The sequence below is a fragment of the Microbacterium jejuense genome, assembly GCF_019511665.1.
In the GTDB taxonomy this organism is placed as follows: domain Bacteria; phylum Actinomycetota; class Actinomycetes; order Actinomycetales; family Microbacteriaceae; genus Microbacterium; species Microbacterium jejuense_A.
The window spans coordinates 341,085-392,339 of the sequence record NZ_JAEUAW010000004.1 but is presented as its reverse complement, the minus strand read 5'-3'; the positions used below and the strand labels follow the sequence as shown (position 1 = coordinate 392,339).

At 70.3% G+C, this 51,255-nt stretch carries 50 protein-coding genes, 1 rRNA gene and 2 riboswitches (1 of these 53 cut by a window edge); of the genes, 18 read left to right on the top strand and 33 right to left on the bottom strand.

Going from position 1 to position 51,255, the window contains the following annotated elements:
- Positions 1–109 (bottom strand): 16S ribosomal RNA (locus tag JNB62_RS07745); the annotation flags it as partial.
- Between the two features lie 531 nt (positions 110–640).
- Between JNB62_RS07745 and dapD the strand changes: the two genes are divergently transcribed.
- Positions 641–1,597, top strand: a complete 957-nt coding sequence (dapD, locus tag JNB62_RS07740; RefSeq protein ID WP_220300273.1) for a 2,3,4,5-tetrahydropyridine-2,6-dicarboxylate N-succinyltransferase — start codon at positions 641–643, stop codon at positions 1,595–1,597.
- Between the two features lie 42 nt (positions 1,598–1,639).
- On the opposite strand, the gene JNB62_RS07735 is transcribed toward dapD, so the two are convergent.
- A complete protein-coding gene (locus JNB62_RS07735; RefSeq protein WP_220300272.1) occupies positions 1,640–2,209 on the bottom strand; it encodes a TetR/AcrR family transcriptional regulator in 570 nt (189 codons plus the stop codon).
- A gap of 159 nt (positions 2,210–2,368) precedes the next feature.
- On the opposite strand from JNB62_RS07735, the gene JNB62_RS07730 reads away from it, so the two are divergent.
- Positions 2,369–3,808 (top strand): MFS transporter, encoded by a 1,440-nt coding sequence (locus JNB62_RS07730; RefSeq protein ID WP_220300271.1) that lies wholly within the window; start codon positions 2,369–2,371, stop codon positions 3,806–3,808.
- An 81-nt stretch (positions 3,809–3,889) separates the two neighbouring features.
- Here the strand turns inward: JNB62_RS07730 and JNB62_RS07725 are convergent, their stop codons facing one another.
- From JNB62_RS07725 to JNB62_RS07690, 8 genes are all read right to left on the bottom strand, one after another.
- Positions 3,890–5,188 (bottom strand): citrate synthase, encoded by a 1,299-nt coding sequence (locus tag JNB62_RS07725; protein WP_220300270.1) that lies wholly within the window; start codon positions 5,186–5,188, stop codon positions 3,890–3,892.
- A 188-nt stretch (positions 5,189–5,376) separates the two neighbouring features.
- Positions 5,377–6,498 (bottom strand): succinyldiaminopimelate transaminase, encoded by a 1,122-nt coding sequence (gene dapC, locus JNB62_RS07720; RefSeq protein WP_220300269.1) that lies wholly within the window; start codon positions 6,496–6,498, stop codon positions 5,377–5,379.
- A 1-nt stretch (position 6,499) separates the two neighbouring features.
- Complete coding sequence (fdxA, locus tag JNB62_RS07715; RefSeq protein WP_018170155.1) at positions 6,500–6,820, bottom strand: ferredoxin; 321 nt, start codon at positions 6,818–6,820, stop codon at positions 6,500–6,502.
- Positions 6,821–6,877: 57 nt separating this feature from the next.
- Entirely contained in the window at positions 6,878–7,288 is a 411-nt protein-coding gene (locus tag JNB62_RS07710) for a DUF6113 family protein (RefSeq protein WP_220300268.1), read from the bottom strand.
- A 16-nt stretch (positions 7,289–7,304) separates the two neighbouring features.
- A complete protein-coding gene (locus tag JNB62_RS07705; protein ID WP_220300267.1) occupies positions 7,305–7,619 on the bottom strand; it encodes an AzlD domain-containing protein in 315 nt (104 codons plus the stop codon).
- Positions 7,616–8,407: an AzlC family ABC transporter permease gene (locus JNB62_RS07700; RefSeq protein ID WP_223230996.1), complete on the bottom strand. Its 792-nt coding sequence runs from the start codon at positions 8,405–8,407 to the stop codon at positions 7,616–7,618. The genes JNB62_RS07705 and JNB62_RS07700 overlap by 4 nt, the downstream gene beginning before the upstream one ends.
- A 99-nt stretch (positions 8,408–8,506) precedes the next feature.
- Positions 8,507–10,420 (bottom strand): translational GTPase TypA, encoded by a 1,914-nt coding sequence (typA, locus tag JNB62_RS07695; protein WP_220300266.1) that lies wholly within the window; start codon positions 10,418–10,420, stop codon positions 8,507–8,509.
- A 103-nt stretch (positions 10,421–10,523) separates the two neighbouring features.
- A complete protein-coding gene (locus JNB62_RS07690) occupies positions 10,524–12,329 on the bottom strand; it encodes a dipeptide ABC transporter ATP-binding protein (RefSeq protein ID WP_220300265.1) in 1,806 nt (601 codons plus the stop codon).
- Between the two features lie 32 nt (positions 12,330–12,361).
- On the opposite strand from JNB62_RS07690, the gene JNB62_RS07685 reads away from it, so the two are divergent.
- The gene (locus tag JNB62_RS07685; protein WP_220300264.1) at positions 12,362–12,970 is read left to right on the top strand and encodes a PH domain-containing protein; all 609 of its coding nucleotides are present in this window, start codon (positions 12,362–12,364) and stop codon (positions 12,968–12,970) included.
- A 10-nt stretch (positions 12,971–12,980) separates the two neighbouring features.
- Here the strand turns inward: JNB62_RS07685 and JNB62_RS07680 are convergent, their stop codons facing one another.
- The 3 genes from JNB62_RS07680 to JNB62_RS07670 all read right to left on the bottom strand — a co-directional run bounded on the left by JNB62_RS07680 (position 12,981) and on the right by JNB62_RS07670 (position 17,686).
- A complete protein-coding gene (locus tag JNB62_RS07680; RefSeq protein WP_220300263.1) occupies positions 12,981–14,165 on the bottom strand; it encodes an ABC transporter permease in 1,185 nt (394 codons plus the stop codon).
- 1 nt (position 14,166) lies between these two features.
- A complete protein-coding gene (locus tag JNB62_RS07675; protein ID WP_220300262.1) occupies positions 14,167–15,684 on the bottom strand; it encodes an ABC transporter permease in 1,518 nt (505 codons plus the stop codon).
- Positions 15,685–15,853: 169 nt separating this feature from the next.
- Positions 15,854–17,686 carry an ABC transporter family substrate-binding protein gene (locus tag JNB62_RS07670; RefSeq protein WP_220300261.1) on the bottom strand — a complete coding sequence of 611 codons (1,833 nt, stop codon included), beginning with the start codon at positions 17,684–17,686 and terminating at the stop codon, positions 15,854–15,856.
- Between the two features lie 195 nt (positions 17,687–17,881).
- On the opposite strand from JNB62_RS07670, the gene JNB62_RS07665 reads away from it, so the two are divergent.
- The gene (locus JNB62_RS07665; protein WP_220300260.1) at positions 17,882–18,703 is read left to right on the top strand and encodes a CPBP family intramembrane glutamic endopeptidase; all 822 of its coding nucleotides are present in this window, start codon (positions 17,882–17,884) and stop codon (positions 18,701–18,703) included.
- Positions 18,704–18,749: 46 nt separating this feature from the next.
- On the opposite strand, the gene gcvP is transcribed toward JNB62_RS07665, so the two are convergent.
- From gcvP to JNB62_RS07620, 9 genes are all read right to left on the bottom strand, one after another.
- Positions 18,750–21,641 carry an aminomethyl-transferring glycine dehydrogenase gene (gene gcvP, locus JNB62_RS07660; RefSeq protein WP_220300259.1) on the bottom strand — a complete coding sequence of 964 codons (2,892 nt, stop codon included), beginning with the start codon at positions 21,639–21,641 and terminating at the stop codon, positions 18,750–18,752.
- Positions 21,638–22,021, bottom strand: a complete 384-nt coding sequence (gene gcvH, locus JNB62_RS07655) for a glycine cleavage system protein GcvH (protein ID WP_220300258.1) — start codon at positions 22,019–22,021, stop codon at positions 21,638–21,640. The genes gcvP and gcvH overlap by 4 nt, the downstream gene beginning before the upstream one ends.
- Positions 22,022–22,049: 28 nt before the next feature.
- A complete protein-coding gene (gcvT, locus tag JNB62_RS07650; protein ID WP_220300257.1) occupies positions 22,050–23,162 on the bottom strand; it encodes a glycine cleavage system aminomethyltransferase GcvT in 1,113 nt (370 codons plus the stop codon).
- A gap of 47 nt (positions 23,163–23,209) precedes the next feature.
- A riboswitch (glycine riboswitch) is annotated at positions 23,210–23,311 on the bottom strand.
- A riboswitch (glycine riboswitch) is annotated at positions 23,312–23,408 on the bottom strand.
- Positions 23,409–23,470: 62 nt separating this feature from the next.
- Positions 23,471–24,643 carry a MarP family serine protease gene (locus JNB62_RS07645; RefSeq protein ID WP_220300256.1) on the bottom strand — a complete coding sequence of 391 codons (1,173 nt, stop codon included), beginning with the start codon at positions 24,641–24,643 and terminating at the stop codon, positions 23,471–23,473.
- Positions 24,644–24,717: 74 nt separating this feature from the next.
- A complete protein-coding gene (locus JNB62_RS07640; protein WP_220300255.1) occupies positions 24,718–25,578 on the bottom strand; it encodes an ABC transporter ATP-binding protein in 861 nt (286 codons plus the stop codon).
- Complete coding sequence (locus JNB62_RS07635; RefSeq protein ID WP_220300254.1) at positions 25,575–26,465, bottom strand: ABC transporter ATP-binding protein; 891 nt, start codon at positions 26,463–26,465, stop codon at positions 25,575–25,577. Before JNB62_RS07635 ends, JNB62_RS07640 begins: the two co-directional genes overlap by 4 nt.
- A complete protein-coding gene (locus JNB62_RS07630) occupies positions 26,462–27,553 on the bottom strand; it encodes an ABC transporter permease (protein WP_220300253.1) in 1,092 nt (363 codons plus the stop codon). Before JNB62_RS07630 ends, JNB62_RS07635 begins: the two co-directional genes overlap by 4 nt.
- A 10-nt stretch (positions 27,554–27,563) precedes the next feature.
- Positions 27,564–28,559: an ABC transporter permease gene (locus tag JNB62_RS07625; RefSeq protein WP_220300252.1), complete on the bottom strand. Its 996-nt coding sequence runs from the start codon at positions 28,557–28,559 to the stop codon at positions 27,564–27,566.
- 43 nt (positions 28,560–28,602) lie between these two features.
- Positions 28,603–30,282 (bottom strand): ABC transporter substrate-binding protein, encoded by a 1,680-nt coding sequence (locus JNB62_RS07620; protein WP_223230995.1) that lies wholly within the window; start codon positions 30,280–30,282, stop codon positions 28,603–28,605.
- A gap of 239 nt (positions 30,283–30,521) precedes the next feature.
- Here JNB62_RS07620 and JNB62_RS07615 point away from each other — a divergent pair, with 239 nt between their 5' ends.
- From JNB62_RS07615 to JNB62_RS07590, 6 genes are read left to right on the top strand one after another with little or no spacing between them, the layout of a single operon-like run.
- Positions 30,522–31,262, top strand: coding sequence for an NUDIX hydrolase (locus tag JNB62_RS07615; RefSeq protein ID WP_223230994.1), 741 nt, complete (start codon positions 30,522–30,524; stop codon positions 31,260–31,262).
- Between the two features lie 24 nt (positions 31,263–31,286).
- Positions 31,287–32,639: a quinolinate synthase NadA gene (nadA, locus tag JNB62_RS07610; RefSeq protein ID WP_220300251.1), complete on the top strand. Its 1,353-nt coding sequence runs from the start codon at positions 31,287–31,289 to the stop codon at positions 32,637–32,639.
- Entirely contained in the window at positions 32,636–34,231 is a 1,596-nt protein-coding gene (nadB, locus tag JNB62_RS07605; protein WP_220300250.1) for an L-aspartate oxidase, read from the top strand. Before nadA ends, nadB begins: the two co-directional genes overlap by 4 nt.
- Positions 34,225–35,082 (top strand): carboxylating nicotinate-nucleotide diphosphorylase, encoded by an 858-nt coding sequence (gene nadC / locus JNB62_RS07600; RefSeq protein ID WP_220300249.1) that lies wholly within the window; start codon positions 34,225–34,227, stop codon positions 35,080–35,082. Before nadB ends, nadC begins: the two co-directional genes overlap by 7 nt.
- Before the next feature lie 18 nt (positions 35,083–35,100).
- Positions 35,101–36,246: a cysteine desulfurase family protein gene (locus tag JNB62_RS07595; RefSeq protein WP_220300304.1), complete on the top strand. Its 1,146-nt coding sequence runs from the start codon at positions 35,101–35,103 to the stop codon at positions 36,244–36,246.
- Between the two features lie 45 nt (positions 36,247–36,291).
- Positions 36,292–37,269 carry a glycosyltransferase family 2 protein gene (locus JNB62_RS07590; protein WP_220300248.1) on the top strand — a complete coding sequence of 326 codons (978 nt, stop codon included), beginning with the start codon at positions 36,292–36,294 and terminating at the stop codon, positions 37,267–37,269.
- Between the two features lie 21 nt (positions 37,270–37,290).
- Here JNB62_RS07590 and JNB62_RS07585 read toward each other — a convergent pair whose 3' ends face one another.
- The gene (locus tag JNB62_RS07585; RefSeq protein WP_220300303.1) at positions 37,291–39,195 is read right to left on the bottom strand and encodes an ABC transporter ATP-binding protein; all 1,905 of its coding nucleotides are present in this window, start codon (positions 39,193–39,195) and stop codon (positions 37,291–37,293) included.
- Positions 39,196–39,256: 61 nt separating this feature from the next.
- On the opposite strand from JNB62_RS07585, the gene JNB62_RS07580 reads away from it, so the two are divergent.
- The 3 genes from JNB62_RS07580 to JNB62_RS07570 all read left to right on the top strand — a co-directional run bounded on the left by JNB62_RS07580 (position 39,257) and on the right by JNB62_RS07570 (position 41,826).
- On the top strand, positions 39,257–39,466 hold the full coding sequence (locus tag JNB62_RS07580; protein ID WP_220300247.1) for a hypothetical protein: 210 nt from the start codon (positions 39,257–39,259) through the stop codon (positions 39,464–39,466).
- A 125-nt stretch (positions 39,467–39,591) separates the two neighbouring features.
- Positions 39,592–41,115: an MDR family MFS transporter gene (locus JNB62_RS07575; RefSeq protein WP_220300246.1), complete on the top strand. Its 1,524-nt coding sequence runs from the start codon at positions 39,592–39,594 to the stop codon at positions 41,113–41,115.
- A 102-nt stretch (positions 41,116–41,217) separates the two neighbouring features.
- The gene (locus JNB62_RS07570; RefSeq protein ID WP_220300245.1) at positions 41,218–41,826 is read left to right on the top strand and encodes a carboxymuconolactone decarboxylase family protein; all 609 of its coding nucleotides are present in this window, start codon (positions 41,218–41,220) and stop codon (positions 41,824–41,826) included.
- Here JNB62_RS07570 and JNB62_RS07565 read toward each other — a convergent pair.
- The 6 genes from JNB62_RS07565 to JNB62_RS07545 form a co-directional block, all read right to left on the bottom strand.
- Complete coding sequence (locus JNB62_RS07565; protein ID WP_220300244.1) at positions 41,813–42,322, bottom strand: hypothetical protein; 510 nt, start codon at positions 42,320–42,322, stop codon at positions 41,813–41,815. The two genes, JNB62_RS07570 and JNB62_RS07565, sit on opposite strands and share 14 nt — an antisense overlap.
- 33 nt (positions 42,323–42,355) lie before the next feature.
- Entirely contained in the window at positions 42,356–42,478 is a 123-nt protein-coding gene (locus JNB62_RS19400) for a hypothetical protein (RefSeq protein ID WP_018172270.1), read from the bottom strand.
- A gap of 38 nt (positions 42,479–42,516) precedes the next feature.
- Entirely contained in the window at positions 42,517–43,344 is an 828-nt protein-coding gene (locus tag JNB62_RS07560) for a DNA-formamidopyrimidine glycosylase family protein (protein WP_220300243.1), read from the bottom strand.
- A 33-nt stretch (positions 43,345–43,377) separates the two neighbouring features.
- Entirely contained in the window at positions 43,378–43,668 is a 291-nt protein-coding gene (locus tag JNB62_RS07555) for a hypothetical protein (RefSeq protein WP_220300242.1), read from the bottom strand.
- A 90-nt stretch (positions 43,669–43,758) separates the two neighbouring features.
- Positions 43,759–44,235 carry a GNAT family N-acetyltransferase gene (locus JNB62_RS07550; protein WP_220300241.1) on the bottom strand — a complete coding sequence of 159 codons (477 nt, stop codon included), beginning with the start codon at positions 44,233–44,235 and terminating at the stop codon, positions 43,759–43,761.
- A 72-nt stretch (positions 44,236–44,307) separates the two neighbouring features.
- Positions 44,308–44,703 (bottom strand): MmcQ/YjbR family DNA-binding protein, encoded by a 396-nt coding sequence (locus tag JNB62_RS07545; protein ID WP_220300240.1) that lies wholly within the window; start codon positions 44,701–44,703, stop codon positions 44,308–44,310.
- 95 nt (positions 44,704–44,798) lie between these two features.
- Between JNB62_RS07545 and JNB62_RS07540 the strand changes: the two genes are divergently transcribed.
- A complete protein-coding gene (locus JNB62_RS07540; protein ID WP_223230993.1) occupies positions 44,799–45,980 on the top strand; it encodes a pyridine nucleotide-disulfide oxidoreductase in 1,182 nt (393 codons plus the stop codon).
- Positions 45,971–46,171 (top strand): hypothetical protein, encoded by a 201-nt coding sequence (locus JNB62_RS19170; protein ID WP_223230992.1) that lies wholly within the window; start codon positions 45,971–45,973, stop codon positions 46,169–46,171. The genes JNB62_RS07540 and JNB62_RS19170 overlap by 10 nt, the downstream gene beginning before the upstream one ends.
- A 61-nt stretch (positions 46,172–46,232) precedes the next feature.
- On the opposite strand, the gene JNB62_RS07535 is transcribed toward JNB62_RS19170, so the two are convergent.
- Both JNB62_RS07535 and JNB62_RS07530 read right to left on the bottom strand, forming a co-directional pair.
- The gene (locus JNB62_RS07535; RefSeq protein WP_220300239.1) at positions 46,233–46,697 is read right to left on the bottom strand and encodes a hypothetical protein; all 465 of its coding nucleotides are present in this window, start codon (positions 46,695–46,697) and stop codon (positions 46,233–46,235) included.
- A 47-nt stretch (positions 46,698–46,744) separates the two neighbouring features.
- Positions 46,745–47,437 carry an alpha/beta fold hydrolase gene (locus JNB62_RS07530; protein WP_220300238.1) on the bottom strand — a complete coding sequence of 231 codons (693 nt, stop codon included), beginning with the start codon at positions 47,435–47,437 and terminating at the stop codon, positions 46,745–46,747.
- Between the two features lie 146 nt (positions 47,438–47,583).
- Here JNB62_RS07530 and JNB62_RS07525 point away from each other — a divergent pair, with 146 nt between their 5' ends.
- Positions 47,584–48,141: a dihydrofolate reductase family protein gene (locus tag JNB62_RS07525; protein WP_220300237.1), complete on the top strand. Its 558-nt coding sequence runs from the start codon at positions 47,584–47,586 to the stop codon at positions 48,139–48,141.
- Between the two features lie 8 nt (positions 48,142–48,149).
- On the opposite strand, the gene ychF is transcribed toward JNB62_RS07525, so the two are convergent.
- Both ychF and JNB62_RS07515 read right to left on the bottom strand, forming a co-directional pair.
- Positions 48,150–49,223, bottom strand: a complete 1,074-nt coding sequence (ychF, locus tag JNB62_RS07520; protein ID WP_220300236.1) for a redox-regulated ATPase YchF — start codon at positions 49,221–49,223, stop codon at positions 48,150–48,152.
- A gap of 51 nt (positions 49,224–49,274) precedes the next feature.
- Entirely contained in the window at positions 49,275–50,048 is a 774-nt protein-coding gene (locus JNB62_RS07515) for a class I SAM-dependent methyltransferase (protein ID WP_220300235.1), read from the bottom strand.
- 76 nt (positions 50,049–50,124) lie between these two features.
- On the opposite strand from JNB62_RS07515, the gene JNB62_RS07510 reads away from it, so the two are divergent.
- A complete protein-coding gene (locus JNB62_RS07510) occupies positions 50,125–50,727 on the top strand; it encodes a 3'-5' exonuclease (RefSeq protein WP_220300234.1) in 603 nt (200 codons plus the stop codon).
- A 56-nt stretch (positions 50,728–50,783) separates the two neighbouring features.
- Positions 50,784–51,255 carry the start of a DNA recombination protein RmuC gene (locus tag JNB62_RS07505; RefSeq protein WP_220300233.1) on the top strand. The gene runs 857 nt beyond the window's last position, so the window shows 472 of its 1,329 coding nt (coding positions 1–472); it begins with the start codon at positions 50,784–50,786; its stop codon lies off the right edge, out of view.

Here is a 51,255-nt window from a genome sequence, read left to right as displayed (position 1 = left end):
CACCCGTTCGCCACTAATCCACCAAGCAAGCTCGGCTTCATCGTTCGACTTGCATGTGTTAAGCACGCCGCCAGCGTTCATCCTGAGCCAGGATCAAACTCTCCATAAAAAATGATAGCCACGCACAGTCGGGAAAAACGACCGAAACGCAGCGAGTTCAACCATGACCAAAAACGAATATCAAACTGACATCCATGAATTGATCCAAAAAGACCCCCACCAACCACAAACGTGGTCGACAGAGAAAAAATTGGCATTTGACAAGTGCACGCTGTTGAGTTCTCAAAGATCGGACGCACCCAGGACCCGGTCTCTCGACCATCGCCAGGGGCTACTCCATTGCTCTCACACTCCCGACCGCGCGTCACGACGTGGCGCACTGCCCGTGGAGTGGAAGACACCCATCTTAGACCGAGATCGGCCGACCAACCAAACGGCTGGTGTCAGACGGGCTGTTCGCAGCTTGAGGGGAGCCAGACCTTCCGGTCTGACGCTCTACCCTTTGGGGCGAACAACAAGAACTTTACGTGGATCGGCGCGAGGCGTCGAATCGGGCACGCATCCCGGGCGTGTCGCACGCCGGCGTCACGGGAACGCCCGCGGGGCGCAGCCCGGGAGGCGCCGCGCTACCGTGGATCACATGACCGAAGAACGCTGGGTGTGGGGCGCCGGCCTCGCCACGATCGCCGAAGACGGGACCGTGCTCGACACGTGGTTCCCCTCCCCCGCGGCGGGACGCATCCCGCTCGGGTACGACCCGCAGCTTCCGCCGGACGAGCTCGACCGGCTCGCGGTGCCGGACGCGCGTCGCGCCGTCGAGGTCGAGATCGTGACGCTCGAGGTCGACCTGGATGCCGCACCGGCCTCCACCCCCGACGCCTATCTCCGTCTGCACGCGCTCTCGCACCGCCTCGCCGAGCCCAACACCGTCAACCTCGACGGCATCTTCGGGCACCTGCCGAACGTGGCGTGGACCACAGCCGGTCCTGTCCATCCCGACGCCCTGACCCGGCTGCGCCCGTTCCTCGCACGAGAGGGCATCCAGGTGCAGGGCCTCGACAAGTTCCCCCGTCTTCTCGACTACGTCACCCCGCCGGGCGTGCGCATCGCGGATGCCTCCCGCGTGCGCCTGGGCGCCTACCTGTCGCCCGGGACGACCGTCATGCACGAGGGCTTCGTCAACTTCAACGCCGGCACGCTCGGTCAGAGCATGGTCGAGGGACGCATCTCGCAGGGCGTCGTGGTCGGCGACGGCAGCGACATCGGTGGCGGCGCCTCGATCATGGGAACGCTGTCGGGCGGCGGCACCCACAAGGTGTCGGTCGGCGCCCGCACACTGCTCGGCGCGAACGCGGGCATCGGCATCTCGCTCGGAGACGACTGCGTGGTCGAGGCCGGACTGTACCTGACCGCCGGCACCAAGGTCGTCCTGGTGGACGAGCCGCGTCGCGCCGACGGCGCGCCGTCGACCGCGAAGGGCGCCGACCTCTCCGGCCGCGACGGACTGCTCTTCCGCCGCAACTCTCTCAGCGGCGCGGTCGAGGCTGTGCGTCGCGCGGGGGTGGGAGTGACGCTGAACGAGGCGCTCCACGCCTGAGGATGTGCGAAGGCCGTCGGCGCGAGCCGGCGGCCTTCGGCGTCAGCGGCGGATCGCGTTCACCGCGAGATTCAGCACGCGCGTGCGCTGCGCCTCGTCGTCGAACGATGCGACGGCCGCGACGCCCGACACCAGCTTCACCACGTCGCCGATCGTGACGTCGGGAACGACCTCGCCTGCCTCCTGAGCGCGCAGGAGCAGCGGCTCGCCGGCGGCGAACATGATGGTGCGGCACTCCGCGAGCACCGGCGACCGACGGTTGAGGCCCTCCAGCAGTGCGTGCTTGGTGCCGACGTAGGCGACGAAGCGGTCGAGCCACGCCCGCAGGGCGTCCCACGGCTCGAGGGCCGAGACCTCCTCGGCGGCCTGGACGAGCGCGTCCACCTCACCGAGGTACAGCGTCTCGATGAGGTCGTCCCGCGTCGGGAAGTTGCGGTACAGCGTGCCGATGCCGACGCCCGCGCGTCGTGCGATGTCTTCGAGGGATGCCGCCGACCCCTGCTCGGCGAACGCCTCGCGCCCGGCGGCGACGAGGGCGTCGAAGTTGCGCGCGGCGTCGGCGCGCTGCGGTCGGCGCGCCTCGAGCGCGGAGATCCGCTCGGCGACGGGCATCTCGGTGACCTCCGGTGGAGCGAACGGGTGGACGGAAACTGACGGTTGCGAAACGGAGGAACCCTCCGCTAATCTCAAAGCGGAGGCATCCTCCGTTCGGAGACCTACCTCCACTTTACTCCGCATTCATCGGATCCGCACCCATCGGAAGGCCCGTCGATGCCCACGTCCACCTCTTCGTCCCGCGCGGCGTTCGCGGCGATCGCCATCAGCGTCGCCTCGCTCGCGCTCCTGCAGAACCTCGTCATCCCTGTCATACCGCTCATCGCCTCGGACTTCGGGGTCACGGCGGACGCGGCATCCTGGACCAACACGGCCTGGCTCATCGCCGCCGCCGTCGCGACTCCCCTGCTCGGCCGCATCGGCGACCTGAGAGGCCGCCGCAACACGTTCCTCGTCGTCATCGCGGTCGTCGCGCTCGGCGACATCGTCGCCTCGTTCGCCGCGAACCTGCCCGTGCTGATCGTCGCCCGCGTCCTGCAAGGCGTCGGCGGCGCGCTGTTCCCACTCGCCTTCGGCCTGCTGCGCGACGTCATGCCGGCCGAGCGCCTCACCGGTGCGATCGGCGCCACGAGCGCGATCATCGGCATCGGCGGCGCCGCAGGCAGCGTGCTCGCCGGCCCGCTCGCCGCACTGCTCGGCTGGCACGGCATCTTCGCGGTGCCCTTCATCGCGGCCGTCGCGGGGATCGTCCTCACGGTCACGCTCGTGCCGCGCACCGGCGTGCGCGCCCAGGGCCGCGTCAACACGCTGTCGGCCGTGCTGCTGTCGGGCTGGCTCATCGCCCTGCTCGTGCCCCTCAGCTCGGGTGCACGCTGGGGCTGGACGTCGCCCGTGACGCTCGGCCTGTTCGCCACGGCGATCCTGCTCATGGCCGCGTGGGTCGTCGCCGAGCTGCGCTCCGACAGCCCGCTCGTCGACCTGCGGCTCATGGCTGCTCGCGCGATCTGGCCCGTCAACGCCGCGGCTCTGCTCGTGGGCGTCGCCGCATTCGGGTTCTGGGGCTACCTGCCCCAGTTCCTCGAGACACCCGTCAGCTCCGGCTGGGGTCTCGGGCTGACGGTGCAGGCCGCCGGCGTCGCCCTGCTTCCGCTGCTGGTGGGCATGTCGGGCGTCGGCTTCGCCGCCGGTGCGATCGCCCGCGTCGTGCCGCTGCGGGTGATGATGGCGATCGGCGCCGTGTTCATGGCCGGCGGTGTCGTGCTCGCCGTCATCGAGCACACGGCTCTGCTGGCCGTCGCCGTCGCCGGTGGCGTGTTCGGCGTCGGGATCGGCCTGGCCTACGCGTCGGCGGCGAGCATCATCGTCGAAAGCGTCCCGGCGGACCGCACCGGTATCGCCACCGGCGTCAACGCCAACATCCGCACCATCGGCTCGGCGATCGGGTCGGCGTTCACGACGGCCGTCGTTTTCGGGTCGGTCGCACCCGGCGACGTCCCGCCCTTCGACAGCTACACGCTGGCGTGGCTGACGATCGCCGGGGCCGCCGTGGTCGCCGCCGTCATCGTGCTCGCCGTCCGGCCGCGTCGAGTGGATGCCACCGCCCCGCGTCCGCTCGAGACCGCCGACGAGACGCCCGCCTTCGCCGAGGCGGCCTGACGAGCCGCGTCCGAGGCGCGGACGCGCCGTACACACAGAGGATGCCGCACCCCTCGGGGTGCGGCATCCGTCATCTGCGTCTCAGCCGAGCCCGGGGTACGCGCGCTCGGGGGCGCCGATGTACAGCTGCTGGGGGCGGCCGATCTTGGTCTGGGGGTCGCTCGCGGCCTCTCGCCACTGGGCGAGCCAGCCGGGCAGGCGCCCGATCGCGAAGAGCACCGTGAACATGCGCGTCGGGAAGCCCATCGCCTTGTAGATGACGCCGGTGTAGAAGTCGACGTTCGGGTAGAGCCGGCGGTCCTGGAAGTACGCGTCGTTGAGCGCGATCTCTTCGAGCTCCTTGGCGAGGTCGAGCAGCGGGTCGCTGACGCCGAGTGCGGCAAGGACCTCGTCGGCCGACTCCTTCACGAGCTTCGCGCGCGGGTCGTAGTTCTTGTAGACGCGGTGCCCGAAGCCCATGAGCTTCACCCCGTCCTCCTTGTTCTTCACCCGCTCCACGAAGCGCTGCACGCTCTCGCCGGAGTCTCGGATGCGACCCAGCATGTCGAGCACGGCCTCGTTGGCGCCGCCGTGGAGCGGACCGTAGAGGGCGTTGATGCCGGCAGAGATGGACGAGAACTGGTTGGCGCCCGTCGAGCCGACCAGGCGCACCGTCGACGTGGAGGCGTTCTGCTCGTGGTCCTCGTGGAGGATGAGCAGGCGCTCGAGCGCACGCGACATCACGGGATCGACCTCGTACACCTCCGACAGCACGCCGAAGTTGAGCTTGAGGAAGTTGTCGACGAACCCGAGCGAGTTGTCGGGGTACAGGAACGCCTGCCCGATGCTCTTCTTGTGCGCGTACGCCGCGATCACCGGCAGCTTCGCGAGCATGCGGATCGTGTTGAGCTCGACGTGCTCGGGGTTGTTGGGATCGGACTGGTGCTCGTAGTAGGTCGAGAGCGCAGACACGGCCGACGACAGCACCGACATCGGGTGCGCCGTGTGGGGAAGGGCCGAGAAGAACCGCTTGAGGTCCTCGTGCAGCAGCGTGTGGCGGCGGATCTTCTCATCGAAGTCCGCCAGCTCGTCCGCCGTCGGAAGCTCGCCGTAGATGAGCAGCCACGCGACCTCGAGGTACGTGCTGTTCTTCGCCAGCTGCTCGATCGGGTAGCCGCGGTAGCGCAGGATTCCCTGGTCGCCGTCGATGTACGTGATGGCGGACTTGGTCGCCGCCGTGTTCACGAAGCCGTAGTCGAGGGCGGTGTGGCCGGTCTGGCGGGTGAAGGTGGAGAAGTCCACGCTCGGCGTGCCGTCGGTGCCCCGCAGCAGCGGGAACTCCGCGGTGGTCTCACCGATCGTGAGGGTGGCCTTCTCCTGCTGGGTGCCCGCGTCGCTCACGGCGCCTCCTCGCGATTTCTGGTCGTGCCGGGGGTGTCGTCCTGTCCTCGGCGATGCCTCGACGGCTCCTGCCTCAGGACGGAGATGCGGGGACGGGGATGCCGCGCCGCCGCGTTCTTACAGCCTAGTCCGCTGTCGCGCCTACTGCTGACACGGCCAAAGGGACGACGCATCCGATGGAGGAATCGTCAGTCCTGCAGCACCGAGACCGCCCGCAGGCGCGCAGCCGCCGCAACGATGCGCTCGTCGGTGGCCGTGAGCGACAGTCGCACGTGCTGCGGGAAGTGCGTGCCGTAGAAGTGCCCGGGCCCGGCGAGGATGCCGAGATCGGCGAGGCGCCCGAGGCTCTCCCATGCGTCGCGGCCCTCGGTGGCCCACAGGTACAGGCCGCCCTCGCTGCCGTCGATGTGGAAGCCCGCCGCCTCGGCCGCCGGCTTCAGCACCTCGCGCCGACGGCGGTACAGCTCGCGCTGTGCGGCCACGTGCGCGTCGTCGTCGAGCGCCGCGGCCATGGCGGCCTGCACCGGCAGCGGCAGCATGAGGCCGAGATGCTTGCGGGCGGTGAGCAGTCGCGCCACGACCGCCGGGTCCCCCGCGAGGAACGCCGCACGGTACCCGGCGAGATTCGACTGCTTGCTGAGCGAATAGACCGAGAGGATGCCGCGCAGGTCGCCGTCCGTCACGCGCGGGTCCAGCGCCGAGGGCACCGGCTCGGTGTCCCACGGGGCGTCCCAGCCGAGCTCGGCGTAGCACTCGTCCGAGGCGAGCACGGCGCCCAGCTCTCGTGCGCGCGCCACCGCCGCGCGCAGCGCGTCGACATCGAGGATGCGTCCGTCAGGGTTGCCGGGCGAGTTGACCCACACCAGCTTCGTCGCCGCGGGCCACTCGGCAGGATCGTCGGACGCGAACGGCGTGGCGCCGACGAGCCGCGCGCCGACCTCGTACGTCGGATACGCCGCCCGCGGGTGCACGACGACGTCGCCCGGACCGAGGCCCAGCAGTAGCGGCAGCAGCGCCACGAGCTCTTTCGAGCCCACCGTCGGCAGCACGTTCTCCGGCGTCAGGCCGGGCACACCGCGCCGACGGGCGTACCAGCCCGCGATCGCGGCGCGCAGGGCGGGGGTGCCCACTGTCTGCGGGTACGCGTGCGCATCCGTCGCGGCGCGCAGGGCGTCGCCGATGACGTCCGGGGTGGGGTCGACGGGCGAGCCGATCGACAGGTCGACCAGGCCGTCGGGGTGGGAGCGTGCCCGTGCCGCGTAGGGTGCGACCGCGTCCCAGGGGTAATCGGCGAGGTCGGCGACCCCCACGTCAGTGTTCCTGCGGGGGCAGGGCCTCGATGATCGGGTGGTCCTTGTGGATCACGCCGACCTTGGCCGCACCGCCGGGCGAGCCGATGTCGTCGAAGAACTCGACGTTGGCCTTGTAGTAGTCCTGCCACTCGTCGGGCAGGTCGTCCTCGTAGTAGATCGCCTCGACCGGGCACACCGGCTCGCACGCACCGCAGTCCACGCACTCGTCCGGGTGGATGTACAGCGACCGGTCACCCTCGTAGATGCAGTCCACCGGACACTCGTCGATGCAGGCGCGGTCCTTGACGTCCACGCAGGGAAGGGCGATCACGTACGTCACGGGTTCAGTCTAGCCGCGGCATCCCGATCGCTCGGCCGTGCGACGGACGGGAGCGGTTCAGTCCACGTCGCGCGACGCGACCGCGGCGGCCGGCGCCATGCGGGGCAGCGACTCCGGCCACGCGATCACGATGGTGGCCGCCAGCGGCACGATGATCGTCCACACGATTCCGGGGTTGAACTGGCCCTCGGGCGCCTGCGGCACCACGACCGAGCCGCCGGGACCGGCGCCCGAGAAGACCAGCGTCGCGATCATGACCCCGAGGCCCGCAGCGAGGGCCGCCCAGCGGTCGCCCGTCAGCAGGCGCACGGCGACGAGGAGCGCGACGACGCCGATCACGGCGAGCACGAGCCCGAGCGGGAACCAGCCCAGCTGATACGCCTGGGCCACCGTGCCGGCCACTCCGTACACCGCGCCGACGACGAACGCCACCAGCCACGTGCCGACCCTGGACCACGAGAATCTCACCGGCCAAGTCTAGGTGTCAGGCCGCCCAGCCCCACAGCCGCAGGAGCGCGGCCACGACCGCCGCGGCGACCACCACGACGAGGAACGGAGCCCGCAGCAGCAACAGACCCGCCGCGACGAGCAGTGCCGGCACGCGCGCGTCCACGACGATCGTCTGGCCCGCGCCGAGCGTCTGCACGGCGACGAGCGCCGCGAGCAGCGCCACCGTCAGCAGGTCGGCGATGCGCATCGGGCGCGGCGCCTCCACCCACTTCGGCGGGATCAGATACCCGACGGTCTTCAGTGCGACGCAGACGATGGATGCCACGAGCACGGCGGTCCACATGGTCACGGCAGCCCCTCCCGCTCGGCGACGGCATCCGGCTCAGCATCGGCCCGGTCCTCGCGTCCGAGCCAGTTGGTCCAGCCGACGACGATCGCCACCAGCGCAGCGATGATCACCGGAAGCCCGGGCATCAGCACGGGCGTCAGCACGGTCGCGACGACCGCCGCCGCGACTCCCACCACGATCGGCTGGCGGGCGCGCAGGCGCGGCCACAGCAGCGCGAGGAAGGCCGCAGCCGCCGCGGCGTCGAGCCCGTACGCGCGCGGGTCGCCGAGGACGTCGCCCAGCAGCGCCCCGGCGAGGGTCGAGAGGTTCCAGCCGACGTAGATGCCGATGCCGGTCACCCAGAACCCGAGCGTGCGCGCGCGATGCGTGGACTGAGCGAGCGAGACGGCGGTCGATTCGTCGATCGTGAACTGGGCAGCGGCCGCCCGCCGCCAGAACCCCGTCCCGATGACGGGCGACATGCGGATCCCGTAGGCGATGTTCCGGACGCCGAGCAGTGCCGCCGACGCGATCGCGGCCGGCACCGCCGCCAGTCCCCCGGCACCGACGATGCCGACGAACGCGTACTGGGATCCACCGGTGAACATCACGAGGCTGAGCACGCACGTCTGCCACACGTCGAAGCCTGCGGCCACCGCGAGCGCTCCGAACGAGATGCCGTACGCGCTCGTCGCGATCGCGACGCCGAGCGCGTCGCGCACCGCCCGGCGCGCCTCGCCCGCACCGTGTGCGTCGTCGAGATGCGGGTCCAGGGTCACGGGGTCGATCGTAGCGACGCCCTCCCCCATGCCCTGCGGTCCGCCGGTGCGCGATTGGACCGGAGCGGAGACGAGGATGCCGCGACCCGGGCCCTCAACGGGCGACGGGTCGCGGCATCCACTCGATCCTCAGGCGTTGGCGTCCTGGCGCTTCAGGCGCGACGCGGCGCGGCCGCGCTCGGTGGCGTCCAGGACGACCTTGCGGATGCGCACCTTCTCGGGCGTGACCTCGACGCATTCGTCGTCACGCGCGAACTCGAGGCTCTCTTCGAGCGACAGCTGGCGCGGCGGAGTCAGTCGCTCGAGCTCGTCGGCGGTCGACGAGCGCATGTTGGTGAGCTTCTTCTCTTTCGTGATGTTGACGTCCATGTCGTCGGCGCGCGTGTTCTCGCCCACGACCATGCCCTCGTACACCTCTTCGGTGGGCTGGATGAAGAAGCTCATGCGCTCCTGCAGCGCCATCATCGCGAACGGCGTCGCGACACCCGCACGGTCGGCGACGATCGAGCCGTTCTGACGCGCCACGATGTGCCCGGCCCAGTCGTCGTAGCCGTGCGAGATCGCGTTCGCGATGCCGGTGCCGCGCGTGGTCGAGAGGAACTCGGTGCGGAAGCCGATGAGGCCGCGCGAGGGAACCACGAACTCCATGCGCACCCAGCCGGTGCCGTGGTTGGTCATGGTCTCCATGCGGCCCTTGCGGGCGGCCAGCAGCTGCGTGATGGCGCCGAGGTACTCCTCGGGGGCGTCGATCGTCAGGTGCTCGTAGGGCTCCTTGACCTTGCCGTCCTCGCCCTTGCGCGTGACGACCTGCGGCTTGCCGACGGTCAGCTCGAAGCCCTCGCGGCGCATGTTCTCGACGAGGATCGCGAGAGCCAGCTCGCCACGCCCCTGCACCTCCCACGCATCGGGGCGTCCGATGTCGACGACCTTGAGCGACACGTTGCCGATGAGCTCGCGGTCGAGGCGGTCCTTCACCATGCGCGCGGTGACCTTGTGGCCCTTCACCTTGCCGACCAGCGGCGAGGTGTTGGTGCCGATCGTCATCGAGATCGCGGGGTCGTCGACGGTGATCGCGGGGAGCGGACGGACGTCCTCGGGGTCGGCGATCGTCTCGCCGATCGTGATCTCTTCGATGCCGGCGATGGCGACGATGTCGCCGGGGCCCGCCTCCTCGGCGGGGTAGCGCTCCAGGGCGCGGGTCTTCAGCAGCTCGGTGATGCGCGCGTTGGAGTGCGAGCCGTCGTGGCGCACCCACGCGACCGTCTGGCCCTTCTTGAGCGTGCCGTTGAAGACGCGCAGCAGGGCGAGGCGCCCGAGGAACGGGCTGGAGTCGAGGTTCGTGACCCACGCCTGCAGCGGAGCCTCGTCGTCGTACGACGGCGCCGGCACGTGCTCGAGGATCGCCTCGAAGAGCGGCTCGAGGTCGGCGTTGTCGGGAAGCTCGCCATTGGCGGGACGGTTGCGCGATGCCGCGCCGGCGCGACCGGAGGCGTACACGACGGGAACGTCCAGCAGCGCGTCGACATCCAGGTCGGGCACGTCGTCCTGCAGATCGGACGCGAGACCCAGCAGCAGGTCGTGGCTCTCCTCCTCGACCTCGGCGATGCGTGCGTCGGGGCGATCGGTCTTGTTGACCAGGAGGATGACCGGCAGCTTCGCCTCGAGCGCCTTGCGCAGCACGAAGCGCGTCTGGGGCAGCGGGCCCTCGCTCGCGTCGACGAGCAGCACGACGCCGTCGACCATCGACAGGCCGCGCTCGACCTCGCCGCCGAAGTCGGCGTGACCGGGCGTGTCGATGACGTTGATCGTCACCGGCACGTCGGTGTGCGCGCCGTTGTAGGTGATCGCCGTGTTCTTGGCGAGGATCGTGATGCCCTTCTCGCGCTCGAGGTCGTTCGAGTCCATCGCGCGCTCCTCGACGTGAGCGTGCTCGCCGAACGAGCCGGTCTGACGGAGCATGGCGTCGACCAGAGTGGTCTTGCCGTGGTCGACGTGGGCGACGATCGCGACGTTGCGGAGGTCCGGACGGAGGGCGCGCGCCATGAGGGAATCCTTGAAAGAGAGGGGGATGCCGGAGTGCCGGCATCCCCCATTCTATCGGGCGCACCTGGACATCTCCTTCCGGAGGCGTCCAGGCGCGTGCGGATCAGCTCTCGGCACCGCCCGTCGCGGCCAGCAGCGCCGCGCGCGCCTCGCGGCGCACGCGCTGCTCTTCGGGGTTCGGCACCGGCACGGCGGCGATCAGACGCTGCGTGTAGGGGTCGGTCGCGCCGCGCAGGATCTGGTCGCGCGTGCCGGTCTCGACGAGCTTGCCGTGGTGCATCACCGCGATGCGGTGCGACAGGATGTCGACGACCGCGAGGTCGTGGCTGATGAACAGGCACGCGAACTGCAGCTGCTGCTGCAGCTCCTGCAGCAGATCCAGGAAGCGGGCCTGCACCGACACGTCGAGCGCCGAGGTCGGTTCGTCGGCCACCAGCAGCTCGGGTGCCAGTGCGAGGGCGCGCGCGATGCCGACGCGCTGACGCTGACCGCCCGAGAGCTCGTGCGGGAAGCGGTTGCGGTACGAACGGGGCAGCTCGACCTGGCTCAGCAGCTCTTCGACGCGCTTGTCGAGGTCCTTGCCCTTCGCGACGCCGGCCAGCAGGATCGGCTCGCCGATGGACTCGCCGATCGGCATGCGGGGGTTCAGTGACGATGCCGGGTCCTGGAAAACGATGCCGGTGCGACGGCGGATCGCGAAGAGATCCTTCTGGCTTGGCTTCGAGATGTCGGTGCCGACGGCGGTGAGCTTGCCCTCCGCGATGGGCAGCAGCCCGATCGCGGCGCGGCCCAGCGTCGTCTTGCCCGATCCCGACTCGCCCACGAGGCCGACGATCTCGCCGGGATAGATCGCGAGATCGATGTGCTCCGCGGCGCGGAACGCCGGGATGCGGCCGCGCTTGGGGTAGTCGATCGCGACGTCCTCGAAGGCCAGCACCGGCGTGCGGGTCTCGATGATCTCTTCGGCGACCTCGGTCGCCCGCTCGCGGATGGACGAGACGGACGGCACGGCCGACGTCTCGGTGACGACCTCGTCGGCGACCGTCGGCTCGGTCTCCAGGACGCCGAGGCCGAGGTGCGGCACGGAGGCCAGCAGCTGCTGCGTGTACGGGTGCTTCGGGTCGTGGAAGATCTGCTCGACGGAGCCCGACTCGACCACGAGGCCGTTCTTCATGACCATGATGCGGTCGGCGAGGTCGGCCACCACGCCCATGTCGTGGGTGATCAGGATGATCGCCGAGTCCAGGCGCTTGTGCAGATTGCGCAGCAGGTCGAGCACCTCGGCCTGCACCGTCACATCGAGCGCGGTGGTCGGCTCGTCGGCGATGAGCAGCAGCGGGTCGCACGAGATCGACTGCGCGATCATGGCGCGCTGACGCTGGCCGCCCGACAGCTGGTGCGGGTACTTGTTGAACGACTGCTCGGGGTTGGGCATCTCGACCATGCGCAGCAGCTCGATCGCCTTCTCCTTCGCGACGCTGGGAGCGAGCCCGCGGTCGTGCGAGCGCAGCGACTCCATGATCTGGAAGCCGATCGTGTACACCGGGTTCAGTGCTGTCATCGGCTCCTGGAAGATCACCGCGATCTCGTTGCCGCGCAGCGACCTCAGCGTCACCGGGTCGGCACCGCGCAGTTCGCGGCCGAGGAGCTTGATCGAACCGGTGACGCGTGCGTTCTCGGGGAGCAGGCCCAGCAGCGACATCGAGCTGGTGCTCTTGCCGGAGCCGGACTCGCCGACGATGGCGAGGACCTCGCCGCGCCGCACTTCGTAGTTCATGTCGATGGCGGCGGGGTAGAACTCGCCTTCGACCCAGAACTCGACGCCCAGGTTCTCTACCTTGAGGATCGTCTCAGGGAGGGCCTCGTGCGAAGCCGTGGTTTCGGCCTCGACGCCCGTCGTGTCAGTCATTCGGTGGTGTCCCATCTGCAAAGCTTGAAGTCATGTCTTTCCAGGAGGTCTTCTATCGGCCGGTCTTCGGCCGCATCCTCGCTGTCGTGACCATCGTGGTGTGCGCTCTCGGCGCCATCGGGCTGGTCTGGGCGGATCCCGCGGCCGCGCTGCGATACGTGTGGCCGATCGCCCTCGGCGCCGTCGTGGCCTGGGCGCTCTTCTGGCGTCCGAGCCTGCGGGTGCAGGAGCACGGCATCACGGTCGAGAACGTGCTGCGCACGCACTTCGTCCCGTGGCCGTCGATCGTCGCGATCGATACGCGCTTCTCGCTCACCCTGCACACCGCCCACGGACGTGTGTCGGTGTGGGCGGCCCCTTCGCCGGGGCGTCACCGCACACTCGGTCTCGCCCCGAAGGACTTCGACGGAGTGAGCGGATCCGCCCGCGGCGAATCGGGGGGCCTGCGGCCCGCTGACGCGATCTCGGTGCCGACCGGCAATCTCGCCCAGCTGATCCGCGGCCACTGGGAGCAGCTGCGCGATGCGGGAGCCTTCGCCAGCGGCGTCGACCCGGAGGCCGCCACCGTGACGTGGCACTGGGCGACGATCGCGGTCGTCGCGGCGCTGGCCGCGGCGACCACGATCGGTCTGCTGGTCTAGCACCACGTCGTCACCGCTCCGGGTTGAGCGGTTCGTCCGTCGGGTCGCCGGGGTGCTCGGGTCGGATGTCGTGATAGCTCACGATGTCCTCACTCGTGTACACCGCCGCGCCCATGACCGTGACCGACGGAGCGTCCGTCGCGGGCGTGGTGTCGACGGCCGGAGCCAGCGGTCCGCTCGCGCGGCCGGCGCGAGCCATCGCGCGCTCGCTCGGCATCTTCTTCTGGCGCGGGTCGAACGCGTCGCGCAGACCGTCGCCGATGAAGTTGACGCACAGCGCGATCGCGATGATGAACAGACCCGGCCACCAGAACAGCCACGGCCGCGTGGAGAACGCCGCCTGGTTCTCGGAGATGATCTTGCCGAGCGACGTGTCGGGCGACTGCACGCCGAACCCGAGGAAGCTCAGCGCCGACTCGAGCAGGATCGCGCCGGCCATCATCAGCGTCGCGTTGACGACGATGACGCCCACCGTGTTGGGCAGGATGTGGCGGAAGATGATCCGGCGGTCGCGCGCCCCCGACACCCGCGCGGCGTCGACGAACTCGCGCTCGCGCAGGCTGAGGAACTCGCCGCGCACGAGACGGGCCATGGTCGTCCAGGCGAAGAAGCCGATCACGACGCCCAGCAGCGCCGCACCGAGGCTGCCCAGCGCGAAGCCGAGCACCGAGCCGATCACGATCAGCGGGATCGTGATGATGATGTCGGTGAAGCGCATCAGCACCGAGTCGGTCCACTTGCCGTAGTAGCCCGCGGTCGCGCCGATCACGACGCCGATGAGCGTGGCCACGATGCCCACGATCACCATGACCATGATCGACTGCTGCGTACCGCGCATGACGACCGCGAAGATGTCGCGGCCGACCTCGTCCTGCCCGAACGGGTGGTCGCCGAACTGCAGCGGCCACAGGCTCATGGTCGGCTCGCCGTTGTTGACCTTGGGCGGGATCTCCTCCCACGAGTACTGCCACCAGCCCGGGATGCGGATGCCCCACAGGGACACGCCGACCGAGGTGAACGCCAGGATGACGATGAACGCGAGCACGATCATCGAGATCATCGCGCCACGGTGCCGGAAGAACCGGCGACGGACGATCTGGCCCTGGCTGAGACCCTCGGTCTCTTTCTGCTCGATCGAGATCTCGGCCAGTGCCTGCGTCTCGGTGCCGGGCTCTTCGGTGATGGAAGTGTTCATGTCAGCCCACCTTGATTCTCGGGTCGAGGGCCGCGTAGACGAGGTCCGCGATGAGGTTGAAGATGACCGCGAGCGTGCCCGTCACCACGAAGAACGCCATGACCGGGTTGGGGTCGTGCGCGCCGAGTGCCGTCACGAACAGACGGCCCATGCCGACCCAGCCGAACACCGTCTCGGTGATGACCGCGCCGCCGATGAGCGCGCCGACGTCGAACGCGATGATCGTGGTGATGGGGATGAGTGCGTTGCGGAACGCGTGGCGGACGACCACCGTGCGCTCCGTGAGTCCCTTGGAGCGCGCGGTGCGGATGTAGTCCTGGTTCATGACCTCGAGCAGGCTCGCCCGCGAATAGCGGGTGTAGCTCGCGAACGAGATCAGGATGATCGCGATCGTCGGCAGCAGCAGGTGGGTGTACAGGTCGATGCCCTGCACCCAGAAGTTGCCTCCGAGGCCCGGGGTCGAAGAACCCACCGTCGCGATCGGACGCCCGCGCACACGGCTCGAGTTCGCGTACGCCTGCCAGTACGACATGTACTTGTCGAGCGCGGTGAACGCGGCCACGAAGAACCCGACGATCGCCGTCGTCCGGACGACCGGACCGCGGTCGGGTGCGCCCATGAACCAGCCGATGGCCCCGCTGACGACGACCGCGAGCACGGCCAGCAGCAGGAAGAACCACAGCGTCATCCCGTTGAGGATGTAGTTCATCATCGGGAAGTACAGCGCGATGCCGATCACCGCGACGATGAGCGATGCGTACAGCGCCTTGCGGTTGCGCAGGCCGGTCGAGATCGCCGTGACGCCGACGGCGATGCCGATGGCGAGGAACGCGTAGACCACGATGCCGATGCTCGGGTCGGCGAACCACTGGGTGACCGACAGGAACGTCAGCACCGCGGCGGACGCCACTGCCGCGATCGCGAAGACGGTGAGGCGCTTGCGCCATTTGCCGCCGAGGATCGACATCCACAGCAGACCCGACACGATGGCCAAGCCGATGATCACGGGTACCGAGATCGTCGGATCAGCCAGCCAGTTGTTCAGCTGGATCGCACCGTACTGCTTGAGGAGCACGGCCACCCAGAAGATCGGGAGCGAGAAGAACAGGAACGCGATGAGCGTCACGCTGTAGTCGAACCCGGTGTACTGACGGAGCGCCGACACGATGCCGACGGTGATGCCCAGGACCATCGCGACGACGGTCGCGGTCGTGACCAGCGTCAGCGTCGACGTGATCGCGTTGCCCAGCAGGGCGTTGACCGGCTGGTTCTGGATCGAGATGCCGAAGTCGCCGCGGAAGACACCGCCGAGCCACAGGAAGTAGCGCAGCGGCGGCGGGACGTCGAGGTTGAGGAGCTTGGTGCGCGCCTCGATGAGGGACTCCTTGTTAGGAGCGTTGCTCTGCCGGAGGTCTTCCAGGGGATCGCCCGAGTACGCCACCAGCAGATACATCAGGAATGTCGCGGCGAAGAGCACGAAGATCGATGCGATCAACCGCCGGATGATGAATGAAGCCATGTTGTGGCCGCCTGCCAATCGATGAATCAGCAGGGGCAGGAGTCGGCGTGCTGCCGGCCTCGTGCCCGCCGCTGAGAGGAGTGTAACGCGGCGAGGTGCAGGTCCCCCAGGGGGACCTGCACCCCACCTCGGTGGTCAGTGCCTGAGCACGATGACTACCGTGTGACGATCACTCTCCCGAGTCGGTGACGGCCCAGTCCCACGCGTTCCAGAAGATCGTGGGAGCGAGGATCGACGGGTCGATGCCCTCCACACGGTCGCTGAAGGCGGTGACGCCCGGGAACTGGAAGATGGTCACGCCGTAGAAGTCATTCCACAGGATCTTGTCCAGCTGCTGCTGAAGCTCGATCTGCTTGTCGGCGTCGAACTCCACGTTGAGCTTGGCGATGACGTCGTCAGCCTCCGCGCTCGAGTAGAAGTTCATGTTGTTGATCGCACCGGTCTGGAAGGTCGGACCCGAGCTGGTCACACCGAGGCTGGTCGACTGCCACCCGAAGAGCGACGCGTCGTAGGCACCCGGGGTGCCCAGGAGGCCGCCCCACTTCTCGGAACCACAGTCGGTGACGTTGAAGCCGGCCTGCGCAGCGGACTGCTGGATCAGGGCGAACTCGTTGACACGACGCGGGTTGTTCGACGCGTAGAGGATGCAGACCGAGGTGTCGGTGATGCCCGACTCGGCCAGCAGGGCCTTGGCGCCTTCGATGTCGACCTCGGCGTACGCCTCCGAGCCGTTGTTGGCGACCGACTCGTCGTAGCCCTCGGCACCGGGGACGAAGATCTGCGAGCTGCGCAGCGTGGCGTCGTCACCCGAGATCGGCTTGATCAGGGTGTCGAGGATCTCCTGACGCGGGATGACCTTCATGAACGCCTCACGAGCCTTGGGGTTCGAGAAGATGTTCTGGCTGTTCTTGCCCTGGTCGAACTGCAGGTCGACGTGCTCGTACGTGCCCTCGAGGCCGGTCTTGACGGTGATGCCGTCGACCGCGTCGAGCGCCGTCTTGATGTCGGCCGTGGCCTGCGGCGAGATGACGTCGACCTCGCCGTTCTGCAGCGCCTGGACCGCGGCGAGCGGGTCCGGGATGAAGCGGATCGTGATCTCTTCGATGTTCGGCGCGTTGTCACCCTTGTACTCGGGGTTGGCCTTCAGCGTCACGTACTGGTCGGCGACGAAGTCGGTGATCATGTACGGGCCGCTCGCGGTGACGAGCGAGGCGTCGTCGGGCATCTCGGTGAAGTTGAAGCCCGAGTTCCAGAACGACGAGATGGGCGCGAGCGCCGCGGCGTCGTTGTCCTGGATGGCCGAGACGACGGCATCCTTCGCGTCCTGCGCGTCGTCGATGCTGAGAGCCTTCTCACCGATCACGTGCGCCGGCAGCGGGCTCGGGAACGCGAGCTCCCAGTCCACGTACGGGGCGTCGTAGACGACGGTGATGGACTTGTTGTCGTCGCTGACCTCGGGGGTCTGCGAGACGAGGCCGAGGCCCGCGTCCGGCGTGGCGCCCGAGTCGAAGTACACGACGTCGGTGGGGAGCTCGCCGGTGAACTCACCGGTCTCGGCGTCCTGGTACTGCGTCGGGTCGAAGTCCGGAGTGTCGAGCGCGCGCGAGTTGGCCGCCCAGTTCAGCAGGAGGTCGGAAGCGTCGACGTCCACACCGTCGGACCACTTGACACCGTCGGCGATCGTGTACTTGACCGTCAGCGGGTCGTCCGAGAGCTTCTCGTACGAGCCGAACGAGGTGTTCTCGATGAGCTTCGGCGTGTTGTCGTAGTAGTTGAAGCCGTCGAGGACGAGGTAGTTGATGTTGTTGTTCGCCGTGGCGTTACCGTACGACGTGCTTCCGTTCATCGAGTAGAACGCCTGGTTCCACGCCGCCGTGATCGACGAGCCTTCGACGAGACCGGAGTCGTCACCCGAGTCGTTGCCGCCACCGTTGGCGGCGCAACCCGAGATCGCCAGTGCGCCGACCGCGGTGAGCGCCACCGCGGCCGAGATGCGCTTCATTCTCACTGTTCCTCCTGTGCAGGGTTTGTGCGCGCGCGTCTGGAACGACCGGACGGGCGCGCGGATGGGAAAACGATATGCATCGCTGGTGAGATGGTCAAAACGATCGGCCAAAACGTTACACACCCTTAACTCAATCGACGCGAAGTGTGACAATCTGACAAGGTGACCCCCTCTTTCCCGCCCTCTGATGGTGTGGTATCGAGTACCCTGCCCCCCAGCACCCGGTACCAGCGACGCCGCCTCTCGTGGGAGATCTGGATCGTCCTGGCGGTCACGGTCGGCCAGTCCGCGCTGTACTCGGTGCTCTCGCTCGTGCGCAAGCTCCTGGCGCCCGTGCCACTGGGTTCCCAGCAGACGCAGGTGAACCCGTCGCGCGATGCGCAGGCGGTGTGGGACGTGGTGTACCAGCTGCTCGCGGTGTTCTTCGCACTCGCGCTGGTCGCCCTCGTGGTGTACCTGCTCTGGGAGCCCGCGAGCAACGCGCTTCGCCGCATCGGACTCGACTTCACGAGGTTCGGCGGCGACCTGTGGCGCGGCGTCGCGCTCGCCGCCGTGATCGGTCTGCCGGGGCTCGCGCTCTACGCGGTCGGCCGTGCGCTGGGGATCACCGTCGCGGTGGTGGCGTCGCCGCTGGATGCCGCGTGGTGGACGATCCCGCTGCTCGTCCTCTCGGCCCTGCGGGCGGGTCTGACCGAAGAGGTCATCTTCATCGGCTACCTGTTCGACCGGCTGCGCCGCCTCGGGTGGAACGACTGGAGCATCATCCTGACGTCGGCGGCGCTGCGGGGTGCGTACCACGCCTACCAGGGCTTCGGCGCGATCGTCGGCAACGTCGTGATGGGCATCGTCTTCGGATGGTGCTATCGCCGATGGGGCCGCGTCATGCCGCTCGTCATCGCGCACACGCTCCTCGACGTCGTCGCGTTCGTGGGCTACCCGCTCGCCGCCGCGCTGTGGCCGGGCGTCTTCGCGCCGGTGCCCGCGAGCACCCCCACGCCGTCGCCCACGAACTGAAACGACGGGATGCCGGGGCCACCGGCATCCCGTCGTCACAGGCGCGTCAGGCGAAGGCCTCGATGGGCGGGCAGGCGCACACCAGGTTGCGGTCGCCGTAGGCCTGGTCGATGCGGCGCACGGGCGGCCAGTACTTCGTGCGCACGAGGGCGCGCACGGGGTAGACGGCCGTCTCGCGCGAGTACGGGTGGGTCCATTCGCCGGCGACCACGGACTCCGCCGTGTGCGGGGCGTTCACGAGGGGGTTGTCGTCGGCGGGCCACTCCCCCGCCGCCACGCGCTCGGCCTCGGCCCGGATCGCGATCATCGCCTCGATGAAGCGCTCGATCTCGCCGAGGTCCTCGGACTCCGTCGGCTCGACCATGAGCGTCCCGGCGACGGGGAACGACATCGTCGGCGCGTGGAAGCCGTAGTCGATGAGGCGCTTGGCCACATCGTCGACGGTCACGCCGGTCGCCTCCTTGAGGGGGCGCAGGTCGAGGATGCACTCGTGCGCGACGAGACCCGCCTCACCGGCGTACAGCACCGGGTAGTGCTCGCGCAGGCGGAACGCGATGTAGTTGGCCGCGAGCACGGCCGCGGCCGTGGCGTCGCGCAGGCCGTCGGACCCCATCATGCGCACGTACGCCCACGAGATCGGCAGGATGCTCGCCGAGCCGTGGGGCGCGGCCGAGATGGGTCCGCCGTCGAACACGCCGCCGGGGTGGTCGCGCCGCTGCGACAGCGGGTGGCTGGGCAGGTACGGCGCGAGGTGCGCCTTGGCCGCCACCGGGCCGACGCCCGGTCCGCCGCCGCCGTGCGGGATCGCGAACGTCTTGTGCAGGTTGAGGTGCGAGACGTCGCCTCCCAGGTCGCCGAAGCGCGCGTAGCCGAGAAGCGCATTGAGGTTCGCGCCGTCGACGTACACCTGGCCACCCGCGTCGTGGACGGCCTGCGTGATGTCGAGCACGTCGTGCTCGTATACGCCGTGCGTCGACGGGTAGGTGATCATGAGCGCCGCGAGCTCGTCGGCGTGGACCGCGATCTTGGCCCGCAGGTCGTCGAGGTCGACGTTGCCGGCGTCGTCGCACGCGACCACGACGACACGCATGCCCGCGAGCACGGCCGAGGCCGCGTTGGTGCCATGGGCCGACGACGGGATGAGGCAGACCGTGCGGTTGAGGTCGCCGTTGGCACGGTGGTAGCCGCGGATCGCCATGAGGCCCGCGAGCTCGCCCTGCGAGCCGGCGTTGGGCTGCAGCGACACCGCGTCGTACCCGGTGACCTCGGCCAGCCACACCTCGAGCTGCTCGATCATGGCGAGGTAGCCGCGCACGTCCTCCTCGGGCGCGAACGGGTGCACGCGCGAGAACTCCGGCCACGACACCGCCGCCATCTCGGTCGCGGCGTTGAGCTTCATGGTGCACGAGCCCAGCGGGATCATGCCGCGGTCCAGCGCGTAGTCGCGGTCCGCGAGCTGCTTGAGGTAGCGCATCATGGCGGTCTCGGAGCGGTGGGACGTGAACACCGGGTGCGTGAGGAACTCCTCGACCCGGTGCAGCTGCGACGGGACGGCGGCCAGCGGTGCGGCATCCACGAAGGGCAGCGCGCGCTCGCCCTGCGAACCCGCGCCGGCGAACTCTCCCTCGGGCAGGCCGAAGGCCCACGCGACGGCGGCGAGGTCGTCGGCCGTCGTGGTCTCGTCGACCGAGACGCCGACGGTCGCATCGTCGACCCAGGCCAGCTGGTAGCCGCGCTCACGGGCGCGCTCGATGACGCGGCGGGCCGGTCCGGGGGTGGCGACGCGGACGGTGTCGAAGAACGCGTCCGACCGCAGCGACAGTCCGTACTCGCGCAGTCGCCCGGCGAGGGCCTCGGCCTTCTTCGCGACGTCAGTGGCGATCGCGCGGAGCCCGTCAGGACCGTGGTAGACGGCGTACATCGAGGCCATCACGGCCAGGAGCACCTGCGACGTGCAGATGTTCGACGTGGCCTTCTCGCGGCGGATGTGCTGCTCGCGCGTCTGCAGGGCGAGGCGGTACGCCGGGTGGCCGGCGGCGTCCTGCGAGACGCCGACGAGGCGGCCGGGGAGCTGGCGCTCCAGGCCCTGGCGCACGGCCATGTACCCGGCGTGCGGCCCGCCGAAGCCGAGGGGCACGCCGAAGCGCTGCGTCGTGCCCACCGCGACGTCGGCCCCGAGCGAGCCGGGCGAGCGCAGCAGGGTGAGGGCGAGGATGTCGGCGGCCACGACGACCAGCGCACCGGCGACGTGTGCGGCATCCACGACTCCCGACGGGTCCCACACGCGGCCCGAGGCACCCGGGTACTGCACGAGCACGCCGAAGAGCTCGTCGGGCAGCGCGGCGCCGTTCGCGAGGTCGAGCACGACGAGCTCGATGCCGACGGCCGCTGCGCGGTGTGCGAGCAGCGCGCGCGTCTGGGGCAGCGCGTCCGCGTCGACCACGAACACGTTCGAGGCCGACTTCGAGCCACGGCGTGCCACCAGCATGCCCTCGACGACGGCGGTGGCCTCATCGAGCATCGACGCGTTGGCCGTCGCGAGGCCCGTGAGGTCGGTGACCATCGTCTGGAAGTTGATGAGCGCCTCCAGGCGCCCCTGCGAGATCTCGGGCTGGTACGGCGTGTACGCCGTGTACCAGGACGGGTTCTCGAGCACGTTGCGCGCGATCACCGAGGGCGTGAAGGTGTCGGCGTACCCGAGGCCGATCATGGGGCGGGCCGTGCGGTTCTGGGCTGCGAGCGCCCGCAGCTCGGCCAGGGCCTCCGCCTCGGTGGCAGCCGGCGGGATGTCGCTCGTGGTGCGGGGGTTCGCGTGGATGGATGCCGGCACCGCGGCCTCGACGAGGGCGTCGACGCTGTCGTAGCCCAGGGCGTCGAGCATCGTCCGCTGGGCGGCGGCATCCGTCCCGATGTGGCGGTCGGCGAACAGGCCCGTCATTCGGCGCCGCCCGTGAGCGCGATGTAGGCGTCGCGGTCGAGCAGACCGTCCACGGCGGCGGGGTCGACGGTGAGCTTGACGAGCCAGCCCGCGCCGAACGGGTCGGCGTTCACGAGCGAGGGGTCGTCGACCACGGCGTCGTTGACGGCGATGACCTCGCCGTCGAGCGGGGCGAAGAGCTCGCCGACCGACTTGGTCGACTCGATCTCGCCGACGACGGTCGCCGCGGTCACCGCGGTGCCGACGGCGGGGAGCTCCACGAACACGACGTCGCCGAGCTTGTCGGCGGCGTACTCGGTGATGCCGACGGTCGCGGTGTCGCCGTCCAGGGCGATCCACTCGTGCTCGGCGGTGTACTTGAGGGCGGTCAGGTCGGTCATGGGTTCCTCCGGTGTGCGGTCGGGTCGGTCAGCGCGCGCGCTGGTAGAACGGCAGAGCGGTCACGGTCGCGGGGATGCGGGTGCCGCGAACGTCGATGAACAGGGGCGTGCCGGCGGCGCTCGAGGACGGCGACACGAAGGCCATGGCGATGGGATGCCCCAGCGTCGGGCTCAGCGCGCCGCTGGTGATCTCGCCGACGGTCCGGCCGTCGCCGTCCACCACGGCGTAGCCCGCTCGTCCGGCGCGCCTGCCCTCGGCGACGAGGCCCACGAGGACCGGCGCATCGGGCGCCACGACCGCGGCGAGCGCCGCCTTGCCGACGAAGTCCGGCTTGTCTGCGGCGACCACGCGACCGAGACCGGCCTGCGCCGGCACGATGTCGAGCGACAGCTCGTGGCCGTACAGCGGCATGCCCGCCTCCAGGCGCAGCGTGTCGCGCGCGGCGAGGCCCGCGGGCACGAGGCCGAGCGGCGCACCGGCGGCCAGCAGGGCGTCCCACAGTGCGGGGGCGGACTCGTTCGGGACGAGCAGCTCGAAGCCGTCCTCTCCGGTGTAGCCGGTGCGTGCGACGAACAGCGGCGTGCCCTCGAAGGCGCCCTCCGACCACGCGTAGTAGCCCAGGTCGGCGAAGGCCGGCTGCACGCCGGCGATGCCCGCGGTGGCCTCGACGACCGAGCGGGCGACGGGCCCCTGCACGGCGATGAGCGAGGAGGCGTCGGTGCTGTCGACGACCTCGGCGTCGAAGCCGGCGACACGGTCCGTGAACGCCGCGGCGACGGCATCCCGGTTTCCCGCGTTCGCGATCACGAGGAAGCGGTCGTCGGCGCGCCGGTAGACGATGACGTCGTCGACGATGCCGCCCGACTCCGCGAGGACGAGCGAGTACTTGGCCTTGCCGACGCGCATGGGCGAGATCGCCCCCGCCAGCGCGAAGTCCAGGAACCTGCCGGCGTCCGCGCCGGCCACCTCGAACTCCGCCATGTGCGAGATGTCGAACAGCCCCGCGGCAGTGCGCACCGCGTGGTGCTCGGCGAGATCGGACGTGTAGCGCACCGGCATGAGCCAGCCGCCGAAGTCGGTGAACGAGGCGCCGAGCGCCTCATGGCGGTCGTGCAGGGCGGTGGTGCGGAGGTCTGTCATCGAGTTCTCCCGGTCGTGGGCGGGCAGACGCCTGTCGACGTCTGTAGAACTCCCCCTCTGTCATAGGCCTGAGAGCTTCGCCCGTCCCGAGGGGTGCGGACTTTCACCGTCGGCGGATCCGCGGTGCACGGATCGCTTTTCAGAGTCGGCCAGCCCGAACGGTACGCGTACCTGAGAGATTGGCGGGGAGGCTTGCTCCTTCGGTGCTCGACGATCGCGCTGCCGAGGCTCTCCCGCCCGGGTGAGGGGCCGTGTGTTGACTTGCGGAGCCAGCATACCCGGCGGGCCACCGGATCGAGGCAGCGACGTCAGTCGGTGCAGCGCCCCGACGACACGCGGTCGGTGAGCTGGGGCGCCTGCGCGGCCACCGGGGTGAGCTCGGCCATCGTCATCGCGTAGCCGAGCTGAGGGTCGTCCTCCGCGCGTGCGAACACGACACCGGCCACCGAGCCGTCGGCCGTCAGCAGCGGGCCGCCCGAGTTGCCCGGCCGCACCTCGGCGTCGAGCGCGTAGATCTCGCGCGGGTTCCACGACGACTCGTAGACATCGGGCACCGTCGCGGTGCCGACCGAGCGCACGCCGGCCGACACCATGGTGAAGGGGCCGCCGTACGGGTAGCCCTGGACGACCGCGGCGGCGCCCGCCGGCAGCGTCGTCGAGAACGGCAGCGGCCGGGCATCGAGGTCATCCACCGCGATCACCGCGAGGTCGTCGATCGGGTCGAAGTACACCACGCGTCCCTCGCGCGCGGCGACGCCCGGCAGCTCGACGACCGGCGTGTCGACGCCCGCGACCACGTGGGCGTTCGTGACGACGCGGTCGTCGGCGATCACGAAGCCGGTGCCGCTGGAGCCGCGTCCGCACGCGTAGGCGTTGCCCGACACGCGGGCGACCGATGCCGCCGCGGTCTGCAGCGCGGGGTCGTCGAGTGCCACGGGCGGTGCCGGCTCGACGGTCCCCGGCGCCAGCAGTGTGCCCAGGCCCGGAAGCCCGTCGTCGAGGACCGCACCCCGCAGCTCGGCCAGGGCCGCGGCGACGGGGTCGGGCGTGGCCGCCTCGATGCCGCGCAGCACGGTCGACGAGGCCACGGCCGACGACACGACCGGGATGCCGGCGACCGCGATGGCGGGGGCGACCAGGGCGAGCGCGAGTCCGGCGGCCAGCACGGAGGCGATCCCGCCCAGTGCGCGCTCCACGCCGCCGAGCTTCAGGCGGTCGGCGCCGGACCGCAGCACGGCGCCGAGCGCCGCTCCCGCGGCCGCGCCGAGGGCGACGAGACCGATCGCGGTCACCAGCAGCGCAGGACCGCGCCACACCGGCGAGGGCACCCAGGTGCCGACGAGCGGCGTCAGCCAGAACGCGGCGACCGCACCGGCGGCGAGCCCTGCCAGCGCGCCGATGCTCGCGAAGAAACCGCGCTGGATGCCGGCGGCCACGGCCCCGACCAGGATCAGGACGACGATCACGTCGACGACGATCATGCCCATCCCTTCGCGTGGCCGAACCGTCCCGCCAGGCTACGCAGGGAGCCTGGGAGACGACCGCGACCCGCCGCTCAGAGACGGTCCGCAGCGAGCTCCCTGCGGACCTCGTCGCGCAGCATCCCCTGGTTCTCGGGGTCCGGCGCCGCACCCAGCAGCGTGCGGGTGTACTCGTGCTGCGGATTCAGGATGACGTGATCGGCGGGGCCGCGCTCGACGATGTCGCCGTGGTACATCACCAGGATCTCGTCGGAGAAGTGGCGCGCGGTCGCGAGGTCGTGCGTGATGTACAGCACTCCCAGGTGATCTTCGCGCTGCAGCTGCGCGAGCAGGTTCAGCACGCCCAGCCGGATCGACACGTCGAGCATCGACACGGGCTCGTCGGCGATGATGAACTGCGCGCCGGGCGCGAGCGCCCGGGCGATCGCGACACGCTGACGCTGGCCGCCCGAGAGCTCGTGAGGCCGGCGCTCGGCCATGCGGTCGCTCGGCACCAGCCGCACGCGGTCGAGCAGCTCGAGCACGCGACGCCGCAGCTCGACGCGGCCGATCCCCGGGTTGTGGATCTTGAGCGGGCGTTCCAGGTGGTGGGCGATGGAGTGGAACGGGTTCAGCGATGCGAACGGATCCTGGAACACCATCTGCACGTCGCCGCGGTACGCGGCCACCGACCGTCCGCCCCCGATCGGCTTGCCGTCGAGGAGGATCTGGCCGCTCGTGGGCGTCTCGAGCCGGGCGAGCATCCTCGCGATCGTCGATTTGCCCGATCCGGACTCGCCGACCAGGGCGATCGTGCGCCCCGCCTCGAGCGTGAACGAGACGTCCTTCACGGCGTGGAGGGTCGAGAACCTCAGGCCGTTGCGCAGCCGGAAATCCTTCACCAGGTTGCGGGCCTCCAGCGTGCGCGACACGGGAGCGACAGGGTGGGCGGTCATGCCGCACCTCCTTCGACAGCGGCCTGCGCCTCGAGCGCCGACGCGACGGACTGGGTGCCGGTGCGCACGAAGTCGCCCCGTTCGCCGCGCAGGCTCGGGAAGCTCGACAGCAGCTTCTTGGTGTACTCGTGCTGCGGACGGCGGTAGACGTCGGTGGCCATGCCGAGCTCGACGATCTCGCCCTGCAGCATCACCGCGATGCGATCGCTGATCTCGATCAGCATCGGCAGGTCGTGGGTGATGAAGATGACGGCGAACCCGAGCTTCTCGCGCAGCCGCATGATCTCGCGGATGATGCCGCGCTGCACGACGACGTCCAGTGCCGTCGTCGGCTCGTCCATGATCATGACCTGCGGATCCAGCGCGAGCGCCATCGCGATCATGACGCGCTGGCGCATGCCGCCCGACAGCTCGTGCGGAAAGCTCGACAGCCGCTTGGGGTCGACGCCGACGAGCTCCAGGAGCTCCTCGCTGCGCTGCTGCTTCTGCCGCTTCGACATCTCGGGACGATGCGTCGTGAACACGTCGAACAGCTGCGCCCGGATGTTGATGACCGGGTTCAGCGAGTTCATGGCGCCCTGGAACACCATCGACACCTTGTCCCAGCGGAAGCGGCGGAGCTCTTCGTCGGCGAGCGCGACGACGTCGATGTCCCCGCCCGAGCGGTCGTGGAACACGACCTCGCCGGCCGTCATCAGCGCCGGCGGCTTGAGCAGCCGGTTGATGCCGTACGCGAGCGTCGTCTTGCCGCATCCCGACTCCCCCGCCAGACCCAGGATCTCGCCGCGGTTCAGTGTCAGCGACACGTTCCGCACCGCCTTCACCGGCGGATCGACCTCGTACTCGATCGACACGTTGGTCGCCGTGAGAACGACTTCGCCCGTCATGCCTCTGCTCCGTTCGCGGTGTGGGCGGTCTCGACGCCGCGCCCGGCGCGCTGGGCCTGGCGCACGCGGCGGGCGTTCTGAGGCGCCAGCCGAAGTTTCGGGTTGATGATCTCGTCGATCGAGAAGTTGATGAGCGACAGCCCGGCGCCCAGGAGCGCGATCATCACCCCCGGCGGCACGAACCACCACCAGGCCCCGGTCCCCAGCGCCTGCCCGCTCTGGGCGTCGTTGAGCATCGTGCCCCACGTGATCGAACCGGTCGGCCCGAGGCCGAGGTACGACAGGCCCGCCTCGCCGAGGATGGCGAAGATGATGGCGAAGAGGAACTGCGCGGTCAGCAGCGGCAGCAGATTGGGGAGGATCTCGACGGCGATGATGCGGCCGGTCTTCTCTCCCGCGACGCGGCTGGCCGCCACGTAGTCGCGTGAGCGCAGCGACCGCGACTGCGCCCGCAGCACGACGGCGGATCCGGCCCATCCGGTGATGCCGAGCACAAGGGCGATGAAGAGCCAGCTGCGGACCGGCATGTAGCTGGAGATCACCATCACGAGCGGCAGGCCGGGGATCACCAGCATGATGTTGGTGAACAGCGACAGGATCTCGTCCCACCAGCCGCCCTTGTACCCGGCGACGATGCCGAAGATCAGCGACAGCACGAGCGCGATGAGGCCGGCGATGAAGCCGACCATGAGCGAGCCCTGCGCGCCGGTGGCGAGCTGCGCGAAGACGTCGTAGCCGAGCTTGGTCGTGCCGAGGATGTGCTCCGGGCTCGGCGGCTGGAGGGCGGGGTTGTCGGAGTCGCGGGGGTCCTGCGCGAAGATCGGCGCGATGATCGCGAACAGCACGATGCCGACGACGATCACGAGGCCGATCGCGAGCTTGAGCGACATGCGCGGCAGGAGCTGACGGATGCCCCGGCGCGCGGCGCGCGCCTCGTCGCGGGCGGTCACGATGTCGACGGTCGCAGGCGGCGTCATGATGGCGCCCGGCGCGATGATCGCGGGATCGATGGTGCGGTCCGACAGCGTCTGCGGCTCTTCAACACCAGGCTCGTCGACGGCGGGCTCGGAGGTGAGCGGGTCGGTCACTTCGGTTTCCTCAGACATTGTGGCGCGCCCTCGGGTCGATGAATCCGTAGACGAGGTCCATGATGAAGTTCGCCGCGAGCACGGCGATCGTGATCACCAGGAACACGCCCTGCATGAGCGCGTAGTCGCTGTTCTGCACGGACTGGATCATCAGCTTGCCGACGCCCGGGTAGGTGAACACCTGCTCCATGACGATGGAGCCGGCGACCACGAAGCCGAGCGAGATGCTGAAGCCGGCGATCGAGGGGATGGCGGCGTTGCGGGTGGCGTACGTGCGGAGGATGCGCATGGGCTTCAGACCCTTCGCCTCCGCGGTGACGATGTAGTCCTCCGAGACGGTCGACACCATCATGTTGCGCATGCCCAGCAGCCACCCTCCGACCGAGCTGATCACGATCGTCAGCGCGGGCAGGAAGCCGTGGTAGATCGCGTTGCCGATGAAGGACCAGCTCCACTCCGGCCCGTCGGGGTACTCGAACACGTCGTAGCCGCCGATGATCGGGAACCACCCCAGTGCGACCGAGAAGATCGCCACCAGGACCAGGGCGAGCCAGAAGTACGGAATGGACTGGAGCACCGTCGTGAAGGGCACCAGGTGGTCGACCCACGTGCCGCGGCGCCAGCCGACCCACGCGCCGATGCCGATGCCCAGGACGAACGAGATGACGGTGGCGAGCCCGACCAGGATCACGGTCCACGGCAGGGCCGCCGAGATGAGATCCACCACCGGGGTCGGGTACTTCGTGATGGAGATGCCCAGATCTCCCTGGAGCAGCCGGCTCCAGTAGTTGACGTACTGCTCCCACATCGACTGGTCCGTGCCCCCCAGGAGGGCCTTGATGTTGCGGATCTGGGTCTCGCTGATCTCCCCGCCGGCACGCTGCATCTTGGCGATCATGATGTCGGCGGGGTCGCCGGGCAGAAGCCTCGGCAGGAGGAAGTTGAGGGAGATCGTCGCCCACAGTGTCACCACATAGAACGCGATCCGCCGCGCATAGAACTTCATTGCGGCCTGCTCCTCCGTGCCGCGGCTTCTGCCCGGTTCTGCATTACTTCACCGGCTCCAGGTGCTGGAGGACGTAGCCGGCCGCCACCGAGCCCCACGCGGGCGGGAAGGCGTACAGGTCGTCCTCGGTCGGCCAGCCCGTGAAGTCCTTCGAGTTGTAGAACGTCTGGGTGGCGTTGATGACGAGCGGGATGTAGGGCAGGTCGCGCACGATCTCGGTCTGCACCTTGGCGTACGCCTCCTTCTTGACCGCCTCGTCGTTCGTGGCGGCAGCAGCGGCCACGGCCTCGTTGACGATCGGGTTGTCGTAGCGGCTGAAGTTCCAGCGGCCCGTCGGGACCTCCTGGCCGACCTGCGAGGTCGACTCGCCGGTGAACCAGTCCTTGTAGATCTGGAACGGGTCGGCGACCGAGGTGCCGATGACGCCGCCCATGATCAGCTGGTACTGACCGGTCTGACGCGCGTCCGAGAACTCCTGCCACTGCACCGTCGACGCGGTGACCTTGATGCCGGCCTCGGCGGCCTGCTCCGAGATGAGCTTCGCGGCGTCGTTGTAGTCGGTCCAGCCGTCCACCGAGACGAGGCTCAGCTCGATCGGCGTGCCGTCCTTGCCGTAGAAGCCGTCACTGCCCTTCGTGTAGCCGGCGGCTTCGAGGATCTCTCCCGCGGCGGCGGCGTCGGGCGACTGCGGGCTCGTCTCGTTCGCCGGGTCGGCGAGCCACTTGGCGTCGCGCGGCATGAGCGTGAAGGCGGGCGAGATGTCGCCGGTGAGGCCGACGAACGCCTTCTCTTTGATGGTGCCGCGGTCGATCGCGACGTTCAGCGCCTGGCGGACGGCGACGTCGGTCTGCGGGCCGGTGCAGCCGAGCTCGGCATTCGAGCACGTGTACAGGACGGTCGGGTCCTGCGGCGTGTTGATCATGCTGATGACGCCCTTGTCGGTGACCGAGTCGGGGTTGGGCACGAACATGCCGGTCCAGTCGAGCTTGCCGGCGGTCAGCAGGTCCTGCGCCGACTGGTTGGCGTCGATGCCGATGTACTGCACCTTCTTGATCGCGGGAACGCCCTCCTCGCGGAAGTTCTCGTTCGCGACGACCGTGTACGAGGCATCCGTCACCTTGTCGACGACGTACGGGCCGGTGCCGACCGGGTCTTCGTCGGTGAACGTCGAGTAGTCGTCGACGTCCTTCCAGATGTGCTCGGGCAGCATCCACGTCGTGCCGAGAATCTGGAACTCGTTGGTGTACTGCGGCGTCGCGTACGTCAAGACGAGCGTCGTGTCATCCGGCGCCTCCGCCGAGATGAGCCCGTCCCGGTGGTTGGGCTCGTAGTTGAACGTGAACGCAGCGTCGGCGGCGGTGAAGTCCTCGCCGTCGCTCCACTTCACGCCGTCCTTGAGCGTGACCGTGATGACGGTGCCGTCCTCGTTGTACTCGAAGCTCTCGCCGAGCATGGGCGAGGGCGCCTCGTCGGCGGTCTTGTTGTAGAAGAAGAGCGGCTCGTAGATGGGGCCGAGGGCGGCGTGGAGCACGCTCGGTGAGAACGGGTTGAAGTTCGCCTCGATCGGGGTCTGGCTTCCGGCCCAGACCCGCAGCGTGCGTCCTTCGGAGGAGGAGTCGTCGCCTCCGCCTCCACCGGCACAACCCGACAGGCCGAGGCCGAGGATCGCTGCCCCGGCGACGGCGAGAAGCGCGGCGCGGCGCTTCGCGTTTCGAATCATCATTGGTTCTTTCTCTCGTGCGGCATTGCAGGGAGGAGTGCAGGGCACCCGGGGACGTCCATTAGTTCTGTTCCCTAACAAACGTTTGAACGTAAACCTAACAAACATTCCCCGGCGCCGCATCCCGGATTCGTCACGTCTTGGCAACGGTTCGACTCCGGCGTCGTGATCCGCGGTTTGTGTCGACGCCGGTTTGGCTTCAGGTCACTCTGACACTATGATCGGACCTAGTTAGAGTCATCATGACCAGAACAACCGCCGACACCACTCCCGCGACCGTCGCGTCCGCCGCCGCAGACGTGACGCGCGTCGCCGTGTCGACCGTCATCTTCGCGCTGCGGCGACTGGACGGCGGCGAGGCGGCACGGGTGGCGCTCCCCCTCGTGCGACGCACGCGCGACCCGCACGAGGGCCAGTGGGCTCTGCCGGGCGGATGGCTCGACATCGCCGAGAGCCTCGATGCCGCGGCATCCCGCACCCTCGCCGAGACGACCGGGCTGGCACCGAGCTATCTCGAGCAGCTGTACGCGTTCGGCGCGGTCGACCGCTCCCCCACGCGGGTCGTCTCGATCGTGTACTGGGCACTCATCCGCGCCGACGAGATCTCGGAGGATGCCGTCGAGCCCCTCTTCGCGACCGAGAACGTGCAGTGGTTCGATGCCGCCGCGCTCCCCCGACTGGCCTTCGACCACAACGAGATCGTCGACTACGCGCTGTGGCGCCTGCGCAACAAGGTGGGCTACAGCCGCATCGCGCACGGCCTGCTCGCCGACGAGTTCACCCTGGCCGACCTGCGCGAGGTGTATGAGGCCATCCTCGGCCGCCGCCTGGACCCCGCGAACTTCCGTCGGCAGGTCGAGAACTCGGGCACCCTCATCCCGACCGACCGCTTCCGCACCGGCAGCCACCGCCCCGCGCGGCTGTACCGCTACAACCAGGACGTCGAGCTCGCCGATCGCGGCCCGCTCGACGCCGTCCACTGACCCATCCCGAACGGAGCGCCCGACATGCCCGCCGTCAACATCACCCTCCAGCCCCGGCCCGAGCTCGACCCTTCTGTCGACCACGAGATCCAGGCGATCGTCTCGGGTGCGCTGCAGGGTGAGACCTGCAACACCGACCTCGCCGCCGGTCCGTGGGACTTCGACACGCGTCCGGGCTACGGTCCGGGCTCGTCGATGGGCGACGTCATCCCGACCGGATCGCCGCGCCAGGGCGAGCTGCCGCTCGAGTACCGCGAGGCGTCGGAGGCCGAGCTCGCCGCGCGCATCCGCGCGGCCAAGGCGACGCTCGGCGACCGCGTCGTGGTGCTCGGCCACTTCTATCAGCGCGAAGAGGTCGTCGTGCACGCCGATTACGTCGGCGACTCCTTCCAGCTCGCGAACGCGGCGCTCGAGCACCCCGACGCCGAGGCGATCGTGTTCTGCGGCGTGCACTTCATGGCCGAGACGGCCGACCTGCTGTCGCGCCCGGAGCAGGCCGTCATCCTCCCGAACCTCGCCGCCGGCTGCTCGATGGCCGACATGGCCGACATCGACCAGGTCGAAGAGGCGTGGGAGCAGCTCGCCGAGATCTACGGCGACATGGATGCGAAGGATGCCGAGGGTTTCGTGCCCGTCGTGCCGGTGACGTACATGAACTCCAGCGCCGCCATCAAGGGCTTCGTCGGCCGTCACGGCGGCATCGTCTGCACGTCCTCCAACGCGCGGACGGTGCTGGAGTGGGCGTTCGAGCGCGGTCGCCGCGTGCTGTTCTTCCCCGACCAGCACCTCGGCCGCAACACCGCGAAGGCGATGGGGGTGCCGCTCGAGCAGATGCCGATGTGGAACCCGCGCAAGCCCTACGGCGGCTCGGACGCACAGACGTTGGCCGATGCGCGCGTGATCCTGTGGCACGGCTTCTGCTCGGTCCACCGACGCTTCTCGGTCGACCAGATCGAGAAGGCGCGCGCCGAGCACCCGGGCGTGCGCGTCATCGTCCACCCGGAGTGCCCCATGGAGGTCGTCGACGCGGCGGACGAGGCGGGGTCGACTGACTACATCCGCAAGGCGATCGAGGCCGCGACCGAGCCGACGACGTTCGCCATCGGCACCGAGGTGAACCTCGTGCAGCGACTGGCTGCCGAGCACCCTCAGCACACGATCTTCTGCCTCGACCCGGTGGTGTGCCCGTGCTCGACGATGTACCGCATCCACCCCGGCTACCTGGCATGGGTGCTGGAGGGCCTGGTCGACGGCGACGTGCGCAACCGCATCACGGTGCCGCAGGACGTCGCGGAGCCCGCCCGCCTCGCCCTGGAGCGGATGCTGGCGGCCAAGCCGCCGGCCGCCCCCGCGGCGGATTGGGAGAACGCCTCATGACCGCATCCGACGCGCCGCGCGCGGTGGTCGTCGGCTCGGGCATCGCCGGACTGCTGACGGCGCTGCACGCGGTCGAGCACGGCTGCCGCGTGACGCTGGTCACCAAGGACGTGCTCGAGCACGCGAACACGCGCTTCGCCCAGGGCGGCATCGCGGGCGTGATGTTCGACGACGACCGGGCCGAGGACCACGTGCACGACACGCTGGTCGCCGGCGCCGGGATCGGCGATGAGGCCGCGGTGCGCGTGCTCGTCGATGAGGGGCCGGACCGGATCCGCGAGCTGATCGCCCTCGGCGTCGCGTTCGACCTCGATGCGAGCGGCGGGTTCGTGAAGGGGCTGGAGGCGGCGCACTCGTACCCGCGCATCCTCCATGCCGGCGGGGATGCGACGGGCACGGCGATCGAGAGGGCCCTCGTCGCCCGGCTCCGCGCGAGCGCGGTCACCGTCGTGGAGCACGCCTTCCTCGTCGACCTCGTCGTGACGCACGGCCGCGTCGCCGGCGTCGAGCTCCTCGTCGGCGAGTCCGACACGGTTCCCGGGCGCCGCGAGACGCTCGCCGCCGACGCCGTCATCCTCGCGACCGGCGGTGCCGGCGAGCTGTACGCGCACTCCACGAACCCCGAGGTGGCGACGGGCGACGGCATCGCCGCGGCGATCCGGGCGGGTGCCGCGGTGCGCGACCTGGAGTTCTACCAGTTCCATCCCACGGTGCTTGCGGCGGGCGACTCGTTCCTCGTGTCGGAGGCGGTGCGCGGGGAGGGCGCCACGCTTGTCGACGAGCACGGGCGCCGTTTCGCGTTCGACGCCCACCCCGACGGCGAGCTCGCGCCGCGCGACATCGTCGCCCGGGCCATCGCCCACCAGATGGAGGAGCAGGACGGCAGGCCGGTGTTCCTCGACGCCACGCATCTGCACTCGGCTGATGCCGGCGAGCGGGCCGCCTTCCTCTCGCGTCGCTTTCCGACCATCGACGCGGTGGTCCGTGAGCGCGGCCTCGACTGGGCGCGCGAGCCGATCCCGGTGAAGCCCGCAGCGCACTTCCTCATGGGCGGCGTCGCGACCGACCTGCACGGGCGCACGACGCTCCCCGGGCTCTACGCCGTCGGCGAGACGGCGCGCACCGGCGTGCACGGCGCGAATCGCCTCGCCTCGAACTCGCTCCTCGAGGGCGCCGTGTTCGGCGCCCGCGCGGGCGACGCGATCGCTGCGGACGCGGCATCCGGTGCCTGGCCCGTCCTGACCCTCGCGCCGGCGCCGCCCTCCGTCCCGCCGGCCGAGCCGACCGCTCCGGCGTCCGACGCCCCGCCGTTCTCGCGCTCCGCCCTGCAGCACCTCATGTGGGAGGACGCGGGACTCGTGCGCGACGAAGCGGGCCTCGGGCACGCGGCATCCCTCATCGCGTCGTGGCGGGCGCAGGCGCGCGCACCGCGCAGCGAGCACGACCACGAGGACGAGAACCTGCTACTCGTGGCAGAGCAGGCCGTCGCCGCCGCGCGCGCCCGCCGTTCGTCGGTCGGCGCCCACTTCCGTTCCGACGACGCCGCCGGCGCGGCCGCCGCGCCGCACCAGGAGGAGGCCGTCGCATGCTGACGCGAGCCGTGATCGACCGCACCGTCGCCGCCGCACTGGAGGAGGACGCTCCCTGGGGCGACCTCACGAGCGAGGCGCTGATCCCCGAGACCGCGGTGGCACGCGCGGACCTCGTCGCACGCGAGCGCGGCGTCTTCTCGGGCGGCGAGGTGTTCGAGGCCGCCTTCCGCCTCACCGATCCGCGCATCGACGTCGAGCTCGTGGTCGAGGACGGCGAGTGGTTCGAGCCCGGCGCGGTGCTCGCGGTCGTGACCGGTCCCGCGCGCGGCGTGCTCACGGCCGAGCGCATCGGGCTCAACTTCGTGCAGCGCATGTCGGGCATCGCGACCCTCACCGGAGCGTACGTGGCCGAGGTGGCGCACACCGGCGCGCGCATCGCCGACACCCGCAAGACGACGCCGGGGCTGCGCGCGTTCGAGCGCAAGGCCGTGCGCGACGGCGGCGGGCGCAACCACCGCCACTCGCTCTCGGATGCCGTCATGGCCAAGGACAACCACCTCGCCGTGCTCGCGCAGAAGGGCGTGTCGTCCACGGCGGCGCTCCTCGCGGCGAAGGACTTCCTGCCCCACACGACGCACATCGAGGTCGAGGTGGACCGGCTCGACCAGATCGAGCCTGTGCTCGCGGCCGGCATCGGCACGATCATGCTCGACAACTTCTCGCTCGACGACCTGCGCACCGGTGTCGCCCAGGTCGCCGGCCGGGCCACGGTGGAGGCCTCGGGCGGCGTGTCGCTGCAGACGGTCCGCGCCATCGCCGAGACCGGCGTCGACGTCATCTCGGTCGGCGCGCTCACGCACTCGGCGCGCGCCCTCGACCTCGGGCTCGACGTCCGGATCGACGCGGCCTGACGGCGAGTCCCCATGAGCATGCTCTACCTCGACAACGCGGCGACCACGCCGGTGCGCCCCGAGGTGCTCGAGGCGATGATGCCGTACCTCACGCGGTGGTACGGCAACCCTTCGAGCCACCACACGGTCGGCGAGGCCGCCGCCGATGCTCTCTCGGACGCACGAGCCCGCGTCGCGCGGATCCTCGGTCTGCGCGCCGGCGACGTCGTCTTCACGAGCGGCGGCACCGAGGCCAACAACCTCGCGATCAAGGGCATCGCGATCGCCGCGGCGCTGCGCCGCGACGACCGGCGGGCGCACGTCGTGACGACGCCGATCGAGCATGAGTCGGTGCTCGAATCGGTCGCCTACCTCGAGCGGGTCCACGGGTTCGAGGCGACCCGCGTCCCGGTCGACGCGCACGGACGCGTGTCGGTGGATGCCGTCGCCGCCGCCCTGCGCGACGACACCGCCCTCGTCGCGATCGGCTACGCGAACAACGAGATCGGGACGATCCAGGATGCCGCCGCACTGGCCGCAGCCGTGCACGGACGCGGGGTGCCGCTGCACCTCGACGCGGTCCAGGCCGCAGGCTGGCTGCCCCTCTCGGCGGCGGAGCTCGGCTACGACGCGATCTCGCTCGCCGGTCACAAGCTCGGAGCACCCAAGGGCACAGGAGTGCTCGGGGTGCGCGGGCGCATCCCCCTGGAGCCGCTGCTGCACGGCGGCGGACAGGAGCGCGGGCGCCGCAGCGGCACGGAGGACGTCGCGGGCGCCGTCGGGTTCGCGACCGCGCTGGAGCTCGCCGAACAGGAGCGGGCTGAGGCATCCGCGCGCGTCGAAGCCCTCCGCGACCGCTTCATCGCGCGCGTCCTCGAGCGCGTGCCGTCCGCGCGGCTCACCGGCGACCCGAAGCACCGGCTTGCCGGCACGGCCAGCTTCACGTTCGCGGGCACGAGCGGGGAGGCGGTGCTGCTGGAGCTGGAGCGCCGCGGCGTCGTGTCGTCGAGCGGTTCGGCGTGCGCCGCCGGAAGCGACGAGCCCTCGCACGTCCTCGTGGCGATGGGCGTTGCTCCCGAGGTGGCGCAGACGGCCGTGCGCTTCACCTTCCCTCGGTGGCTGAACGCACCGCTGGACGCCGTCGCCGATGCCGTCGAGGCCTCGGTCGCAGCCGTCGCCGGATGACGCCGGCGGACCGACCCGCTCGTCAGGCGCCCTAGGATCGGGGGCGTGCCCCGCAGGTTCGAAGACGTACACAGCCCCGTCGTGACCGTCATCGTCCCCGGCTACGACGTCGGCCCCTACGCCGCCGAGGCGCTCGAATCGCTCCGCGCGCAGACGCTCACCGACTGGGTGGCGATCCTCGTCGACGATGCGTCGAACGACGAGACGGGCGCGCTGTTCGACGCCGCCGCAGCGTCGGACGACAGGTTCCACGTCGTGCATCATCGCGAGCGCGGCGGACTCAGCGCGGCGCGCAACACCGGGCTCGATCTCGTGCGCACGCCGCTGCTCGGATTCCTCGATGCCGACGACCGCTTCACCCCGCACGCGCTCGAGCGCCTCGTCGGCACCGTCCTCGGCAGCGGCAGCGACGTCGCGCTGGGTGCCTACGTGCGCCTGCGGCCCGAGGCCGACGGCCGCTACGTCGCCGGTTCGGTGCAGCCGTGGGTCGCTGCCGCCACCGACCCGGCGCGCACGGGCACGACGCTCGACGCCCACCCCGAGGCCTCCGGCAACATCGTCGCGTGGTCGAAGGTCAGCCGCACGGAGCTGTGGCGCCGCACGGGCCTGCGCTTTCCTGTCGGCAAGGCGTATGAGGACCAGATCGTCGCCCAGCAGCTGTACACCCGCGCCCGCGCGTTCGACGTCATCCCCGACGTGGTGGTGGAATGGCGCGAGCGCGCCGACGGGTCGTCGATCACCCAGCACAAGGGCGAGCTGCCCGTCATGCGCGACTATCTGGAGGCGCTCGCGGGCGGGATCGCCGTGCTGGATGCCGCCGGCCAGACCCGCGCGGCGGCCGCGCGCGTGCGGCTCATCCTCACGATGGACCTGCCGCCCCTCGTCGACCTCGCGCGCGATCATGCCGATCCGGCGTACCGGCGCGAGCTCGGCGCCTTCGTCCGGACGCTGTGGGCGCGCGCCGACGGCGTGCAGCTGGCGGAGCCGGCGGCGACGGCGGTCACGGCCGCGCAGCTGTGGTGACGCGACGCCGCGCGTGAGAGATCAGTCCTCGGCCTCGAGCGCCTGCTCGGCCTCCAGGATGCGCGACGACGCCAGCTGCTGCGCCGCGAGCTCGGAGTAGAGCCCGCCGGCCGCGATCAGCTCGGCGTGGGTGCCCGACTCGACGATGCGCCCGCCCTCGACGACGTGGATGACGTCCGCTCCGATCACCGTCGACAGACGGTGCGCGACAGTGAGCGTCGTGCGGCCGCGGGAGGCGGCATCCAATGCCTCCTGCACCACCCGCTCCGACACCGTGTCGAGCGCCGACGTCGCCTCGTCGAGGAGCAGTACCGGCGGATCCTTCAGCAGCACGCGCGCGATCGCGATGCGCTGCTTCTCGCCGCCAGAGAGCCGGTAGCCGCGCTCGCCCACCACGGTGTCGTAGCCCTTCTCGAACCCCGAGATGACATGGTGGATGTTGGCGGCGCGGCACGCGGCCTCCAACTCGGCATCCGTCGCGTCGGGCTTGGCGTAACGCAGGTTCTCGCGGATCGTCGCGTGGAAGAGGTACGTCTCCTGCGACACGATGCCGACGCTGTCGATGATCGACTCCTGCCGCAGGTGCCGCACCTCCTCGCCCGCGAACAGCACGGATCCCGCGGACGCCTCGTACAGGCGCGGCGTGAGGTACAGCACGGTCGTCTTGCCGGCGCCGGACGGCCCGACGAACGCCACGTGCTGGCCCGGCTCGGCGACGAACGACACCCCTCGCAGCGTCGGGTGGGCGTCGGGTGCGGCATCCGGATACCGGAAGACGACGTCGCGGAACTCGATGCGGCCGAGCGGCCCGGGCGCCGCGGCGACGTCCAGGGCGTCGGGGGCGTCCTGGATCGACGGCACCAGGTCGAGGTACTCGAAGATGCGCGCGAACAGGGCCGACGACGTCTGCAGGTCGAGCGAGACGCGCATGAGACCCATGAGAGGCATGAGCAGTCGAGCCTGCACCGTCGTGAAGGCGACGATCGTTCCCGCCGTGATCGCGTCGGCGCCGTCGGAGATGAAGTACCCCGACACGAGGTAGATCACGGCGGGCACGCTGGCCATCAGCACCTGCACGACCGCGAAGAAGCCCTGGCCGCTCATGGCGCGCCGCACCTGCAGCCGCACCTGGTTGGTGTTCTCGTCCGCGTAGCGCGCCGACTCGGTGCGCTGCCGGTTGAACGATTTCGACAGGAGGATGCCCGAGACGCTCAGGGTCTCCTGCGTGATCGAGGTCAGCTCCGACAGCGACTCCTGCGTCTCACCGGCGATGCGTGCGCGCACCTGCCCCACCCGGCGCTGCACGATCACGAGGAACGGCATCAGCACGACGGCGATGAGGGTGAGGCGCCAGTCGATGATGATCATCGCGACGAGCGAGGCCACGACGGTGACGGCGTTGCCGAGGATGCTCGTGACGGTGTTCGTCAGCACGCCCGACACGCCGCCGACGTCGTTCTGCAGCCGCGACTGGATGACGCCCGTCTTCGTGCGCGTGAAGAACGCGAGCTCCATCGACTGCAGGTGGTCGAACAGCTTCGTGCGGAGGTCTCCGGTCACGCGGTTGCCCACGGTCGAGGTGAGCCACGTCTGCAGCACGCCGACGGCCGCGCCGAGCAGGAACAGCGCGATCATCGCGAGCACGAGACGCCACAGCAGCGCGAGGTCCGGCGCCGATCCGTCGACCGGGAACAGCGCGTCGTCGAAGACGCGCTGCACCAGCAGCGGCGGGATGACCGCGATGCCGGCGCCGCCCACGACGAGGACGCCCGTGAGCACGATCGACCACAGGTACGGGCGGAACAGGGCGACCACGCGCGCACCGAGGTCGGGGATGCGCGGGGCCGAGGCGTTCGCGCGCCGCTGCGCCTCGGTGTCCACCGGACGGAAGCCGGGGTGTCCTCCCCCGCCACCACCGCCGCGCATGCTCACTCCGCCAGCCTAGTGAGCGTCTCGACATCGGCGGCCGCGACGCTAGGCTCGCGGTATGACCTCGACTCCCGATGCCCCTGAACACGACGGCAGCGACCTCGCGGAGCTCCGCGCAGAGATCGATGAGCTCAAGGCGATCCCGCACGAGGAGCTCGTGAACCCGCTGCCCCACACCCTCGAAGAGCGTGAGCCCACCCCCGAGCCGACCGACGCCATCGGCTCCGAGGACTGGAACGCGCCTGGCGAGGAGCCCACCCACAGCTGACCCGCCGCGGTCGCCGAATTCGCTCCCGGATCCGGGAATGCGATGTCGGACCCCGCGGTTACCTTGGAGGCTTGCCATCCTCGGATGGCACATTGCTGTCCATCCGAGCCGCGAGGAGACGACCCATGGCCGCCATCGAGACGACACCCGGAACGGGCAGCATCCCCGCTGCCTCCGCACCCGGCGCCGCGCCCGCGCTGCGCCCAGAAGAGAGCCGCGTCGTGTGGCTGCTGCTTGCAGCGGCCTTCGTCGCCATCCTCAACGAGACCACGATGGGTGTGGCGATCCCGCACCTCATCACGGACCTCGGCATCACCGCGTTGGCCGCGCAGTGGCTCACGACCGCGTTCATGCTGACGATGGCGGTCGTCATCCCGATCACGGGCTTCCTGCTGCGCCGGTTCACGACGCGCACGATGTTCGTCGCGGCCATGGGCCTGTTCTCGGTGGGGACGCTGATCGCCTTCCTGTCCCCCGGGTTCACGATGCTGCTCGTGGCACGCGTCGTGCAGGCATCCGGCACCGCGATCATGATGCCGCTGCTCATGACGACGCTCATGACCGTCGTCCCGCCCGCGATCCGCGGACGCATGATGGGCCGAGTCAGCATCGTGATGTCGCTCGCGCCCGCGATCGGCCCGACGCTGGCGGGCGCCCTGCTGAACAACTTCGAGTGGCGGTGGATCTTCGGCGTCGTGCTGCCGATCGCCGTCGTCGCGCTCGTGGTGGGCGCACGCTGGATCCACAATCTCGGCGAGACCACGCACGCGCCGATCGACGTCGTGTCGGTCATCCTGTCGGCCCTCGGGTTCGGCGGTCTCGTGTTCGGACTCAGCCAGCTGGGTGCGGGCGGACACGGCGGCGGGGCGGATGCCGCAGCCGCGAGCGCCGCGTCCACGGCGACCCTCGTCGTGGCCCTCGTCGTCGGTGTCGTCGCACTCGGTCTGTTCGGCTGGCGTCAGGTGGTGCTGCAGCGCAAGGACGACGCGCTCCTCGACCTTCGCGTGTTCGGAAGCGCGAACTTCTCGCTCTCGATCGCGCAGATGGCCATCATGTCCATGGCGTTCTTCGGCGCGATCACCGTCGTGCCGCTGTACGCGCAGGACGTCCTGGGCGTCGACCCGCTGACGACGGGCCTCGTCGTGCTGCCCGGTGCGCTGGCGATGGGTCTGGCCGGTCCGGTCATCGGGCGCGTGTACGACCGCTGGGGCACGCGCATCCTGCTCGTCCCGGGTGCCGTGATCACGAGCGGAATGCTCTGGTACTACACCACCTTCACGCAGTCGACCCCGGTCTGGCTGCTGGCGGTGGCGCAGACCGTGCTGTCCTTCGGCCTGGCTCTGTCGTTCACGCCATTGTTCACGGCCTCGCTCGCTTCGCTGCAGCCGAAGTTCTACTCGTACGGCTCGGCCGTGCTCGGCACCGTCCAGCAGGTCGCCGGAGCGGCCGGCATCGCGCTCATGTTCGGTGTGATGGCGGCGGCGACGTCCGGCGCGACCGAGTCCGGCGCCGACGCGCTTGCCGCCGGCGCCGCGGGCACGCACGCGGCGTTCCTCACCGCGGCAGTCCTGTCGCTCCCGCTGCTGGTCGGCGCGTTCCTCATCCGCAAGCCGGCCGACCAGCCCGAGGGCATGGTCGCCGGGCACTGATCAGGCTCCCCGCGTATCTCACGGATGCCCCGCTCCCTCGACAGGGGGCGGGGCATCCGTGATTCTGGATGCACCCGAGACACACCCTGCTGGGAGGCACCCATGATCGTCACCACCCCCGAGATCGGAACCGCCACCGGTCACGTCGCCGACATGTACGAAGGCGACCTGCGCGAGGACGGCATCGTCTATGCGCACACGCGCGCCATGGCGTTGAACCCCGAGGCCCACCAGGCATTCGAAGCGCTCATCAGGGCGATCGTCCCGTCGATCGGCCTGCGCACGTACGAGCTCGCCACTCTGGGTGCGGCGCGGGCGATCGGCTCGCAGCACTGCCTGCTCGCGCACGGGCGTAAGAGCCTGCGCGCGGGCCTGTTCGACGAGGACCAGCTGGCCGCCCTGGTCCGCGACGAACCTGGCGGCGGGCTGGACGAGGCGGACCTCGCGGTGTTCGAGTTCGCAGAGAGGCTGTCGACGGATGCCGCCGGCATGACGGACGCCGACAGCCAGCGCCTGCGCGACGTCGGCTTCTCGGATCGACAGATCGTCGATGTGACCCTCGCAGCCGCCGCCCGCAACTTCTTCAGCCGCGCCCTCCAGGCGCTGGCGGTGCCGGTCGACGAGGTTCCCGGGCTCAGTCCGGCACTGTCGTCGGCGTTGCGCGAAGCGACGCCGCACAGCGCGACGGCGCGTGACGTCAGTGGTGGATGAAGGCCTTCAATGCGATTAGCACCAGACCGAACCCCGCGGTGATCAGGGCGCTCAGCAGCCGAGGCCAGAAGCGCGGAGTCCAGCGGGCGACGGCGATCCAGCCGAGCACGCCCAGCAGCACGGCGTTGACGATGAGGGCGACCCAGATGGCGGTCATGTCGTCGATGAGGTCGGTGGTGCCCAGCAGCAGGATCACGATCGGGGCGACCGAGGCCATGATCATGCCGAGGGAATGACGCGCGGCTTCGCGGATGCTCGTGCTGAGGCGCGCACCGCCGTCGGTGGCGGCGAGGCGCCCGAGGGTGCCCGCGTAGACGTGCGCCAGGTAGAAGACGAAGACCGTGACGGCGACGGTCACGAGCGCATTGGCCGACGTGCCCACCAGGGTGCCGCTCACGACGATCATGCCCGAGACGAGGATGAGGCCGTACACGGCCTCTTCCGACATCAGGATGCGCGCGACGCGCGGAGAGATGTGCAGCTGCTCGTCGGTCATCGCGACCCCGACCGGCGATCCACCGCGAGCCCGTCAGCCGATGCTGCAGCTGCCGCCGCCGCAGCACGAGTCGCCGGCGTCGACGACCGTGAGGAGGTTCTTGTCGTCCGGCACGGGCGCGAGGGTGATGGTGGCCGGCTGCTGCGGGGTGCTCATGCGTCCCATGCTACCCGTGGGCGGCGTCGCGCGGCCGATCACAGCAGTTCTCCCCCGGTCTGGCATGTGGGGCAGTACTGGGCGGTCGTGCTGGCGAACGCGAGATCCCGGATCGTGTCGCCACACACCGGGCAGGTCTCGCCCGCGCGCCCGTGCACCCGCATCGACGCCACCTTGTCGGCTTTCAGGCGATCGATCGGGATGCCGCGCCGGGCGTCGATGGCGCCCCGGATGGTCGCCACGGTCGCGTCGAACAGCCGTTGCGCGCCCGCATCGTCGAGCGCCGCGGCGTGGACCACCGGCGACACGCGCGCCAGATGCAGGATCTCGTCCGAGTACGCGTTGCCGATGCCCGCGAGCGACTCCTGCTCCTGCAGGATGGCCTTCACCTGCTTGCGGCGACGGCCGAGCGCACTGTCGAAGTCGGCGCGGGTGAATGCGGCGTCGGCGGGGTCGGGACCGAGCTTGGCGATCGCGGGAACCTCGTTCGCGTCGCCGACCACATGGAGTCCGAGCGACACCCACGTGCCGGCATCCGTCGCCTGAAGGGTCGCGCCGCCGTCGAGGTCGATCGCGGCCAGCGCGGGCGGCAGCTCGGCGTCGGGTTCGGGTGCGCCCGCTTCGAGCCACCGCATCCAGCCGTGGCGACCGAGCGACACGACCAGGCTGCCGGCGTCGAGCACCAGCTCCACATGCTTGCCGTGCCGAGCGGCGCCGGTGATGGTGCGGCCGACGAGGCCTGCGGGCGGCGCCGACCGGGTCTTGACCGCGCGGAACTCCAGGACGTCGACCCCGCGGATCTCGCGGCCCGACGCCTCGTGCGCGAGGAACTGCGCGAGGGCCTCGACTTCCGGTGACTCAGGCATGCGCCCATCCTGCCACCGGGCGCCGACACGCCGTCACGCGTGCGCGGGCGGCCGGTGCGGGATCGGCGACGGTTTGAATGGGCCGAAGCTCATGGACTGCGCCATGAGCTCCAGCGCCGCGCCGAAGAGCGACTCGAGCGTCACGAAGCGGGCGGAGCCGATGCCGACCGACACCCACACCGCCTCGTAGACGCCGTCGTCCAGCAGCTCGACGTACGCGACGACGCTTGCCGCGTCGCTTCCCGCCACGTTGCGGTCGCAGAGTCGCCAGCACCGGTCTGCCAGCGGCGTGAGCTCGAGCTGGTGGATGTCGTCTGTGTGCATGACCTGAGGGTCGCCCCTCGCACGACCCGCAGGGAGGGGCTTGACTACGAGGCCCGGCCGTGCAGGCGCGCGTCGCCCCGTCGGGGGCGGTCAGCCTCCGGCCAGCGACCCGTCGGCCCACAGCAGGCGGTCGTTCGGCTGGAAGCCATGACGCGCGTACATCCGGATGGAGCCCGGCGACGTATGGACGGTGACGTGCTCCGCGCCCCGCTCGCGTGCGGTGGCGAGAACGGCCTCGACGAGCCGGCCCCCGATCCCGGTGTCGCGTCGCTCGGGCAGCACGTAGCACGACTGCAGATCTCCCGACCAGCGGTCGAGGCTGTGGGTGCTCGCCACACGCGGTGTGAGCGCCAGCCATGCCATGCCCACGACCGTCCCGTCCGGGTCGATCGCGACATGCGGGACATGGGTCTCGCGGTGTGCCCGCGCCCAGGCTGCCGCGCCTCGCACGAACGCCTCCTCGTCGGTCTCGGCCTGGGCGCCCCGCTCGGTCGTCCACAGCCACCGCAGTCGCACGACCTCTTCGAGCTCGTCATCGCGCGCGATCCTGATCTCCACGTCCGCCATGCGCCTCCTCACGGGTCGCCCTGATCGAAGGATGCCGCACCGGGCGCCGCCGCCGCCACTCGGTCGCGACGATCAGAGGCCGATGGACTCATCATGCTCGCGCCTCAGGTACTTCGGCGCCTGCACGCGCCACGCCTCCGTCACGAGTTCGGCGAAGTGGCCGGGGTCGATGCCGGCCATGCGGAACGCGATCTTCGGCTCACCCCAGCGGGTCGTCGGGGGCAGGAAGACACCGGGCTCCATCTGCCGGAGCGCGAGCGCATCGTCGGGATCCGCGATCTTCACGCCGACGACGAGCTCCGACGCCACGATGGCGCGCACGTCCTCGGGGATGCTCGGCCACGGATGGCACTCCCACGCATACAGCTTGCTGCGCACGAACCACGCCGCGCCACCGGTCGTCTGCCGCTCCTCGCTGCCCGGAAGCCCCTGCGCGATGCGGCGCAGATCATCGAGCGTGGCAGCCATACCGCGAGACTACGCGCGACCGCCGACACGCGGCCGCCCTACTGCCGGACGCGCCAGCCATTGACCCGCCCTCCGCCCCCTGCTCTGATGGGCGCATGGAGACGATCGTCGACGTCGACTACGTCGTCGTCGGGGCTGGGGCCATGGGGATGGCATTCGTCGACGCCCTCGTCGACGCGTCCTCGGACGTGTCGGTCGCGCTCGTCGATCGCCGGGTCGGATCCGGGGGACACTGGCTGGACGCCTACGGCTTCGTGCGCCTGCATCAGGCGTCGGCCTTCTACGGCGTGGCTTCGACCCTGCTCGGCGGCGGCCGCGTGCAGACGACCGGCCCCGAGCGCGGACTGCACGAGCGCGCCGGCGTCGCCGAGGTGTGCGCGTACTACGCCCGCGTGCTCGAGCGACTCGTCGCCACCGGCCGTGTGGTGTTCCACGGGCGGAGCGACTACATGGGCGATGGACGCTTCCGGTCCATCGTCAGCGGCGCGCGCTTCCACGCCCCGCGTGCGCGCATCGTCGACGCGAGGTACCTCTCGCCGGACATCCCCTCGCGGACACCGCCTCCGTTCGCCGTCGAAAGCGGCGCCCTGGTGGTCCCGGTCAACGACCTCGCCACGTGCGCAACGACGCCGTCGAGGTACGTCGTCGTCGGTGCGGGCAAGACGGCGATCGACACCTGCGTGTGGCTGCTGTGCAGCGGCGTGGGACCCGACGCGATCACGTGGGTCCGGCCGCGGGACCCGTGGCTGCTCAATCGCGCCGTCGTCCAGCCCGACCCCGCGATCTTCCTGGGGATGGGCGCCGACACGATGGCCGCAGCGGCCGCGGCCGACGATCCGGACGACCTCTTCCTCCGGCTGGAGGATGCCGGCATCATGCTCCGCATCGACTCCCGCGTGACCCCCACGATGGCCAAGACGCCGACGCTCGCCCGATGGGAGCTCGAGCTGGCGCGGACGATCGACGACGTCGTCCGGCGAGGACACCTTCGGTCCGTCGCGCCGGGACGCCTCCGATTCGACGGAGGCGATGTGCGCATCCCCGCCGACGCGCTCGTCGTTCACTGCGCCGCCGAGGGCCTGAAGTACCCGGACTGCGGCCGATCTGGACGCCCGAGGCCATCACCCCGCAGCCGGTGCGGGTCGGGTTCCCCTGCTTCGGAGCCGCGCTCGTCGGTCACGTCGAGGCGACGCGCGACGACGACGCCGAGAAGAACCGCGTCTGCCGCCCCTCCCCCTACGCGAACACGACGGCGGACTGGGCGCGCATGCAGGTGATCGGCGGGGATGCGTCGCTGGCGATGGCGAAGGAGACCGACCTTCGCACGTGGTCGAACTCGACGACCCTCAACCCCGCGCGCATCCCCGCGGACCGCGCCGACGACCCGGACGTCATCGCGGCCGCGTCGCGCGCGCGGGAGCACGTCGGCGCGGGCCGCGCGCGACTGGCCGGATTCGCCGCACGGTGAACGCGGAGGCGGCACCCGGCTGAACCGGCGCCGATGCGAGCGGCCCGCACGGCGCGCGCCCTCACGCGACGGCGTGCGCCACGGCGCGGCTGCTCCGCCGCTCGCCCCAGGCGAGAAGCGGGGCGGCGACCACGGCGGAGATCGCCGCCATCACCACGCCGATCGCGATGTACCGCGGGAAGTACACCCAGGCGTCGGCGAAGGGGAACAGCGCGCGCGCGAAGAAGACGAGTTCGGGGATCGCCGCGCCGACCGCAGCGCCGAGGGTGCCCACCGCGATGCGGAAGCTCGGGGAGCGACGGCCGCGGAGGTCGGTGAGAAGCAGTGCCGCGCACAGCGCTGCCGGGACGAGCCCGTACAGCCCCCCGTACACGAGCCCGATGACCGCCATCAGGAACGCCATCGCCGGCCCGCCCTCACCGCGATCCGACATGAAGACGGACATCAGCAGCAGGAGCACCGCGCCGATCGCCGCGCCCAGCAGGATCATCCCGACGACGGCGGGGCCGCTTCGCGTCCAGAACATCCTCCGAAGCTAGCGGGTCGGCCGCTGCGCCGCGCCGAACTCGCAGGTCAGTCCCAGTCGAGGTAGTCCTCGATGGGCCACGACGTCGCACCGACGTGCGTGACCGGGAACAGGTGCCCTCCGCCCTCGACGGCGACGACGCTCACCCGGTCGGGGGCGGACTGCTGCAGGCGCTCGCCGTTCGCGACCGGGGTCAGCGTGTCTTCGGTGCCCTGGATCACCAGGACGGGCACGGCGGGAGCCAGGGACGACCATTCGAGGTCGGGTGTGGCATCCTGAGCCGCTCGCTGCATGGCGTCGACTTCGGCGTCGCGGGCGCCCTCGGGGATCTCGGAGCCGCCGGCGTTCAGCTCGTCGGTCTGCTCGGCGCCCTCGACGCCGAGCAGCAGCACGCCGCCGACGCGGTCGAGGTGGTCCAGAGACACGGCGCGGGCGACCGATCCGCCGAAGGCATGGCCGCCGACCCAGGCGTGGCCGAGACCGATGTGGTCCATGACGTCGACGACGTCCTGGGCGAGGTCATGCATCGACACGACGGCGTCCGCCGCGGAAGAGGGATGCCGCGGCCCGATGCGCACGATGCGGAAGTCCTCCTCGACCAGCGCGTGGGCCAGCGGGCCCAGGTAGCTGATGTTCAGGCCCCGACCCGGGATCAGCACCACGGCGGGACCGCTGTTGGTCCCCTCGTCGACGAAGGGGATCGCGCGGCCGTCGGGTTCGAAGATCTGGGTGTCAGCCAAGGTGTTTCCTCTCGTGGGTCGAAGGCGGACAGGACGCGCACGGCAGGCCGAGCGGACGCGCCCGCCCTGGGCTCCATTCTATTGAGGGCCCCGCGGACGACACGGCATCGACGGAGGGGACGGGGCTGGGTACCGTGGGAGTCGTCATGCGCCCGCTGGTCCTCCGACAGAGCCTCTCCCTCGACGGGTACGCCGCAGCGCCCGCCGGCGTACGCGACGACTTCTTCTTCGAGTACGACGAGGACGAGGAGTTCGTGGCGCACATGGCCACGGTGCTCGGCTCGGCGGGTGTCCACGCGATGGGCGCCCGCACCTATCGCGACATGGCCGGGTACTGGCCGTTCCAGGAGGGACCCGAGGCCGACGCGATGAACTCGATCCCGAAGGTCGTCTTCTCCCGCTCGCCGATCGACACCCCGTGGGAGACGACGACCGTCTGCTCCGGGGATCTCGCCACCGAGGTCGCGAGGTTGAAGGCGCAGGACGGCGGCCCGATCCTCGCGCACGGCGGCGTGCGGTTCGCCCAGGCGCTCGTCCGCGCGGACCTCGTGGACGAGTACCACCTGCTGGTCGGCCCCTTCGCGCACGGCGGGGGCAGCCCGCTGTTCACCCGGCTCACGCGGCTGAAGCTGATCGACGTCAGGTCGTTTCCGAAGGGCAACCTCGCCCTGACCTACTCGCGTCCGGACCCGACCCCTCGCTGAGGCGCGGCCTAGACGTTGAAGCGGAACTCCACCACGTCGCCGTCCTGCATGACGTAGTCCTTGCCCTCCAGGCGCGCCTTGCCTTTCGCGCGGGCCTCGACCACGGACCCGGTCTCGACGAGGTCGTCGAACGAGATGACCTCCGCCTTGATGAAGCCCTTCTCGAAGTCGGTGTGGATGACGCCGGCCGCCTGCGGGGCCTTCCAGCCCTTGCCGATGGTCCACGCGCGGGCCTCCTTGGGGCCCGCGGTGAGGTAGGTCTGCAGGCCCAGCGTGTCGAAGCCGATGCGGGCGAGCTGGTCGAGGCCGGACTCGTCCTGACCTGTCGACGCCAGCAGCTCGGCGGCGTCCTCGGGATCGAGGTCGATGAGCTCGGACTCGATTTTCGCGTCGAGGAAGACGGCCTTCGCGGGGGCGACCAGGGCCTCGAGCTCCGCCTTGCGCGCGGCATCCGTCAGAACGCTCTCGTCGACGTTGAAGACGAAGATGAACGGCTTCGCGGTAAGCAGGCCCAGCTCCTTGATCGGGGCGAGGTCGATCTTCGAGGCCGACAGCAGCTCGCCGCGCTGCAGCGCGTCGCGCGCGTCGATCGCGGTCTGGAGCACCGCGGGATCGAGCTTCTTGCCGCGCACCTCCTTCTCGTACCGCGTGATGGCCTTCTCGAGCGTCTCGAGGTCGGCCAGCTGCAGCTCGGCGTTGATGGTCTCCATGTCGTTCTGCGGGTTCACGGTGCCCTCGACGTGCACGACGTCATCGTCGGCGAAGCCTCGCACCACCTGCGCGATCGCGTCGGCCTCGCGGATGTTGGCGAGGAACTTGTTGCCGAGCCCCTCACCCTCGGAGGCGCCGCGCACGATGCCGGCGATGTCGACGAACGACACGGCGGCCGGCAGGATGCGCTCGGAACCGAAGATCTCGGCGAGCTTGTCGAGCCGCGGGTCGGGCAGGTTGACCACGCCGATGTTGGGCTCGATCGTCGCGAACGGGTAGTTCGCCGCGAGCACCTGGTTCTTGGTCAGGGCGTTGAAGAGGGTCGACTTGCCGACGTTCGGGAGTCCGACGATTCCGATGGTGAGAGCCACGGGCACCCAGTCTAGTTGGGGCGGGATGCCGCGCCCGGCCGCGCGGCTCGGTCAGGGGCGGATGGCGCGGTACGCGCGCGTCAGGTACGGCAGCGTGATCGTCTCGGCTCCGTCGGCGCCGGTCGTCGCGGCCTCGGTGCGGCGGCGCTCGTCGAACAGGTCTCCGACGCTCGCGAGGATCTCCGCGCGCTCGGCCTCCGTCGCGGTGATGATGTAGCTGCGGGATGCCACCATGTCCAGCAGCGCGGATCGCGTGAGCGTGCGGGTCCAGGCCCACCGCCGCTCGTCGAGGCCTCCGAACGGGGCGGCGACGCGCGGCCCGTCGCCGGCGAGCATCTCCTCGGCGTGGCTCCCGTGCATGGCCGCCGTCAGCCGGGCCACCCACGGGTCGGACTCGTCGCGGATGTTCCACACGAGGCCCAGCACGCCTCCCGCGCGCAGGACGCGTCCCGCTTCGGCCGACGCCGCGGCGACATCGACCCAGTGCCACGCCTGGCCCAGCAGCACCGCGTCGACGGATGCGTCGGGAAGCGGCATCCGCTCGGCCGTCCCCACGAAGGTGGGCACGCCGTGGACGTTCTCGCGCAGCGCGGTCAGCATGTCGGAGTCCGGGTCGATCGCGACGACCTCGGCGCCCGCCTCGACGATCGTGCGCGTGAGCTTGCCGGTGCCGGCGCCGACGTCGGCGACCCGCAGCGCCCGGTCGTGCTCGCGGACGGGCTCCAGCATCCAGTCCACGGCTTCGCGCGGGTAGTCGGGGCGACCCGACTGATAGGCACCTGCGGCGGAACCGAACGACAGCGACATCTCTTCGCGACTGGCCATGCTCCGACCCTATGACCGCGTGCCGCTCCCGGCGCGCCTTCTGCCGGATGCGGCGCGGCCGGGTGAGTCTGGAGGCGTGGCACTGGACTTCACCGCGATCGACTTCGAGACGGCGAACTCCAGCAACGCGTCGGCATGCGCGGTCGGGCTCGTCCGCGTCCGCGACGGCGAGATCGTCGACCAGACCGGCTGGCTCATCCGGCCGCCCGCGGGCCACGACGTCTTCTTCGAGCTCAACGTGCGCATCCACGGCATCCAGCCCGAGGACGTCGTGGGCGCCCCGGGCTGGAGCGACCAGCTCGCGGACCTCGTCGCGTTCACCGGTGACGACGTGCTCGTGGCGCACAACGCCGGGTTCGACATGGCGGTCATCAAGCGCGCGTGCGACGCGACCGGCGACGACTTCCCCGCCTACCGCTACGCGTGCAGCCTGCAGGTCGCGCGCAGGGTGTACCGCCTCGAGTCGTACCGGCTGCCGTTCGTCGCCGCCGAGGCCGGGTTCGCCGACTTCCCGCACCACAACGCCACCGCCGACGCGCTGGCGTGCGCGCACGTCATGATCGACGCCGCCCGCCGCGTCGGGGCGGGCTCGATCGACGAGCTCGCCGAGGCTGTCGGCGTGCGCGTGTCGCAGCTGGCGTCGGCGGACGCGCCGGCCGTCTCGTTCGCCGTCGCGTGAGGGATGCCGCGGCCCGCCGCCGCGGCGATGTCGGAGCCCCGGGGCACGATGTGGGCATGGATGCCGTCGTGATCAGTGTCGTGGTGATCGTCGCCCTCGTGCTGGGCGCGATCGCCGGATGGGCGATGGGCCTCGCCCGCGGAGCCGCGCGCGGCGCGCGCGACCACGCCGAGCTCACCGCGCGGCTGGCGGCCTCCGAGGCGGCACGTCAGGGCGTCCAGGCCCAGCTCGACCACCAGCTGCTGCTGTACCGCGAGCTCGCGGGGCAGGCGCGCCACGACCAGGCCGCCCGCGAGGAGCGGGAGCGCCGCGAGCAGTCCGTGCTGCGGGCTCTGGCGCCGGTGCAAGAGACCCTCGCCGCGATGCACGCCAAGGTCGACGACCTCGAGCGCGATCGGCACACGCAGTTCGGCACGCTCGCCGAGCAGCTGCGGCGTGCGCACGAGTCCGACGAGGCGCTGCGGGCGACGACCGAGTCGCTCGCGAGCGCACTCCGCTCGGGCAGCACGCGCGGAGTGTGGGGCGAGA

Excerpts from the sequence above, each read along its gene's own strand:
- dapD (WP_220300273.1), top strand. The coding sequence starts at position 641 with ATGACCGAAGAACGCTGGGTGTGGGGCGCCGGCCTCGCCACGATCGCC.
- JNB62_RS07735 (WP_220300272.1), bottom strand. The coding sequence starts at position 2,209 with ATGCCCGTCGCCGAGCGGATCTCCGCGCTCGAGGCGCGCCGACCGCAG.
- JNB62_RS07730 (WP_220300271.1), top strand. The coding sequence starts at position 2,369 with ATGCCCACGTCCACCTCTTCGTCCCGCGCGGCGTTCGCGGCGATCGCC.
- JNB62_RS07700 (WP_223230996.1), bottom strand. The coding sequence starts at position 8,407 with ATGGGGGAGGGCGTCGCTACGATCGACCCCGTGACCCTGGACCCGCAT.
- typA (WP_220300266.1), bottom strand. The coding sequence starts at position 10,420 with ATGGCGCGCGCCCTCCGTCCGGACCTCCGCAACGTCGCGATCGTCGCC.
- JNB62_RS07690 (WP_220300265.1), bottom strand. The coding sequence starts at position 12,329 with ATGACTGACACGACGGGCGTCGAGGCCGAAACCACGGCTTCGCACGAG.
- JNB62_RS07685 (WP_220300264.1), top strand. The coding sequence starts at position 12,362 with ATGTCTTTCCAGGAGGTCTTCTATCGGCCGGTCTTCGGCCGCATCCTC.
- JNB62_RS07680 (WP_220300263.1), bottom strand. The coding sequence starts at position 14,165 with ATGAACACTTCCATCACCGAAGAGCCCGGCACCGAGACGCAGGCACTG.
- JNB62_RS07675 (WP_220300262.1), bottom strand. The coding sequence starts at position 15,684 with ATGGCTTCATTCATCATCCGGCGGTTGATCGCATCGATCTTCGTGCTC.
- JNB62_RS07670 (WP_220300261.1), bottom strand. The coding sequence starts at position 17,686 with ATGAAGCGCATCTCGGCCGCGGTGGCGCTCACCGCGGTCGGCGCACTG.
- gcvP (WP_220300259.1), bottom strand. The coding sequence starts at position 21,641 with ATGACGGGCCTGTTCGCCGACCGCCACATCGGGACGGATGCCGCCGCC.
- gcvH (WP_220300258.1), bottom strand. The coding sequence starts at position 22,021 with ATGACCGACCTGACCGCCCTCAAGTACACCGCCGAGCACGAGTGGATC.
- gcvT (WP_220300257.1), bottom strand. The coding sequence starts at position 23,162 with ATGACAGACCTCCGCACCACCGCCCTGCACGACCGCCATGAGGCGCTC.
- JNB62_RS07645 (WP_220300256.1), bottom strand. The coding sequence starts at position 24,643 with ATGATCGTCGTCGACGTGATCGTCGTCCTGATCCTGGTCGGGGCCGTG.
- JNB62_RS07640 (WP_220300255.1), bottom strand. The coding sequence starts at position 25,578 with ATGACCGCCCACCCTGTCGCTCCCGTGTCGCGCACGCTGGAGGCCCGC.
- JNB62_RS07635 (WP_220300254.1), bottom strand. The coding sequence starts at position 26,465 with ATGACGGGCGAAGTCGTTCTCACGGCGACCAACGTGTCGATCGAGTAC.
- JNB62_RS07625 (WP_220300252.1), bottom strand. The coding sequence starts at position 28,559 with ATGAAGTTCTATGCGCGGCGGATCGCGTTCTATGTGGTGACACTGTGG.
- JNB62_RS07620 (WP_223230995.1), bottom strand. The coding sequence starts at position 30,282 with ATGATGATTCGAAACGCGAAGCGCCGCGCCGCGCTTCTCGCCGTCGCC.
- JNB62_RS07615 (WP_223230994.1), top strand. The coding sequence starts at position 30,522 with ATGACCAGAACAACCGCCGACACCACTCCCGCGACCGTCGCGTCCGCC.
- nadA (WP_220300251.1), top strand. The coding sequence starts at position 31,287 with ATGCCCGCCGTCAACATCACCCTCCAGCCCCGGCCCGAGCTCGACCCT.
- nadB (WP_220300250.1), top strand. The coding sequence starts at position 32,636 with ATGACCGCATCCGACGCGCCGCGCGCGGTGGTCGTCGGCTCGGGCATC.
- nadC (WP_220300249.1), top strand. The coding sequence starts at position 34,225 with ATGCTGACGCGAGCCGTGATCGACCGCACCGTCGCCGCCGCACTGGAG.
- JNB62_RS07595 (WP_220300304.1), top strand. The coding sequence starts at position 35,101 with ATGCTCTACCTCGACAACGCGGCGACCACGCCGGTGCGCCCCGAGGTG.
- JNB62_RS07585 (WP_220300303.1), bottom strand. The coding sequence starts at position 39,195 with ATGCGCGGCGGTGGTGGCGGGGGAGGACACCCCGGCTTCCGTCCGGTG.
- JNB62_RS07580 (WP_220300247.1), top strand. The coding sequence starts at position 39,257 with ATGACCTCGACTCCCGATGCCCCTGAACACGACGGCAGCGACCTCGCG.
- JNB62_RS07575 (WP_220300246.1), top strand. The coding sequence starts at position 39,592 with ATGGCCGCCATCGAGACGACACCCGGAACGGGCAGCATCCCCGCTGCC.
- JNB62_RS07570 (WP_220300245.1), top strand. The coding sequence starts at position 41,218 with ATGATCGTCACCACCCCCGAGATCGGAACCGCCACCGGTCACGTCGCC.
- JNB62_RS07565 (WP_220300244.1), bottom strand. The coding sequence starts at position 42,322 with ATGACCGACGAGCAGCTGCACATCTCTCCGCGCGTCGCGCGCATCCTG.
- JNB62_RS19400 (WP_018172270.1), bottom strand. The coding sequence starts at position 42,478 with ATGAGCACCCCGCAGCAGCCGGCCACCATCACCCTCGCGCCCGTGCCG.
- JNB62_RS07560 (WP_220300243.1), bottom strand. The coding sequence starts at position 43,344 with ATGCCTGAGTCACCGGAAGTCGAGGCCCTCGCGCAGTTCCTCGCGCAC.
- JNB62_RS07555 (WP_220300242.1), bottom strand. The coding sequence starts at position 43,668 with ATGCACACAGACGACATCCACCAGCTCGAGCTCACGCCGCTGGCAGAC.
- JNB62_RS07550 (WP_220300241.1), bottom strand. The coding sequence starts at position 44,235 with ATGGCGGACGTGGAGATCAGGATCGCGCGCGATGACGAGCTCGAAGAG.
- JNB62_RS07545 (WP_220300240.1), bottom strand. The coding sequence starts at position 44,703 with ATGGCTGCCACGCTCGATGATCTGCGCCGCATCGCGCAGGGGCTTCCG.
- JNB62_RS07540 (WP_223230993.1), top strand. The coding sequence starts at position 44,799 with ATGGAGACGATCGTCGACGTCGACTACGTCGTCGTCGGGGCTGGGGCC.
- JNB62_RS19170 (WP_223230992.1), top strand. The coding sequence starts at position 45,971 with ATGCAGGTGATCGGCGGGGATGCGTCGCTGGCGATGGCGAAGGAGACC.
- JNB62_RS07535 (WP_220300239.1), bottom strand. The coding sequence starts at position 46,697 with ATGTTCTGGACGCGAAGCGGCCCCGCCGTCGTCGGGATGATCCTGCTG.
- JNB62_RS07525 (WP_220300237.1), top strand. The coding sequence starts at position 47,584 with ATGCGCCCGCTGGTCCTCCGACAGAGCCTCTCCCTCGACGGGTACGCC.
- JNB62_RS07515 (WP_220300235.1), bottom strand. The coding sequence starts at position 50,048 with ATGGCCAGTCGCGAAGAGATGTCGCTGTCGTTCGGTTCCGCCGCAGGT.